The sequence below is a fragment of the Streptomyces sp. NBRC 110611 genome (assembly GCF_001590865.1).
Lineage (GTDB): Bacteria > Actinomycetota > Actinomycetes > Streptomycetales > Streptomycetaceae > Streptomyces.
In genome coordinates, this window is sequence record NZ_BBUY01000001.1 from 319,278 (window position 1) to 374,075 (window position 54,798).

59 protein-coding genes and 1 pseudogene (2 of these 60 running past the window's edge) are annotated in these 54,798 nt (G+C 70.1%); 42 read left to right on the forward strand and 18 right to left on the reverse strand.

The annotated features are described in order from the left end of the window. Positions 1-525, reverse strand: the 5' portion of a protein-coding gene (locus AZE13_RS01365) for a helix-turn-helix transcriptional regulator (RefSeq protein WP_066925749.1). 312 nt of this gene lie to the left of the window's left edge; 525 of the gene's 837 nt are visible here — the first part of the coding sequence; the start codon lies at positions 523-525; its stop codon lies off the left edge, out of view. Between the two features lie 98 nt (positions 526-623). On the opposite strand from AZE13_RS01365, the gene AZE13_RS01370 reads away from it, so the two are divergent. From AZE13_RS01370 to AZE13_RS36655, 6 genes are all read left to right on the forward strand, one after another. After that, positions 624-848, forward strand: coding sequence for a hypothetical protein (locus AZE13_RS01370; RefSeq protein WP_147264587.1), 225 nt, complete (start codon positions 624-626; stop codon positions 846-848). After that, entirely contained in the window at positions 845-1,048 is a 204-nt protein-coding gene (locus AZE13_RS01375; RefSeq protein WP_066925755.1) for a hypothetical protein, read from the forward strand. The genes AZE13_RS01370 and AZE13_RS01375 overlap by 4 nt, the downstream gene beginning before the upstream one ends. 118 nt (positions 1,049-1,166) lie before the next feature. Continuing rightward, positions 1,167-1,313, forward strand: coding sequence for a hypothetical protein (locus tag AZE13_RS36650; RefSeq protein WP_181690217.1), 147 nt, complete (start codon positions 1,167-1,169; stop codon positions 1,311-1,313). Positions 1,314-1,320: 7 nt separating this feature from the next. After that, positions 1,321-1,515: a hypothetical protein gene (locus tag AZE13_RS01380; RefSeq protein ID WP_066925758.1), complete on the forward strand. Its 195-nt coding sequence runs from the start codon at positions 1,321-1,323 to the stop codon at positions 1,513-1,515. A gap of 305 nt (positions 1,516-1,820) precedes the next feature. Then, complete coding sequence (locus tag AZE13_RS36195; protein ID WP_147264588.1) at positions 1,821-2,030, forward strand: hypothetical protein; 210 nt, start codon at positions 1,821-1,823, stop codon at positions 2,028-2,030. A 77-nt stretch (positions 2,031-2,107) separates the two neighbouring features. Continuing rightward, on the forward strand, positions 2,108-2,245 hold the full coding sequence (locus AZE13_RS36655) for a hypothetical protein (protein ID WP_181690218.1): 138 nt from the start codon (positions 2,108-2,110) through the stop codon (positions 2,243-2,245). A gap of 53 nt (positions 2,246-2,298) precedes the next feature. Here AZE13_RS36655 and AZE13_RS01385 read toward each other — a convergent pair whose 3' ends face one another. Beyond that, a complete protein-coding gene (locus AZE13_RS01385; protein WP_066925761.1) occupies positions 2,299-3,222 on the reverse strand; it encodes a zinc-binding alcohol dehydrogenase family protein in 924 nt (307 codons plus the stop codon). A gap of 117 nt (positions 3,223-3,339) precedes the next feature. Here AZE13_RS01385 and AZE13_RS01390 point away from each other — a divergent pair, with 117 nt between their 5' ends. Continuing rightward, positions 3,340-3,780: a MarR family winged helix-turn-helix transcriptional regulator gene (locus tag AZE13_RS01390; protein ID WP_066925764.1), complete on the forward strand. Its 441-nt coding sequence runs from the start codon at positions 3,340-3,342 to the stop codon at positions 3,778-3,780. Positions 3,781-3,852: 72 nt separating this feature from the next. Here the strand turns inward: AZE13_RS01390 and AZE13_RS01395 are convergent, their stop codons facing one another. The 3 genes from AZE13_RS01395 to AZE13_RS01405 form a co-directional block, all read right to left on the reverse strand. After that, positions 3,853-4,242, reverse strand: coding sequence for a VOC family protein (locus AZE13_RS01395; RefSeq protein ID WP_066925767.1), 390 nt, complete (start codon positions 4,240-4,242; stop codon positions 3,853-3,855). Positions 4,243-4,370: 128 nt separating this feature from the next. Further along, entirely contained in the window at positions 4,371-5,135 is a 765-nt protein-coding gene (locus tag AZE13_RS01400; RefSeq protein ID WP_066925770.1) for an SDR family NAD(P)-dependent oxidoreductase, read from the reverse strand. Positions 5,136-5,264: 129 nt separating this feature from the next. After that, complete coding sequence (locus tag AZE13_RS01405) at positions 5,265-5,627, reverse strand: winged helix-turn-helix transcriptional regulator (protein WP_066925773.1); 363 nt, start codon at positions 5,625-5,627, stop codon at positions 5,265-5,267. A gap of 96 nt (positions 5,628-5,723) precedes the next feature. Between AZE13_RS01405 and AZE13_RS01410 the strand changes: the two genes are divergently transcribed. Beyond that, the gene (locus tag AZE13_RS01410) at positions 5,724-6,605 is read left to right on the forward strand and encodes an NAD(P)-dependent oxidoreductase (protein ID WP_066925777.1); all 882 of its coding nucleotides are present in this window, start codon (positions 5,724-5,726) and stop codon (positions 6,603-6,605) included. Between the two features lie 48 nt (positions 6,606-6,653). Here the strand turns inward: AZE13_RS01410 and AZE13_RS01415 are convergent, their stop codons facing one another. Then, positions 6,654-7,664, reverse strand: coding sequence for a hypothetical protein (locus tag AZE13_RS01415; RefSeq protein WP_066925780.1), 1,011 nt, complete (start codon positions 7,662-7,664; stop codon positions 6,654-6,656). 333 nt (positions 7,665-7,997) lie between these two features. On the opposite strand from AZE13_RS01415, the gene purN reads away from it, so the two are divergent. The 3 genes from purN (at position 7,998) to AZE13_RS01430 (ending at position 10,874) form a co-directional block, all read left to right on the forward strand. Further along, positions 7,998-8,663, forward strand: a complete 666-nt coding sequence (gene purN / locus AZE13_RS01420; RefSeq protein ID WP_066925783.1) for a phosphoribosylglycinamide formyltransferase — start codon at positions 7,998-8,000, stop codon at positions 8,661-8,663. Then, positions 8,660-10,279, forward strand: coding sequence for a bifunctional phosphoribosylaminoimidazolecarboxamide formyltransferase/IMP cyclohydrolase (gene purH, locus AZE13_RS01425; protein WP_066925786.1), 1,620 nt, complete (start codon positions 8,660-8,662; stop codon positions 10,277-10,279). The genes purN and purH overlap by 4 nt, the downstream gene beginning before the upstream one ends. Before the next feature lie 205 nt (positions 10,280-10,484). After that, positions 10,485-10,874, forward strand: a complete 390-nt coding sequence (locus AZE13_RS01430; protein WP_066925789.1) for a hypothetical protein — start codon at positions 10,485-10,487, stop codon at positions 10,872-10,874. 96 nt (positions 10,875-10,970) lie between these two features. On the opposite strand, the gene AZE13_RS01435 is transcribed toward AZE13_RS01430, so the two are convergent. The 4 genes from AZE13_RS01435 to AZE13_RS01450 form a co-directional block, all read right to left on the reverse strand. Further along, positions 10,971-12,629, reverse strand: coding sequence for a serine/threonine protein kinase (locus AZE13_RS01435; RefSeq protein ID WP_066925792.1), 1,659 nt, complete (start codon positions 12,627-12,629; stop codon positions 10,971-10,973). Continuing rightward, positions 12,626-13,462 (reverse strand): hypothetical protein, encoded by an 837-nt coding sequence (locus AZE13_RS01440; RefSeq protein WP_066925795.1) that lies wholly within the window; start codon positions 13,460-13,462, stop codon positions 12,626-12,628. Before AZE13_RS01440 ends, AZE13_RS01435 begins: the two co-directional genes overlap by 4 nt. Positions 13,463-13,714: 252 nt before the next feature. Beyond that, complete coding sequence (locus AZE13_RS01445) at positions 13,715-14,323, reverse strand: hypothetical protein (RefSeq protein WP_066925798.1); 609 nt, start codon at positions 14,321-14,323, stop codon at positions 13,715-13,717. Positions 14,324-14,435: 112 nt separating this feature from the next. Next, positions 14,436-15,227, reverse strand: a complete 792-nt coding sequence (locus AZE13_RS01450; protein WP_066925801.1) for an RDD family protein — start codon at positions 15,225-15,227, stop codon at positions 14,436-14,438. Positions 15,228-15,537: 310 nt separating this feature from the next. Here AZE13_RS01450 and AZE13_RS01455 point away from each other — a divergent pair, with 310 nt between their 5' ends. From AZE13_RS01455 to AZE13_RS01480, 6 genes are all read left to right on the forward strand, one after another. Continuing rightward, positions 15,538-16,392, forward strand: a complete 855-nt coding sequence (locus AZE13_RS01455) for a bifunctional methylenetetrahydrofolate dehydrogenase/methenyltetrahydrofolate cyclohydrolase (protein WP_066925804.1) — start codon at positions 15,538-15,540, stop codon at positions 16,390-16,392. Positions 16,393-16,419: 27 nt separating this feature from the next. Beyond that, a complete protein-coding gene (locus AZE13_RS01460; protein WP_079123582.1) occupies positions 16,420-16,929 on the forward strand; it encodes a DUF3017 domain-containing protein in 510 nt (169 codons plus the stop codon). A 158-nt stretch (positions 16,930-17,087) separates the two neighbouring features. Next, complete coding sequence (locus AZE13_RS01465) at positions 17,088-19,502, forward strand: excinuclease ABC subunit UvrA (RefSeq protein ID WP_066925811.1); 2,415 nt, start codon at positions 17,088-17,090, stop codon at positions 19,500-19,502. 364 nt (positions 19,503-19,866) lie between these two features. After that, positions 19,867-20,727, forward strand: coding sequence for a helix-turn-helix domain-containing protein (locus AZE13_RS01470; protein ID WP_066927075.1), 861 nt, complete (start codon positions 19,867-19,869; stop codon positions 20,725-20,727). Next, positions 20,724-21,599 (forward strand): XRE family transcriptional regulator, encoded by an 876-nt coding sequence (locus AZE13_RS01475; protein WP_066925814.1) that lies wholly within the window; start codon positions 20,724-20,726, stop codon positions 21,597-21,599. The genes AZE13_RS01470 and AZE13_RS01475 overlap by 4 nt, the downstream gene beginning before the upstream one ends. A gap of 406 nt (positions 21,600-22,005) precedes the next feature. Next, positions 22,006-22,995, forward strand: coding sequence for a malate dehydrogenase (locus AZE13_RS01480; protein WP_066925818.1), 990 nt, complete (start codon positions 22,006-22,008; stop codon positions 22,993-22,995). A 92-nt stretch (positions 22,996-23,087) separates the two neighbouring features. Here the strand turns inward: AZE13_RS01480 and AZE13_RS01485 are convergent, their stop codons facing one another. Continuing rightward, positions 23,088-26,900, reverse strand: coding sequence for a helix-turn-helix domain-containing protein (locus tag AZE13_RS01485; protein ID WP_181690219.1), 3,813 nt, complete (start codon positions 26,898-26,900; stop codon positions 23,088-23,090). A 227-nt stretch (positions 26,901-27,127) separates the two neighbouring features. Between AZE13_RS01485 and AZE13_RS01490 the strand changes: the two genes are divergently transcribed. From AZE13_RS01490 to AZE13_RS01510, 6 genes are all read left to right on the forward strand, one after another. Beyond that, positions 27,128-27,559: a hypothetical protein gene (locus AZE13_RS01490; protein WP_066925824.1), complete on the forward strand. Its 432-nt coding sequence runs from the start codon at positions 27,128-27,130 to the stop codon at positions 27,557-27,559. 323 nt (positions 27,560-27,882) lie between these two features. Further along, positions 27,883-28,752 (forward strand): helix-turn-helix transcriptional regulator, encoded by an 870-nt coding sequence (locus AZE13_RS37425; protein WP_066925827.1) that lies wholly within the window; start codon positions 27,883-27,885, stop codon positions 28,750-28,752. After that, positions 28,655-28,855 (forward strand): DUF397 domain-containing protein, encoded by a 201-nt coding sequence (locus AZE13_RS37735; protein ID WP_258527526.1) that lies wholly within the window; start codon positions 28,655-28,657, stop codon positions 28,853-28,855. The genes AZE13_RS37425 and AZE13_RS37735 overlap by 98 nt, the downstream gene beginning before the upstream one ends. Positions 28,856-29,119: 264 nt before the next feature. Then, positions 29,120-30,898 carry a hypothetical protein gene (locus AZE13_RS01500; RefSeq protein ID WP_258527527.1) on the forward strand — a complete coding sequence of 593 codons (1,779 nt, stop codon included), beginning with the start codon at positions 29,120-29,122 and terminating at the stop codon, positions 30,896-30,898. Between the two features lies 1 nt (position 30,899). Continuing rightward, positions 30,900-31,307, forward strand: a complete 408-nt coding sequence (locus tag AZE13_RS01505) for a hypothetical protein (protein WP_066925830.1) — start codon at positions 30,900-30,902, stop codon at positions 31,305-31,307. A 92-nt stretch (positions 31,308-31,399) separates the two neighbouring features. After that, positions 31,400-32,161: a hypothetical protein gene (locus AZE13_RS01510; RefSeq protein ID WP_258527528.1), complete on the forward strand. Its 762-nt coding sequence runs from the start codon at positions 31,400-31,402 to the stop codon at positions 32,159-32,161. Positions 32,162-32,197: 36 nt separating this feature from the next. Here AZE13_RS01510 and AZE13_RS01515 read toward each other — a convergent pair whose 3' ends face one another. Further along, positions 32,198-32,407 carry a DUF5988 family protein gene (locus tag AZE13_RS01515; RefSeq protein WP_066925836.1) on the reverse strand — a complete coding sequence of 70 codons (210 nt, stop codon included), beginning with the start codon at positions 32,405-32,407 and terminating at the stop codon, positions 32,198-32,200. 135 nt (positions 32,408-32,542) lie between these two features. Here AZE13_RS01515 and AZE13_RS01520 point away from each other — a divergent pair, with 135 nt between their 5' ends. Continuing rightward, positions 32,543-33,109 (forward strand): carboxymuconolactone decarboxylase family protein, encoded by a 567-nt coding sequence (locus tag AZE13_RS01520; RefSeq protein WP_066925838.1) that lies wholly within the window; start codon positions 32,543-32,545, stop codon positions 33,107-33,109. Between the two features lie 66 nt (positions 33,110-33,175). Here AZE13_RS01520 and AZE13_RS01525 read toward each other — a convergent pair whose 3' ends face one another. Beyond that, positions 33,176-34,000 carry a hypothetical protein gene (locus tag AZE13_RS01525; protein ID WP_066925841.1) on the reverse strand — a complete coding sequence of 275 codons (825 nt, stop codon included), beginning with the start codon at positions 33,998-34,000 and terminating at the stop codon, positions 33,176-33,178. A 351-nt stretch (positions 34,001-34,351) separates the two neighbouring features. On the opposite strand from AZE13_RS01525, the gene AZE13_RS01530 reads away from it, so the two are divergent. The 7 genes from AZE13_RS01530 (at position 34,352) to AZE13_RS01560 (ending at position 43,423) form a co-directional block, all read left to right on the forward strand. Next, the gene (locus tag AZE13_RS01530) at positions 34,352-35,860 is read left to right on the forward strand and encodes an aldehyde dehydrogenase family protein (protein WP_066927079.1); all 1,509 of its coding nucleotides are present in this window, start codon (positions 34,352-34,354) and stop codon (positions 35,858-35,860) included. Between the two features lie 118 nt (positions 35,861-35,978). Further along, positions 35,979-37,520: a GMC family oxidoreductase gene (locus tag AZE13_RS01535; protein WP_066925844.1), complete on the forward strand. Its 1,542-nt coding sequence runs from the start codon at positions 35,979-35,981 to the stop codon at positions 37,518-37,520. Positions 37,521-37,522: 2 nt separating this feature from the next. Beyond that, positions 37,523-38,635 (forward strand): glycine betaine/L-proline ABC transporter ATP-binding protein, encoded by a 1,113-nt coding sequence (locus tag AZE13_RS01540; RefSeq protein ID WP_066925847.1) that lies wholly within the window; start codon positions 37,523-37,525, stop codon positions 38,633-38,635. Then, positions 38,635-38,826 (forward strand): hypothetical protein, encoded by a 192-nt coding sequence (locus AZE13_RS36660; protein WP_066925849.1) that lies wholly within the window; start codon positions 38,635-38,637, stop codon positions 38,824-38,826. The genes AZE13_RS01540 and AZE13_RS36660 overlap by 1 nt, the downstream gene beginning before the upstream one ends. Then, entirely contained in the window at positions 38,823-40,916 is a 2,094-nt protein-coding gene (locus tag AZE13_RS01550; protein WP_066925852.1) for an ABC transporter permease, read from the forward strand. Before AZE13_RS36660 ends, AZE13_RS01550 begins: the two co-directional genes overlap by 4 nt. A gap of 3 nt (positions 40,917-40,919) precedes the next feature. Continuing rightward, entirely contained in the window at positions 40,920-42,008 is a 1,089-nt protein-coding gene (locus AZE13_RS01555) for an ABC transporter substrate-binding protein (protein WP_079123586.1), read from the forward strand. A gap of 215 nt (positions 42,009-42,223) precedes the next feature. After that, complete coding sequence (locus AZE13_RS01560) at positions 42,224-43,423, forward strand: trypsin-like serine peptidase (protein WP_107288213.1); 1,200 nt, start codon at positions 42,224-42,226, stop codon at positions 43,421-43,423. A 24-nt stretch (positions 43,424-43,447) separates the two neighbouring features. Here AZE13_RS01560 and AZE13_RS01565 read toward each other — a convergent pair whose 3' ends face one another. Both AZE13_RS01565 and AZE13_RS01570 read right to left on the reverse strand, forming a co-directional pair. Continuing rightward, on the reverse strand, positions 43,448-43,954 hold the full coding sequence (locus AZE13_RS01565) for a carboxymuconolactone decarboxylase family protein (RefSeq protein ID WP_066927083.1): 507 nt from the start codon (positions 43,952-43,954) through the stop codon (positions 43,448-43,450). Positions 43,955-44,034: 80 nt separating this feature from the next. Next, complete coding sequence (locus AZE13_RS01570; RefSeq protein WP_398780071.1) at positions 44,035-44,544, reverse strand: carboxymuconolactone decarboxylase family protein; 510 nt, start codon at positions 44,542-44,544, stop codon at positions 44,035-44,037. Positions 44,545-44,591: 47 nt separating this feature from the next. Between AZE13_RS01570 and AZE13_RS01575 the strand changes: the two genes are divergently transcribed. The 5 genes from AZE13_RS01575 to AZE13_RS01595 all read left to right on the forward strand — a co-directional run bounded on the left by AZE13_RS01575 (position 44,592) and on the right by AZE13_RS01595 (position 49,662). Next, positions 44,592-46,139, forward strand: a complete 1,548-nt coding sequence (locus AZE13_RS01575; protein ID WP_079123587.1) for a PLP-dependent aminotransferase family protein — start codon at positions 44,592-44,594, stop codon at positions 46,137-46,139. A gap of 306 nt (positions 46,140-46,445) precedes the next feature. Continuing rightward, on the forward strand, positions 46,446-47,009 hold the full coding sequence (locus AZE13_RS01580) for a GNAT family N-acetyltransferase (RefSeq protein WP_066925859.1): 564 nt from the start codon (positions 46,446-46,448) through the stop codon (positions 47,007-47,009). A gap of 588 nt (positions 47,010-47,597) precedes the next feature. Continuing rightward, positions 47,598-47,918, forward strand: a complete 321-nt coding sequence (locus tag AZE13_RS01585) for a WXG100 family type VII secretion target (protein WP_066925862.1) — start codon at positions 47,598-47,600, stop codon at positions 47,916-47,918. Between the two features lie 274 nt (positions 47,919-48,192). Continuing rightward, a complete protein-coding gene (locus AZE13_RS01590) occupies positions 48,193-49,125 on the forward strand; it encodes a DNA/RNA non-specific endonuclease (protein ID WP_066925865.1) in 933 nt (310 codons plus the stop codon). 6 nt (positions 49,126-49,131) lie between these two features. Continuing rightward, positions 49,132-49,662: a hypothetical protein gene (locus tag AZE13_RS01595; RefSeq protein WP_147264589.1), complete on the forward strand. Its 531-nt coding sequence runs from the start codon at positions 49,132-49,134 to the stop codon at positions 49,660-49,662. Between the two features lie 95 nt (positions 49,663-49,757). Here AZE13_RS01595 and AZE13_RS01600 read toward each other — a convergent pair whose 3' ends face one another. From AZE13_RS01600 to AZE13_RS37740, 3 genes are all read right to left on the reverse strand, one after another. Beyond that, complete coding sequence (locus tag AZE13_RS01600; RefSeq protein WP_066927087.1) at positions 49,758-50,483, reverse strand: 5-formyltetrahydrofolate cyclo-ligase; 726 nt, start codon at positions 50,481-50,483, stop codon at positions 49,758-49,760. Positions 50,484-50,500: 17 nt separating this feature from the next. Next, positions 50,501-51,385: a transcriptional regulator gene (locus AZE13_RS01605; protein ID WP_258527529.1), complete on the reverse strand. Its 885-nt coding sequence runs from the start codon at positions 51,383-51,385 to the stop codon at positions 50,501-50,503. Between the two features lie 135 nt (positions 51,386-51,520). Then, positions 51,521-51,643 (reverse strand): helix-turn-helix domain-containing protein, encoded by a 123-nt coding sequence (locus tag AZE13_RS37740; RefSeq protein WP_258527530.1) that lies wholly within the window; start codon positions 51,641-51,643, stop codon positions 51,521-51,523. Between the two features lie 607 nt (positions 51,644-52,250). Between AZE13_RS37740 and AZE13_RS01610 the strand changes: the two genes are divergently transcribed. The 6 genes and pseudogenes from AZE13_RS01610 to AZE13_RS01630 form a co-directional block, all read left to right on the forward strand. Next, the gene (locus tag AZE13_RS01610) at positions 52,251-52,442 is read left to right on the forward strand and encodes a hypothetical protein (RefSeq protein ID WP_066925871.1); all 192 of its coding nucleotides are present in this window, start codon (positions 52,251-52,253) and stop codon (positions 52,440-52,442) included. 267 nt (positions 52,443-52,709) lie between these two features. Then, positions 52,710-53,210: a hypothetical protein gene (locus tag AZE13_RS01615; RefSeq protein ID WP_066925873.1), complete on the forward strand. Its 501-nt coding sequence runs from the start codon at positions 52,710-52,712 to the stop codon at positions 53,208-53,210. Then, positions 53,207-53,374, forward strand: a complete 168-nt coding sequence (locus AZE13_RS36665) for a hypothetical protein (RefSeq protein WP_181690220.1) — start codon at positions 53,207-53,209, stop codon at positions 53,372-53,374. Before AZE13_RS01615 ends, AZE13_RS36665 begins: the two co-directional genes overlap by 4 nt. A gap of 15 nt (positions 53,375-53,389) precedes the next feature. Then, positions 53,390-53,722: pseudogene (locus tag AZE13_RS01620) on the forward strand (GNAT family N-acetyltransferase); the annotation flags it as partial. A 68-nt stretch (positions 53,723-53,790) separates the two neighbouring features. Beyond that, positions 53,791-54,435, forward strand: a complete 645-nt coding sequence (locus tag AZE13_RS01625; protein WP_066925878.1) for a class I SAM-dependent methyltransferase — start codon at positions 53,791-53,793, stop codon at positions 54,433-54,435. A gap of 171 nt (positions 54,436-54,606) precedes the next feature. Next, on the forward strand, positions 54,607-54,798 hold the start of the coding sequence (locus AZE13_RS01630; RefSeq protein WP_066925881.1) for an SMI1/KNR4 family protein. It continues 678 nt past the right edge of the window; 192 of the gene's 870 nt are visible here — the first part of the coding sequence; its start codon is at positions 54,607-54,609; its stop codon lies beyond the right edge, outside the window.

The following is a 54,798-nucleotide window of genomic DNA, read 5'->3' on the forward strand; positions in this document are numbered from 1 at the left end:
GGGCCAACGGATGCAGCTTTCATCCAGCACCACGAAAACCAACGGTGGATGTGGCCGAACCAGTGCAGCTTGGCGCTCTGCTACGAGCGAGACCCGTTCGTCTGCCTGCTCGGGCGTGATCGCCCCGCGCTTGACGGCGCTTTGGGCGAGTACCGACGCGTACTCCGGGGTCTGGAGCAGGCCAGGGATCACGCCCACCTCGTACAGCCGGATCTCGGCCGCCCGGCCCTCGTACCCGACGTACTCCGGGAAGCCCTCCAACAGGCTGCCGCGCCGGAGCTCATGCCACTGACGCTCGAACGTGTCTGCCGATCCTTCGAGGCCGAAGGCCCGGTCTGCCCTACGCGAAAAACGTAGAGTTGGAGGTCTCCGAGCAACTTCAACCGCCGAAACGTGCACGCTGGAATACTCCATGTGTTCGGCAAGCTCATCTTGAGTCCAGCCACGCGCCTCCCGCAAGCTGCGCAGACGTGCCCCGTAGGCTGCCCGGGGAGAACTCTCCGGGCTCAACTCCTTGCGATTCAACGGGCATTCACCGGCCCTTCCTCCACCATCCGACGCGTTGAACGATGCCCGACTCTAGGCCACGCTGAGGCCCCTCGGTAGCAATTCCACTACAGAGGGTGGTGAGCGTGATCATGGCGGCGAAGATGGCATGGGCAGCGACGAGCGTTCGAGAGCGCCTGGACCGGGCGTTCCGGCGAGTGGGATTCGATCTTCAGCCTTCGCTCGTCTCGGTGACCCGCAACGGGCCGGACCGGATCGCCCCGCCCTCGATGCCCCTTGCTGAGGCCGAGCGCCTGGCGGTGCTGCTGGAGTCGATGCCAGAGGCGGTGACTCGCCGATGAGCGGCTACCAGGAGAAGCCCGTGGAGCTGCCCTGGCCGTACAGCCGCCGTGACCTCGACCCGGAACCCGTCCCGGGCTGCGACACGTGTGCAGCGGAGTCCGAGGAACGCCACCAGGCGCGTGACCGGGGGGAATTCGGGGTGGCCGTCATCGCCGGCATGAAGATCCGGGAACACATTGTGTGGGGCGTCCACAGCTGAGCAACCGATGAATCTCCCGCCCCGGTTGGAGAGTCGAGCGCCCGGCCGGGGTGGGTCGCACAACGGCACGGGGGCGGTCCTTGTGTCGCCGCAGCGGCAAACCGGAAGGAGCACAAGAATGGGTAGGAAGGACTTCGAGAACGCGGGGGAACCCTGGGACGCGCAAGGCAACCAAGGTCAGGCCACGGATCCCGATACGGGTGTCTCTCAGAACGGCGACGTGCACACGTCCATGGCGGACGACGCGGAGCGCGAAGGGGAGTAGGCGGAGGATGATCCACGGTGAGCACCTGGCGGACGATCTGAAGCGCGATCACGGGTTCATGCGGTGTGAGCTGGTGCAGGACGGTAAGGCCGTCGTGATGCGCAAGCCCGGTAGTGATCGCTGGACCGTCGTACCGCTCAGGTGGCTCACCAGTGATGCCGTGGACGTGATCAAGGCTCAGGCCGGAATCAGCCTGGCCTAAGCCCCAGATCGGCCCCGTTCGTGCGCCCGTGGCGCATGGGCGGGGCTCTTTCCGTTGTAGCGCTGCTTCTGTTGTGCGCTGCTCTCGGTTCCCTTGTCGGGCTGTGGGGCAGGCGGGGACGCCGATACCGGCCCGGGGAAGTCGCCCGGCGCGGCGGGCGAGAAGCGGGTCGCTGCCGGGGTCCCCGGAGGCCGGTCTGGGCAACATCGTCGTCGGGGACCGGGCGATCACCGGCTCCCAGTCGTCGGGGCGTCCGAAGGTCCCGTATCGGCGCACCTATACGGACGGGGAGCTTCAGCGGATATATGACGGTGGATCAGGCCGCCTGGTTGAAGCTGAACAATGACGAGAGCGAACCGTTGCGGAACCGGGCTGTGCGGGATTCCGCGCCTCTGGGGGATGCGTTCCATCTCGTCGTCGCGGCGGCGGCTCTGGAGAAGGGGCTGTACTCCTCGGTGGACGAGGCGACGCACAGTCCGCCTCCTGCGTTCCGCCGGGCAGCGGCAAGAGGCTGACCGGTGATCGTGCCCATTGCGAGAACGCCTCCCTTCGCACGGCGCTGCGGTATGCGTGCCACAACGTCTTCGCGCGGATGGCGGTCGATGTGGGAGAGAGGGATCTCGCCGCGACGGCCGAGGCGTTCGGCTTCAACGACGACAAGCTGCTCATTCCGGTGAAGGCCTCGCCGAGCAGTTGCTGTCGGCTCTGCGGGCATCGGGGAACGGCGTGACCGGCCGACCTCCTGCCCCTCTGACCCCTGCCCCCTTGACCCATCGGACACGCCTAGGGCACCAGGATGACCTTTCCCCGGTTGGTTCGGTGCTCGATCGTCGCGTGTGCTCGTGCCGCGTCCGCGAGGGCGAACTCCGCGTGGATCGTGGGCCGCAGTGCCCCGTCGACGAATAGCCGCCACAGCTGCTCGATCCATCCTGCGTAGCGCTGCGGCTGGTTCCTGGCCACGATCGCCACCTGGAACCCGATGGCCGACTTGCCGCCCACGAGGAGGTCGTACGCCTCGATGGTGCCGCCGCCCGAGCTGTACGCGACCAGCCGTCCACCAGGCCCGAGGGCTGTGACGGCGGGTGTGAGCAGTGCGCCGCCGACCGCGTCGAGCACGATGTCGACCGGCTCGCCCCAGCTCTCCTCCTCGTACGCCACCACGGCATCGGCGCCGAGGGCGCGTACGAAGTCCGCCTTGGCGGGGTCGCCCACGGCGGCGACGACGCGCGAGGCACCCCTCAACTTCGCCAGCTGCAGGGCGAGGTGGCCGACGCCGCTCGCCGCCGCGGTGACCAGAACGGACTCGCCCTTCTCGGGGCGCGCGGCCTCCAGAGCGCCGAGTGCCACCACGCCGCTGCGCACCAGCGCGACGGCGTCCCTGGCGGTGGCGCCCGTCGGGATAGGGGAGGCCATCGCGGTGTGCAGCAGTGCGTACTCCGCGTACCCGTGCCCGAAGCAGAGGCCGGTGACCCGGTCGCCCGGCGCGTATCCGCTCACCCCTTCGCCGACGCGCACCACTTCGCCGGCCAGCTCGCCGCCGAGCGGGACGGGCTGCGTGCCCTCGCGTACTTTGCGTACGACGGGGAGCGTGACGCCGATTGCTTCGGTCCGGATGAGCAGTTCACCGGTTCCGGGCTCCGGGGCTGGGGCCTCTTCCTGGAACAAGACTTCGGGTCCGCCGCTGTGTTCGTACCGAATGCGTCGCATGCGCGGTCGCCTCGCCTTCCGATGGCCTTGTCTCGACGCCCTTGGGGTTCATTGGGGATCCCAATGATAAGGGAGAGGTCGTTGGGAGGTCCAACGTTTTGTCGTACGCTGCTGTGCATGGCAGAGAACCCGTCGGCGCCCAGCCGGATCCGTGCTCTTCCCAGCTGGCTTCTCGGCCGGGCGGCGGCCCGTGGGCGCGGCCTGGTCGCGGAGGCGCTCGCGCGACACGACATGAAGATGTGGCACCACGTGGTCCTTGCTGCCGTCGCGGATCTCGGTCCGGTTGCCCAGGCCGAACTGGGCAGGACGGTCTCGCTCGACCCGAAGGACGTGGTCGGCATCCTCAACGATCTTCAGGCGGCGGGTTTCGTCGTCCGCGCTCCCGATCCGGTCGACCGCCGTAAGAACGCGGTGAGTCTTACGGCCGAGGGTGAGCGGTGCCTGGAGGAGTGCACGAAGGCGGGGGAGTGGGCCAACGACGCACTCCTGGCCCCGCTGTCGGCGGCCGAGCGGGAGCAGTTCCTGGAGATGCTGCGGAGGATCAGCGGGGTGCGGTGAGCCGGTGGCGTTGAGGGCCGCGTCTCGCGCCCCGTGACGCGGGACACGGGACGCGGCCCTCGGTGCGGGTGCCTACGAAGGCCAGCCGCCGTACGGCACGGTGAGGAGTTCCATGCCGTGGCCTGCCGGGTCCATGAAGTAGACGCCGCGGCCGCCGTCGTTGTGGTTGATCGTGCCGGGCTGCTGCCCGTGCGGGTCGGCGTAGTGCTCAATGCCGCGCGCTGTGATCCGCGCGTACGCCGCGTCGAACTCCTCCTCCGAGATCAGGAAGGCGTAGTGCTGCGGGGTGATCCGGTCCGCGGGGATCGTGGCGAAGTCCAGCGTGACGCCGTTGCTCAGGCCGACCGCGATGAACGGGCCCCACTCGGAGGTGATGTGAAGATCCAGCAGGTTCGCGAAGAACTCGGCGGACTCCCGGTTGTCCCGGGCATGGATGATCGTGTGATTCAGCTCAACTGACAAGGAATGCCTCCAAGGGCATCTCCTGGCACCTCCATGCCTCACCCAGTCGGTGACCGACACGCGGTGCTGCCGTCGATCGTAGCCGTTGCCGGGTGCGTGTTCCAGGCGGTTTCTGTCTGGTCCGTGAGTCAGGCGAAGAAGCCTCCGTCGATGTTGAGAGTGGTGCCGGTGATGAAGGAGGCGGCGGGGCTGGCCAGGAAGACGATGCCGGCCGCGATCTCCTCGGGGCACCCGTAGCGCCGCATGGCGTTGGCGGCACGCTGGACCTCCGAGGTCGGTCCGTCCTGCGGGTTCATGTCGGTGGTCACCGAGCCGGACTGGATGACGTTGACGGTGATGCCGCGCGGGGCCAGGTCGAGGGCGGCGCCCTTGCTGTACGCGACGATCGCGGCCTTGGTCGCCGCGTAGTCGGCAACGCCGGGGAATGAGGGGCGGCTGGCCAGGCCGGAGCCGACCGTGATGATGCGCCCGCCCTCGCCGAGGAGGGTGGACGCGGCCCGGATCGCCGACGTCACGCCACCGATGTTGACCGCGAGTTGGCGATCGAAGGCGGCGGTGTCGGGCTCCGGGGCGTCGACCTCGCCGTTGACGCTCACGCCGGCGTTGTTGACGAGAATGTCGAGGCGGCCGAAGTCCTCGGCCACGGTGGCCACCAGGCCCGCGACTTGGGCAGGGTCCGCCTGGTCGGCCTGGTATGCGGCGGCGCGGACGGTGAGGCCTTCGAGCTCCCGGACGACCTCCAGGGCCTTGTCCGCGGAAGCGGCGTAGCTGATCGCCACGTCCGCACCGGCCTCAGCGAGTGCCCGGGCGGTGGCTGCTCCGATGCCGCGCGAGCCGCCGGTGACCAGTGCGACCTTGCCTGCCAGTGCGTTCGCCGCGTATGTGGGTGGCATGAGATCTCCTCGGATCAGATTTTGGATCGATCGGTACGTAATGTGGGATTGATTGTACTGATCGGTTCAGAATGTGTGCGGCAGGGGGCGGGGGAGGGTGAAGGCGCGTCGGAGGCGGGGTGCCGGAGGTCAGTCCGCGGTGTTCTCCGGCCGTCGAGTGGTCGGCTGTTCGCGTCCCCAGGCGGCCAGTGGCTGGAGTGCGTCATTGAGGCGTGCGCCGTTTTCGGTCAGTGAGTACTCGACGCGGGGCGGCACCTCGTCGTAGGAGGCGCGGTGCACGATCCCGTCTGCTTCCAGTTCGCGCAGGTGGGAGGCGAGCACCTTCTCGGTGATCCCCGGAAGCAGTCGGCGCAGCTCGCCGAAGCGGCGGTACGGGTGCTCGTGCAGTGCCCAGAGGATCAGCACCTTCCACTTGCCGCCGATCACCTCCATCGCCGCATCGATCCCGCAGATGTGTCCGTCCGGTGCCCCTGGCCGGTTCAGCGTCGCCATGCTCCACCCCTCTGACCTGCTTGCTCACCCTGGGGTAAGCGCCCACTCCGAAGTGCGTACTTGATCGTCTTCGGGTCTGTGGACAGCCTAATCGGCATGGCACAGAACACTGTTGAGAAGACCGCTGTCACGCTGCTGGGCCTCGGTGCGATGGGTACCGCGCTGGCCCGTACCTGGCTCGCCGCCGGCCACCCGCTCACCGTCTGGAACCGCACCCCGGCCCGCGCCGAGGCGCTCGCCGCCGAAGGGGCGAGGGTCGCGGGCAGTGCCGCTGAAGCGGTCGCGGCGAGCGGGCTGGTCGTGGTGTGTCTGTTGGACGACGCCTCGGTCGGTGAGGTGCTGGTCGGCGCCGACCTGGCCGGCAAGGACCTGGTCAACCTGATCACCAGTACCCCCGCCCAGGCCCGTGCCCGCGCCGAGTGGGCCCGTGAGCGCGGTGCTCGTTATGTGGACGGCGGGATCATGGCCGTCCCGCCGATGATCGGTGTGCCGGAGGCCGGGGGCTACGTCTTCTACAGCGGCTCGCGGGATCTGTTCGAGCGGCATCGGGAGACGTTGGGCGTCCCGGCCGGCACCACCTACGTCGGGGCGGACCCGGGCTTCGCGGCCCTGCACGACGTGGCCCTGCTCAGCGCCATGTACGGGATGTTCGCCGGGGCCGCGCACGCCTTCGCCCTGATCCGGAAGGAGGACATCGACCCCGCGTCGCTCGCCCCGCTGCTCGCCGACTGGCTCGTCGCGATGGCCCCGTCGGTCCACCAGACCGCCGACCAGCTGCGGAGCGGCGACTACACCAAGGGTGTGGTCTCGAATCTCGCCATGCAGGTGGCCGGCACACCGACCTTCCTGACGACCGCCGAGGAGCAGGGTGTCAGCCCGGAGCTGCTCGGCCCGTACTTCGCGCTGATGCAGCGCCGCTTGGCCGAGGGCGGCGGGGAGGAGGACCTGACGGGCGTGATCGACCTGCTGGTGCGGTGACCGGCCGCACGGGACCAGGAGCGTGCGCCTCCGGGGCGCGTCGGGGGGCTACTTCTCCATGGCCGTGCTCAGGAGGGGGCGGAGTTTCTCGGGGAGGAGGTTTTCGCAGGACTTGCTGGCCGACCGGGTCAGGGCGTCGTTCACGCAGTTGAAGTAGTCGCGGTAGACGATCTGAACGGTGAAGGTCGCGGCCACCATCATCAGGGCCAGGGAAGCGGTCACCAGGCCGGCGATCGCGGCGGTGGCCTGGGGGCGGGCGGGGCTCGGCGGGGTGCCGGGCGGGCGGCCCGGGGTGGGGGCGGCGTCGGTGGCGGGCCGGCGGCCCTCCATGGCAGCGGTGGTCGCCGCGGTGGCGGTCCTCGCGGCGTCCGGTTTGCCGCGGAGGGAGCTGATGCCCCAGTAGATCGCCAGCGCGCCGAGGAGCAGGGAGACCTCGGGGAGGCCGAAGAGGAGGGCGAAGAAGAACGCCCACATGCCGGCCAGCAGCGCATAGCGGGCCCGGCGCTGGAGCGGGTCGGTGGGGTCCCAGCGCAGGTTGCCGGGGCCGCCGGGGTTGTTCTGCTGGCCGTTGCGGCCGCCCGGGCGGGTGCCGAAGCCGCCGCCGCTCTGCCGGCCCGGCTGGCGGGGGCTCCACTGGCTGCCCCAGGCCGTCGGTGCCGACCTGCCGTCCTCGCGTGCCGGGTGCTCGTCGCTGCTGTTGCCGTTGCTGTCGCCGTTACCGTCCTGGCCCTGGCCCTGCCCGTGGCCGTGGGTGTGCGAGGCCGGGTAGCGGGGGCGCCATTCCTGGTCGGGGGCGTCGGCCGGCGGCGGGGCGAAGGGGTTGTCCGGGCCGTCCGGGCTGACTGGGGTATCCGGGCTGTCCGGGGCGTCCGGGGTGTCCTGGCCGGAGCCCGGAGCGGGCGAGGGCGACGACCCCGAGGGGCCGGAGGGGGATCCCGAGGGAGGGGAGGACGGCTCGGGGGAAGAGGACGGAGACTTGCGATCCCGCAGCAGCACCGCCCCCGGGGAGGTGGCGGGCAGCGGGAGCAGGAGGGCCGCGCGGCGGCGTCGGTCCGTCATCTGGAGTGCGTCTTCCCCTTGTCTCGTCCGTGCGCGGGCCCTCGTGGCCGGCGCACGGGTTCCCACGTACTGCACTGCTGTCCTGCACGCGCACTGCATGCATGCAGTCTTACGCCTGACGCTACCTCCCGGCTTCGCCCCCGTCCCGTGGGGGCCGTTCGGTGTGCCGGTATCGTTGCTGGCGGTCGGTGCCTTCGTAGGGTCGCCCGGTTTTGCCGTACCCGCGGATTTGTGCGACCACACAAATGGGCATGGCCGTACGCGTGACCAGCGGCCAGCGGCCAGCGGCCAGTGATCAGTGACCAACGACGTGAGATCGGAAAGAGCCCCATCGTGGCCTCGTCATCAGCCCCCGTCCCGTCCGTCCCGTCCGACCCGTCCGGCGGTCCGGCCCGGGTCGTCGTCCTCGTGTCCGGTTCCGGTACGAATCTGCAGGCGCTGCTGGACGCCATCGCCGAGCAGGGTTCGGAGGCGTACGGCGTCGAGATCGTGGCCGTCGGCGCCGACCGCGACGGCATCACGGGGTTGCAGCGCGCCGAGTCCGCGCGGATCCCGACGTTCGTCCGCCGGGTCAAGGACTACGACAGCCGCGCCGACTGGGACGCGGCGCTCACCGACGCGACCGCCGCGTACGAGCCCGACCTGGTGGTCTCGGCCGGTTTCATGAAGATCCTGGGCAAGGAGTTCCTGGCCCGCTTCGGCGGCCGGACCGTCAATACCCATCCGGCGCTGCTGCCGAGTTTTCCCGGTGCCCATGGCGTGCGCGACGCGCTCGCGTACGGCGCGAAGGTCACCGGATGCACTGTCCACTTCGTCGACGACGGGGTCGACACCGGCCCGATCATCGCCCAGCGCGTGGTCGAGGTCCGGGACGAGGACGATGAATCCGCGCTGCATGAGCGCATCAAGGATGTCGAGCGATCACTGCTCGTCGAGGTCGTGGGGCGTCTGGCCCGGCACGGCTACCGCATTGAGGGACGAAAGGTACGTATCTCGTGACCGCCACCGAAGGTACGAAGGCCACCGCAGACGCCAAGCGCCCCATCCGGCGCGCGCTGGTCAGCGTCTATGACAAGTCCGGGCTGGAGGAGCTGGCGCAGGGCCTGCACGCGGCGGGCGTCCAGCTCGTCTCGACCGGATCGACGGCCGCGAAGATCGCCGCTGCCGGGGTGCCGGTCACCAAGGTCGAGGAGCTCACCGGCTTCCCGGAGTGCCTGGACGGCCGGGTCAAGACCCTCCACCCGCGTGTGCACGCCGGCATCCTCGCCGACCTGCGCCTGGAGTCGCACCGCGAGCAGCTGGCCGAGCTGGGCGTCGAGCCCTTCGACCTGGTCGTCGTGAACCTCTACCCGTTCCGCGAGACCGTCGCCTCCGGCGCCACCCCCGACGAGTGCGTCGAGCAGATCGACATCGGCGGCCCGTCCATGGTTCGCGCCGCCGCCAAGAACCACCCGTCCGTGGCCATCGTCACCAGCCCCGAGCGGTACGCCGACGTCCTCGCCGCGGTCAAGGACGGCGGCTTCGACCTGGCCGCCCGCAAGCGGCTGGCCGCCGAGGCGTTCCAGCACACCGCGTCGTACGACGTGGCGGTGGCCTCCTGGTTCCTGGACGGGTACGCCGCCGACACGGCATCTGAATCCGATGAATCCGACAGCGGCTCTGCCACGGGGGCCCTCCCCGAGTTCCTGGGCACCACGTACACCCGCAAGAACGTGCTGCGCTACGGCGAGAACCCGCACCAGGGCGCCGCGCTGTACGTCACCGGTGAGGGCGGTCTCGCCGAGGCCGAGCAGCTGCACGGCAAGGAGATGTCGTACAACAACTACACGGACACCGACGCCGCGCGCCGGGCCGCGTACGACCACGACGAGCCGTGCGTCGCGATCATCAAGCACGCCAACCCCTGCGGTATCGCGATCGGCGCCGATGTCGCCGAGGCCCACCGCAAGGCGCACGCCTGCGACCCGCTGTCCGCGTTCGGCGGCGTCATCGCCGTCAACCGCCCGGTGTCGGTCGCGATGGCCGAGCAGGTCGCCGAGATCTTCACCGAGGTCATCGTCGCCCCCGGGTATGAGGACGGCGCGGTCGAGGTCCTGGCCAGGAAGAAGAACATCCGCGTGCTGCGGGCCGAGGGAGCGCCGGCCAACCCCGTCGAGGTCAAGCCCATCGACGGCGGCGCACTGCTCCAGGTCACCGACCGCCTCCAGGCCGACGGCGACGACCCGGCGAACTGGACCCTGGCCAGCGGCGAGGCCCTGTCGGAGACCGAGCTCGCCGAGCTGGCCTTCGCCTGGAAGGCGTGCCGTGCGGTGAAGTCCAACGCGATTCTGCTCGCCCAGGGCGGCGCCTCGGTCGGCGTCGGCATGGGCCAGGTCAACCGCGTCGATTCCTGCCGGCTGGCCGTCGAGCGGGCGGGGGAGGAGCGGGCGCGCGGCGCATACGCCGCGTCGGACGCGTTCTTCCCGTTCCCCGACGGCCCGGAGATCCTGATCGCGGCCGGCGTCAAGGCCATTGTCCAGCCTGGCGGTTCGATCCGTGACGAGCAGGTCGTGGAGGCCGCGAAGAAGGCCGGCGTGACGATGTACTTCACCGGCACCCGGCACTTCTTCCACTGACCGGCGCTTCTCCCGCTGACGTACGCGTCGTCCGCTGACCGGACTTCGTTCGTACGTCCTTCACGGTGGCCCCTTCGGCGGCGGCGCGGTACCTCGGACATCTGAGGTACCGCCCCGCCGCCGCTGCCGGTTCTCTGGTGGTGTCCGAACGCGGCCCGGGCAACGGGTCGTACGAGAGCCATCAACCATGGGAACGGGGAGAGACATGATGCTCACGACTCCGAAGCGGGCCGGCGCCCTCCTGGTCGCCGGGGCGGCGGCCACCGGGATGCTCGCGATGGCACCGGCGGCGAATGCGGCGAGCGCGGCGCCTGCCGCCGAGACCGTCACCGCAGCGGTGCCGCAGGCCACGGCGCGCCTGTGGGCCACCGACGTCAACGCGCGGTACGGGCCCGCCCGGAAGTACAAGATCCGCACCAGGCACCTGTCCGGCAACCACCGGGCCACCTGCCAGGTGAAGGGCGGCACGGTGGTCTACGGCAAGTACAAGAACAACTGGTGGACCTACCTGCCGAACAAGGGCTGGGTCTCCGACGTCTTCCTCAAGGGCGGGGACAACTGGAAGCCGGTGCCGGGAATTCCGCGCTGCAAGTGATCCGGGCCGGGCCAGGGAAGGCCATGCCATGTCACGCCACGCCACGTCATGCGATGTCGTGCCATGGTATGGCCTGATGCCGGGAGGCGGCCGTCCTCAACTTACCTTCGGTGTATACGCCTTGAGCCAATGGGCGACCTGGTCCGCGTACCGCCGTTCCTTGGCGCGTACCCCGCCGGCCAGGTTCACCGTCTTCACCGAGGTGCGGTACGCGGCGGCGGCGAGGACCTTGCGGTCGCCCTTGAGGTCCCGGGCGAGCGAGCGGGAGATCTCGCAGAGGTAGCGGCCCATGGCCTTGATGGACACGTTCGGCGGGAAGGGCGGTTGTACGGCCTTCACTCCGCCGGCCGGCCGTTGGGCCTCGGGTAGCCAGTAGTAGAGGACGGACGGGGTCCAGCGTGCGATGCCGTATTCGTTCTTGACCGGATCGGACAGGTCCGGGTCGAAGTCGGACTCGGTCTTGAGCATGGCGGCGATCAAGGCCGGGCTGACGTCCCTGCTCTCGCACCGGTGGGCGGCGTCGACGATCGGCTTGCGGTAGGCGACCGGGATGTTCCGGTCCGTACGGAGTTCCTCGGCTCCGTACTCGGCGGGGTCCGGGGGAGCGTCATGCAGTGCCAGGGCGGTACCCCCGGCCACGAGCAGAACCGTGGCGGCGGCGCCGGCCGCCCAGGTGCGCCGGCGGCGGATACGGCGCGGGCGGAGGCGGGGGAGGCGCGGCGAGGGCCCGGTGCCGGCCGCCTCCTCGACGCGTCGCAGCAGGGACGCCGTGTCGTGGACGGACCGGGCGGCATGGGTCGGGGCCAGGCAGTCGGTGACGATCTCCCGCCAGGATTCCGGGAGTTCGGGGGAGAGGCGCAGCTCGTCCTGGCCGCGGGCGACCCGTAGCAGTGCCTCGCGGCGGGCGGCCGGGGTGCCGCCGGGCAGTGGCAGCGCCCCGGTGAGCAGGAGGTGGGCGAGGACCCCGAAGGCCCAGATGTCCGCGGTCGGCCGGATCTGCCGCCCCTGCTCACTGATCTCCGACCAGAGCAGCTCCGGCGGGGTGTAGTCGGGCGTGGCGAATACGGGGGCGTACGCGTGCGTGCCGTCCATTTCGGCGGCGAGGTTGAAGTCGCCGAGCCGTACCGAACCGTCCGGCATCAGCAGCACGTTGGCGGGTTTGAGGTCGCCGTGCACCCAGCCCGCGCGGTGGATCTGTGCCAGTCCCTCGCAGACCTGCGTGAGCAGGGCCGGGCCGGCGGCGAGCGGTCCGGCGGGGGAGCGGCGCAGCAGGGCGTCCAGCGATCCCTCGGCGCGCTCCAGTACGAGGACGGTGGCGCCGTCCAGCGCCGGCTGCGCGGGATCGTCGACCGTCAGCGCCTCGTACATACGGATCAGGCGCGGCCGCTGGAGCTTGCGGTGTACTTCCAGTTCACGCCGGGCCAGGTCCTGGAGGTGGCGGAGCTGGCGGGGGGTGCGGGTGCCGGTGGGCAGGAACTTCAGCGCCGCTTCGGTGATGTCACCGAGGCCGGCGCCGGTGCCGGCGTCAGTGCCAGTGCCAGCACCGGTACGGATACGGGTACGGGTGTTGTCGGGGGTGTTGTCGTCGAGGGCGTTGTGGTCCGGTCGTATTGCCCGCGCCGCGTACACGCTCCCGAACGCCCCCGACGCGAGCGGCTCGCGAACTTCCCACCGGCCGATGCGGTACCCGGCCGGGACCGGCACGGCGAAGTGTTCGTCCGTCCCGTCAACGCCGTCATGGTGACGGTACGTCATGGGCGCCGACCCCCTTCCGGCGCGCTCGATACCGACGTCGACTCGCCGCCGTCCAGTACGGCGAGTTCGTCCTCCCGTACCAGATCGAAGCGGAGTGCCAGTGAGACCAGTGACTCCTTCTTGCCGTTGAGCCGCGGGCCGCCGGCGACCGCCTCCGGCGGCTGCTTGAGACGCAGCTTGACCGCCAGATAGTCGATGTTCCACTGGACGGAGGCCCGCCCGGCGGCCGGCCACAGCGGGCGCAGCCGCTCGGCCACCTGGTCGACGGTCGGCAGCGGCGCGTGCGGGGCGCCGCGCAGCCGGGGTTCGCACAGGGCGGCGAGGACCTGGAAGTAGCGCTTGCCGCGGTCGAGGGGGAAGGCGAGGGCGGTGGCGTCGCCGTGGTCCGCGGCGCCGGATACCAGCTGCGCCTCGTCGAAGTAGTCGTGCCGGGGCGCCCAGACGTCGAAGGTGACGAGTTCATCGCCGGCCGGCAGGACGACCCGGGAGAACTCGAACGGGACGGGTGCGTCGGCCCGCCGGGGGGCGACCTTGATGTGTTCGCCCGCTCCCTCCGGGTTCTCGACCACGTAGGTCTGCCGGACGCTGCGGTTGCTCAGGGTCCAGAAGGAGCCGGTCGCGGTGATCTCGCCGGCCGTACGGGAGACCCCGGGGTGCGCGAGGGTCAGCCGGTGGCAGTGGGGCGGTGCGGCCCCCGGTGCGGGCCGGGTTGGCGGGTCGGGCCAGGCCGGCGGTGCCGGGCTCCGGCCGAAGAGCAGAGATTGGCCCGGTCCGAGCCGGATCTGGCCGGCGGGTCCGGTGCAGTGTGCGGGAACCACGATGACACTGTCCATGTGTCGTCCCCTCCCCCGAGGAATTCCACCGGGAAGGCTAGGGCCTGCGTCGGGCCCGGTGTTGCCGGTACGCCCCGATTGGTGGCGAGCTGTTACAGGGCGCGGACACGGCCTGCTGGGAGTCGGACGCGGACACGGCCTGCTGGGGAGCCGGGCGCGCGGACGCGGACAGCGGAGAGGCCCGCGCCGGGAATTCGCCAGTGTCCGGTGCGGGCCTCGATGGTGCGCGGTGGGCGCGGGGGCGCGGTGGTGTCAGTAACGCGGGCGGTTGAACCAGGCGTTGCCGTCGTCCTTGGCGACGAAGACCAGCACCAGGACGCCCAGGACCGTGTGGACCAGGCCGAACGGGAAGCTGAACAGGCTCAGCATGGTGTTGGCCACGCCGAAGACGATGGTGCCGATGCGGACGCCGCTGCCGCCGTTGCCGAACTGCGCGGCCAGGGTGATCGCGGCCGCGGTGAAGATCACGATGACCACGATCGCTGCGATCAGCAGGCCCTTGCCGACGTTGAACGCCGTGATGGCGTCCTGGCCGGCGTACGGCGAGGCGTTGTGCGAGGCCTTGCTGACGCCGCCGAGCCCCGCCACGGCGAGGATCAGGCCGATCAGGTTCAGGCCGGCGAGTACGAACAGCATCACCCGGGCGGCCTTGACCGCACCGGGCATCACCATCGGGTACGGCGGCTGCGGCATCCCGGGTATCCCGGCCATACCGGGCATCCCGGCGCCGCCCGCATACGGGCCGTATGGGCCGGGCGCGGGTGCAGGCGCGGGCGCTGGTGCCGGCTGCTGCTGGGGGTAGCCGTAGCCGGGCTGCTGGCCCGGCGGCGGACCGTAGGGGTTCTGGTTGGGGTAGCTCACGAGCGGTGCCCTTCAAGCGACTTGAACGGAGCCACGAAGGCCCCGATCGCTGGTTGCGAGGGGGCCTTCGAGGAGAGGAGCGCGGCGGGCCGGGGCGGCGCCCCGGACCGGCTCACTTGGTCTTGACGACCACCGTGCCGACGATCTTGTCCGCGAACGTCTGGGACTTCTCGTCCCACAGCGGCCACAGGTAACCGAGGTCACACGGCAGCCCGTCCAGGAAGTGGCACAGCTTGCGCACGAAGGCCATACCGAAGCCGATGGGCTGACCGGTGGTCTCCTTGACCAGCATGATGCCCAGCGCCTTCTTGCCCGGCGACTGGCCCGTCTTGCCTTCCTTGGCGACGATGAAGAGCGCCGCGACGAGGGTGATGATGCCGGCGAGAAGGAAGAGGATGACGGCGCCGACCGGGAAGCTGGCGCTGGCCGTCGAGGCCTGGTTGTAGGCGTCGCTGATGCACTGGTAGTCACCGGGCGGGCAGGACGAGGTGTCCGGGGCCTTGTACGAGGACGCCGAGCCGGCCGCCACGGCGATACCGATGAAGTACAGAATGGCCGGGATCACACCGATGATGAGCCCGTCGATCAAGTACGCGCCGACCCGGGCGCCCCAGCTCGCGTAGCCGGTCGGCATGCCCGGCATCATCCCCGGCATACCCGGCTGCCCGTACGGGGCCGCCGGCTGCTGCTGCGGGTAGCCGTAGCCCGGCTGACCCTGCGGCGCGGCGGGCGGCTGCTGGCCGTACGGGGCCTGCGGCGGGGTCTGCTGCGGGTACCCGTAGCCGGGCTGGCCCTGCGGCGCGGCCGGGGGCTGCTGCCCGTACGGAGCCTGCGGCGGCTGCTGGCCGTACGGGGCCTGCGGCGGCTGCTGGCCGTAGGGGTTGTTCGGGTCACCGAAACTCATCTGCTGTTTTCCTCCGTTGGGTCAGTGGGGGACGACGCGGCATGACTCGGAGGAAAAACAGATTTCACTGGCCACCCCCCGACGAAGCCTGCGGCACTGTACGGCAATCCTTCTAGTTGCACGTTGAGTCTGTCCAGTCAAGAGCTCCTGCTGTTGTTCAAGTGCAATGATCAATTTCGGCCACAAGGCCGGGTGCGACCGTTCCTGAGCAGCGCAGCAGGGCGTCCCGGAGTGGCCGGACGAGTCGTGCCGGAGGGCTCGCGTCCGCCCTGATTGGAACGTGGCCGCCCTCATCCGGGAGGATGGGGTCATGACTGCCCAGATCCTGGATGGCAAGGCCACCGCAGCCGCTATCAAGTCAGAGCTCGCCGTGCGCGTCGAGGCGCTCAAGGCCAAGGGTGTGGAGCCCGGCCTCGGCACCCTCCTGGTCGGTGACGACCCGGGCAGCCGCTGGTACGTCAACGGCAAGCACCGCGACTGCGCCCAGGTCGGCATCGCCTCGATCCAGCGCGAGCTGCCGGCGACCGCCACCCAGGAGGAGATCGAGGCGGTCGTACGGGAGCTGAACGAGGACCCGGCCTGCACCGGCTACATCGTCCAACTCCCGCTCCCCAAGGGCATCGACACCAACCGCGTCCTGGAGCTGATGGACCCGGCCAAGGACGCCGACGGGCTGCACCCGATGAGCCTGGGCCGGCTGGTGCTGGGCATCGAGGGCCCGCTGCCGTGCACCCCGTACGGGATCGTCCAGCTGCTCCGGCGGCACGGCGTCGAGATCAACGGCGCGCATGTGGTGGTCGTCGGGCGCGGTGTCACCATCGGCCGGCCGATGCCGCTGCTGCTGACCCGCAAGTCGGAGAACGCCACGGTGACCCAGTGCCACACCGGCACCCGGGACCTCTCCGCGCACCTGAAGCAGGCCGACATCATCGTCGCCGCCGCCGGAGTGCCGCACATCATCAAGCCGGAGGACGTCAAGCCCGGCGCGGCCGTCCTGGACGTCGGGGTCAGCCGTGACGAGGCCGGGAAGATCATCGGCGATGTGCACCCGGGCGTCGCCGAGGTGGCGGGCTGGGTGGCCCCCAACCCGGGCGGGGTCGGCCCGATGACCCGTGCCCAGCTGCTGGTCAATGTCGTCGAGGCGGCCGAGCGCGCGGCCGGCTGAGCCCTGAGACCGGAAGGACGGCCAGCCATGGCTGCCGAAGCGCATTCGGACGGCGCCTCCGAGCCACAGCGCTCTCCGGAACGCTCCGGGGGACGTTCCCCGCAGCGCTCCCCGGAGCACACGCCGGGACGTTCCCCGGAGCACACGCCGGGACGTACCTCGCGCCGCTTTCCGATGCTGACCCGCGATACCGCCCGGCCGGAGGGCGGCGGACGGGCCGCCTCGGGCGACTACCCGGCGCCCGCCCGGCAGTGGCCACTGCTCGTCGTGATGGGCGGGGTCGCGCTCGGGCTGCTGCTCGTCGCGCTGGACGTGTTCCGGATCGGCGCGATCATCGTCGGGCTGTCGCTGCTGGCCGGTGCGGGGCTGCGGTGGGCGGTGCCGTCGGTGGGCATGCTGGCCGTGCGCTCCCGCTTCACGGACATGGCGACGTACGGGCTGCTCGGCTTCGTGACCGTGATGCTGGCGCTGATGGTGCAGCCCAAGCCGTGGCTGCGCATCCCGTTTCTCGACGACATCGTGCACTTCACCGTGTGACCGCCGTGCGCCGCCTGCCTGCCCGGCGGGCCGGGCGGCGGCCCGGCAGGCGGTGGCCCGGCGGGCGGCGGAACCTTTCCGTCACCCGGGTCGTTCGGCGGAAACGGGCCATACATTCCGGCATTCCGGCCGGCACCGGGCCACACCATGGAGACACGATGAGCATGTCCAGGGCGGACACGCAGTCCCCTGCGCCGCACGACGCCGACAGCCACGACCTGATCCGCGTGCACGGCGCGCGCGTGAACAACCTCAAGGACGTCAGCGTCGCGATCCCGAAGCGGCGGCTGACGGTGTTCACCGGGGTCTCCGGCTCGGGCAAGAGCTCACTGGTGTTCGACACCATCGCCGCGGAGTCGCAGCGGCTGATCAACGAGACGTACAGCGCCTTCGTGCAGGGCTTCATGCCGACGCTGGCGCGGCCCGAGGTCGACGTACTCGACGGGCTGACCACCGCGATCATCGTCGACCAGCAGCGGATGGGGACCGATCCCCGCTCCACGGTCGGCACCGCCACCGACGCCAACGCGATGCTGCGCATCCTCTTCAGCCGGCTCGGGAAGCCGCATATCGGCCCGCCCGGTGCGTACTCCTTCAACGTCGCCTCGGTCTCGGCGAGCGGGGGCCTCACGGTCGACCGCGGCACCGAAAAGACCCGGACCCAGAAGGTGACCTTCAGCCGCACCGGCGGCATGTGCACGCGCTGCGAAGGCCGGGGCGCGGTCTCCGACATCGACCTCACCCAGCTCTACGACGACGCCAAGTCGCTCGCCGAGGACCCGTTCAGCATCCCCGGCTACACCGGGGACGGCTGGGTGGTGCGGGTCATCAGGGAGTCGGGCTTCTTCGATCCGGACAAGCCGATCGGCAAGTACACCAAGAAGGAGCGGCACGACTTCCTCCACCGCGAGCCGACCAAGGTGAAGATCAACGGCGTCAACCTCACCTACGAGGGGCTGATCCCGAAGATCCAGAAGTCGTTCCTGTCCAAGGACCGCGAGGCGATGCAGCCGCACATCCGGGCCTTCGTGGACCGGGCGGTCACCTTCGCCACCTGCCCCGAGTGCGACGGCACCCGGCTCAGCGAGGCGGCCCGCTCGTCGAAGATCAAGAAGATCAGCATCGCCGACGCCTGCGCGATGGAGATCAGGGACCTGGCCGAATGGCTCCGCGGCATCGCGGATCCGTCCGTCGCGCCGCTGCTCACCGCGCTGCAGCACACCCTCGACTCGTTCGTGGAGATCGGGCTCGGCTACCTCGCACTGGACCGGGCCTCGGGCACCCTGTCGGGCGGCGAGGCGCAGCGCGTCAAGATGATCCGCCACCTCGGCTCCTCGCTCACCGACGTCACCTACGTCTTCGACGAGCCCACCACGGGCCTGCACCCCCACGACATCCAGCGGATGAACGACCTGCTGCTCCGGCTGCGGGACAAGGGCAACACGGTGCTCGTCGTCGAGCACAAGCCGGAGGCCATCGCGGTCGCCGACCACGTCGTCGACCTCGGCCCCGGCGCCGGAACGGCGGGCGGCACCGTCTGCTTCGAGGGCACCGTCGACGGGCTGCGGGCCAGCGGCACGATCACCGGGCGCCATCTCGACGACCGGGCCGCTCTCAAGAAGACGGTGCGCAAGCCCACCGGCAGCCTTCCGATCCGCGGCGCGACGGCGCACAACCTGCGCGGCGTCGACGTCGACGTCCCGCTCGGGGTGCTCACCGTCGTCACCGGCGTCGCCGGCTCGGGCAAGAGCTCGCTCATCCACGGGTCGCTGTGCCGGCCGGCGGGGGCGGCCGGCCAGGGCGTGGTATCGGTGGACCAGGGCGCGATCCGCGGTTCCAGGCGGAGCAACCCGGCGACGTACACCGGACTGCTCGACCCGATCCGCAAGGCGTTCGCGAAGGCCAACGGCGTGAAGCCGGCGCTGTTCAGCGCCAACTCCGAAGGTGCCTGCCCCACCTGCAACGGCGCCGGCGTCATCTTCACGGACCTGGCGATGATGGCCGGCACCGCCACCACCTGCGAGGAGTGCGAGGGGAAGCGGTTCGAGGCCTCGGTCCTCGACCACCACCTCGGCGGCCGCGACATCAGCGAGGTACTCGCGATGCCGGTCACCGAGGCCGTGGAGTTCTTCGGCGCCGGCGAGGCGCGCACGCCGGCCGCGCACCGCATCCTGGGCCGGCTCGTGGACGTCGGGCTCGGCTACCTCACCCTCGGCCAGCCGCTCACCACCCTGTCCGGTGGCGAGCGGCAGCGGCTCAAGCTGGCCACGCACATGGCCGACAAGGGCGGCGACCGCCAGGTCTTCGTACTCGACGAGCCGACCACCGGCCTGCACCTCGCCGATGTCGAGCAGCTGCTCGGCCTGCTCGACCGGCTCGTCGACTCCGGTAAGTCGGTCATCGTCATCGAGCACCACCAGGCGGTCATGGCGCACGCCGACTGGATCATCGACCTCGGCCCCGGCGCCGGCCACGACGGCGGCCGGGTCGTCTTCGAGGGCACCCCCGCCGACCTGGTCGCCGCCCGCTCCACCCTCACCGGTGAGCATCTCGCGGCCTACATCGGCATGTGACGGCGGCCCGTCCTCTCCCCCGACAGAGGACGGGCCGCCGTCCTCCCCCGTTACTGGCGGAGGCGGCGCGGGGTGGACCGCGCCGCCCGGGGTGGTGCGACACCGACTGTGCCCGGTCCCGGCACGGGCTTGCCAGCGGTCCCGCACCAGCCGGGACTCCGTGGGACGTCCCCGGCGCTGACCTGCGGGGATGGCGCCGCACCGGACGTCGCGCTGGGACGGAGGAGCCGGAGACGAGGTGGTCCGGATGTCCGGATGCCGTGCGGAATGCGGGAAAACGGGAACCGGAGGGCGGATCCGGGCCATCATCTGAGCACAAGGGGGCTCATGCCTCGGGGGGCAACGAACGCGTATGGGGTGGAACATGTCGCGTTGGAAGGGGCTGCCCGCATCACTCGACCATCGGGTGCGGCAGCTCGTCGTACAGCTTCGGAGACTGAAAGACCACAGCGGACTCAGCCTGGCCGCGCTCGCCGCCAAGACCTCGTACAGCAAGTCGTCGTGGGAGCGCTACCTCAACGGCAAGAAGCTGCCGCCGCGCGATGCGGTGGAGGCGCTGGCACGGGTCTGCGGCGTCGACGCGACCCGGCTGCTGGTACTGCACGAGGTCGCGGCACAGGCCTGGGAATCCGGCCGGGAGGGGGAGCCGGCCACCGTCGGTGCCGAAGCGGGGCCGGATGCCATCGCCGGGGGCACGGCTGTCGCCAAGGACGTAGAGGACGCAGAGGGCGCGAAGGGTGCGAAGGGTGCACGGGGTGGACCGCTGGCCTCCCGAGGGGGGCCGGCCGTGCCGGCTGTGCTGGCCGTGCTGGCCGTGCTCGTCGTGGCCGGTGCGGTGCTGCTGGTCGTCCGGCCGTGGCAGCACGCGCACGACACCGATGCCCGGCCGGGTACGGACACCACGGTGGTCGGCCGGAGCGTCAGCGCCGCACCGACGTTCAGCCGACGGCCGGGGGAGACCTTCACCTGCCAGGTGCGGCGCACGGCAGGCGCCCTGTCCGCCGGGCACAGCCGTACCGCCACGGCGATCCTGGGCAACGGCGTCAGCGGCTGGGAGACCGTCGAGGCGCAGTGTCTGCTGCGCCACCACGGGTTCGACCCGGGCCCGGTGGACGGCATCGTCGGCGAGCGCACCATGCGCGCCGCCAAGCGTCTGCAGAGCCGGGCCGGGCTGCCGCCGGACGGGATCGTGGGGCCCGACACCTGGAAGGTGCTCCGCCGGTGAGCGGCAACCGCAGCGAGCTTCGTGACGGCGTCGAGAGCGCCCGACTGGCCTCCGGATTGCGGGAGTTGAGGGCGCGTACGGGGCTGAGCCTGGTGGCGCTCGCCGCCCGGACCGCGTACAGCAAGTCGTCGTGGGAGCGCTACCTCAACGGCAAGAAGCTGCCGCCGCGCGATGCGGTGGAGGCGCTGTGCCGACTTGCCGGTGAGCCGGCCGGGCGGCTGGTGGCGCTGTGGGAACTGGCGGACGCCGCCTGGAGCGGCCGGGCGGCACCGGGCGGAACGGACACCGGGCGGAGCGACCTCGTACGGAGCGATGCCGGGCCCCGGAAGGCGTCACGACGGCCTCGACCTCGGCTTCGGCCCTGGCTCCGGCGCCGGGGTGTGCCGTTGGCGGCCGGTGCGGGGCTCGGCGGGCTGGCGATCGTCGCGGCGCTGGCCCTTTGGGCCGGAGAGGGGCGGGGGCAGGACCCGGGCGGGGGAGGGGCGAACGCCGCGCCCACGCCCTCCGTGGTGACCGGCTGTCGCGGGTCGGCGTGCGACGGCGAGGACCCGTACTCGATGTCCTGCGGAGTCGCGGATCTGGTGGAGAAGCTCACGGAGCGAACCACCGCCGGAGGGCGGCACATTGAGATCCGTTACGCCGAGGCGTGCGGCGCGGCCTGGGGACGGCTCCGCAGCGGCCGGATCGGCGACCGGATGGAGATCGTGGTGCCGGGGGTGAAGCCGCGGTCGGTACGGGTGAAGGACCGCTTCGACGCCGAGGGGTACCTGGTCACGTCGATGGCCGCGGCGGCGCGCGGACCGCAGGACATCCTGCTCTGCCTCTACCCGGCGGACGGCGCGCCCCGGGAGTGCGTCGCGGGCCCGGGCTGATCCAAAAGGCATGGCCCAGGGCACCCAGGGCACGCCCGGGCCACTGGCCGGTAATCGCCGTCGGTGAAGGCCTGCCGCGAGGACGGTCGCATGCTCGCCGGTATCCCGGGCATGCGCATCAATACCCCCCACGGGTGTGGCACCACTCGGCGGTCGTCCGCCTCCCCTCCCTGAGCGGGCGGCCGCCATACCTCCTACGGGGGACGGCGCGCCCGGAGAGGTGTTCCACCGGTGAGGTGTTCCACACCGGCCCGCCGCCTGCCGCGGGCAGTGGTCCGATAGCCTGACGGCCGGGTCTCTCGATACCAAGAGACCCCGATAGCAGGGCAGGGACACCCACCGCCACCCCAGGTGGTACAGGGCCTTGCCCCCGGTAAACCCGGTAAACACCGCGCAGGAGATCGCCATGACCCGCACTCCCGTCAATGTCACCGTCACCGGCGCCGCCGGCCAGATCGGTTACGCACTCCTCTTCCGCATCGCTTCCGGTCATCTGCTCGGCGCGGACGTGCCGGTCAAGCTGCGCCTCCTGGAGATCCCGCAGGGCCTGAAGGCCGCCGAGGGCACCGCGATGGAACTCGACGACTGCGCCTTCCCGCTGCTGCGCGGTATCGAGATCACCGACGACCCGAACGTCGCCTTCGACGGCACGAACGTCGCCCTGCTGGTCGGCGCCCGCCCCCGTACGAAGGGCATGGAGCGCGGTGACCTCCTGGAGGCCAACGGCGGTATCTTCAAGCCGCAGGGCAAGGCCATCAACGACCACGCCGCGGACGACATCAAGGTCCTGGTCGTCGGCAACCCCGCCAACACCAACGCGCTGATCGCCCAGGCCGCCGCGCCGGACGTGCCGGCCGGGCGCTTCACCGCGATGACCCGCCTGGACCACAACCGCGCCGTCTCGCAGCTCGCGCAGAAGACCGGCACCCCGGTGAGCGAGATCCGCAAGCTCACCATCTGGGGCAACCACTCCGCCACCCAGTACCCGGACATCTTCCACGCCGAGGTCGCCGGCAAGAACGCCGCCGAGGCCGTCAACGACGAGCAGTGGCTGGCCGACACCTTCATTCCGACCGTCGCCAAGCGCGGTGCGGCGATCATCGAGGCCCGTGGTGCGTCCTCCGCGGCCTCCGCCGCCAACGCCGCCATCGACCACGTCCACACCTGGGTCAACGGCACCGCCGAGGGCGACTGGACCTCCATGGGCATTCCGTCGGACGGCTCCTACGGTGTCCCGGAGGGCCTGATCTCCTCCTTCCCCGTCACCACCAAGAACGGCACGTACGAGATCGTCCAGGGCCTGGAGATCAACGACTTCTCCCGCGCGCGCATCGACGCGTCGGTCAAGGAGCTGGAGGAGGAGCGCGACGCGGTCCGCGGCCTCGGCCTCATCTGAGCCCTCGCTTCTGATCCGAGCCCGCACGGTCACAACGCCGTGCGGGCTCGGGGCATTGAGGGAACGTCACGCTTCTGGTCCCTGTTCAGGCCCTAGGGCCGCTGGTGTTCCTGCCCGGCTTCGATGGCGGCGGCGGCGCGTTCGGGGTCGGTCTCCCACAGGCGGGTGGTGTGGTCGGCGCTCGTGGTGGCGAGGGTGTGTCCGTCCGGGCTGAACGCCATGAAATAGATCTCGTCGGTGTGGCCTTTGAGAACGGCGGTCCGGCGGTGTGTGCGGCTGTCCCAGAGGCGGACGGACCGGTCGCCTCCCGCGGTGGCGACGGTGTGGCCGTCGCGGCTGAAGGCGATCCCGTAAACCGGGCCGGTGCGGCTCGTCAGGGTGGCGATCGGCTTCCGCGAAGCGCTGTCCCACAGCCGGGCCGTGCCGTCCTGGGACGCGGTGCCGATGATCCTGCCGTCAGGGCTGAACGTGGCGGCCTTCACCTCCCCGTGATGCCCTTTCAGGATGCCGGACGCGCGGCGGGCGGCTACGTCCCAGAGCCGCGCCGTGTTGTCCTCGGCGGCGCTGATCAGCGTACGTCCGTCCGGGCTGAAGCGCACCGATTCCACCACCGCTTGGTGCCCTCGTAGCACGGCGAGTGGTGTGCGGGATGCCACGTCCCACAAGCGAACCGTGTGGTCCGCGCCGCCACTCGCCACCGTCCGGCCGTCGGGAGACACCGCTACCGACATCGGCCCCCTGCCCTGGTCGTGGTGTCCCAGGACGGCCACCCGGTGTCCGCTCCGGCGGGTCAGCTGCCACAGTTCGACCGTGCCGCGGTCCGGGTTGGCGACGGCCGCCATATGTCCGTCCGGGGTGTAGGCGATGCTGCGCACGAAGGGCGGGCCGGGCAGATTGCCCTGTATTTTCCGGGTCGCCGGGTTCCAGCGGGTGACTGTGTCGGCCCCCAAGGTGTGGGGGACGGCAAGCTCGGTCCCATCAGGGCTGAACGCGGGGACGAGAGGCTGACCTTCCTCAGGAAACTTGGACGTTGCCCGGCCGCTTTCGGTGCTCCACACCGTGATCCGGGCACCCTCCGCAGCGGCGACCTGCTTGCCGTCCGGGCTGACCGCGAGCGTGGAACTCCGGCCGACGGGCTCGTCAGGAGAAGTGACCATCATCGTGCTCTCGTGTGAGGCGAGTTCCCACGCTCGTACACCCCAGTGCTCGCAGCGGATGAACAGGGTTTTCCCGTTCGGGGCGAAGGCGAGCGACGTCATGCTGATGTCGTCATCCTCCAAACGGGCACGCTGGCTGAGGTCCGAGGTGCGCCGCAGCGTGACGCCGTCCGAGGGGGAACTTGTTGCCACAGTGCGACCATCGGGACTGAAGGCAACGGCGATGATGGCGTAGTCACCCCGTTGCGCCGAGCGGGCGCGCTGGGCACCGGTGCCGGCGTCCCACAGCCTGACCCTGCGGTCCTCGCCGCCGGTGGCCACCGTCCGGCCGTCGGGGCTGAACGCGATGGCCCGGACCTTTCCCGGCTGCCGGAGAACGGACCGTACCCGTCGGCTTGCCAGGTCCCACAGCCGCGTGGTCGTGTCCTCCGAGGAAATGGCCAGCGTGCGGCCGTCGGAACTGAAGGCCAAGCCGGTCAACCGGCTGGGGTTTGCCTTGAGCACGGCCTTTGTACGTTCGGCTTTGAGGTCCCACAGGCGCGCCGTACCGTCGGTGCTCGCGCTGGCCAGTGTGCGGCCGTCGGGGCTGAAGGCCACCGTGGTGAGTGGGGCCGAGTGCCCGAGGAGCGTGCCGAGCAGCCTGCCGTTCGCCGGGTTCCACAACTTCACGGTGTGGTCTTCCGAAGCCGTAGCCAGTGTGGTGCCCGAGGGGGAGAAGGCGACCGTGGTCACCGTGCGGGTGTGCCCGGTGAGTTCGGTGGCGTGGTAGGCCGCGTAGGTGCTCAGCAAGCTGCTACGGGCTTCGGTGGTGTGTGCCTGGCGGTAGCCGCGCAGGGCCAGGCGCATGGCCCGCTCCGGCTGCTCGCCCACCAATCCGAGGGCCGTTGCGGCCAGTGCGCCGGACATGGCCGTGCGTCGTTCGTTCTCCGCCTGGCGGCCCCGCTGGTACGCCAGGCCGGCGGCGACGAGGGCGAGGCACAGCAGGGCGCTGAGGGTGATCATGCTGCGGCGGGCCCGGCGCTCGCACCGGTGGGCGGCGCGTACCGAGGCGTCGAGGAAGCCGGACTCCAGGGAGTTGAGGGCGCCGCGGCCGTGCTCCCGTGCCCAGGCTCGGGCGTCCTCCAGCTGCCCGCCGCGGTAGAGCGCGTCCGGGTCACGGGCCAGTTCGTCCCAGTGCTGGGCGGCCGCGGAGAGACGGCGGTGGACCCGCAGCGCGTCCCGGTCCTCGGTGAGCCAGCGCCGCAGCCGGGGCCAGGCCCGTATGACGGCTTCGTGGGCGACCTCGACCGTACCGTCGGCCAGCACGATGAGACGGGCGGCGGCCAGCCGGCGCAGCAGTGCGGCCACGTCGTCGTAGCCCGCGCCATCAGGCGGCGGGGCGTCGGCGGTGCCGCGGCAGGTGGTGCCGCGGCAGGTGGTGCCGGCCGGCGCGGCGGCTGCGGAGGCCGCCAGGCCGGTGAGTTCGGCGCGTGATACCCGGCGGCGGGTGTCCTCGACGCCGTCGCCGAGTGCGGTGAGGCGGAGGAAGACGGCCCGCATCAGGGACTGGCGGGCGGGGGATTCGCCCGCGTAGACCGCCTCGGCGGTCTGGGCCACGGCGCCGCGCATACCGCCGGTGGCGCGGTAGTCGTCCAGACGCAGGGCAGCAGGGGCGGGGCCGTGGCGGCGGCGCCAGGTTTCGCGCAGGGCATGCGCCACCAGCGGGAGGGCGCCGGGCTGGTCCGTGGCCTCGGCGAGGACGGTCGCCACCAGCTCGGGGTCGACCGTGACCCCGGCCCGCGCCGCGGGTTCGACGATGATCTCGCGCAGCTCGTCGCGGGAGGGCAGGCAGACCGGCACCTGTCTGCCTTCGTGCAGTGCGGCCCGCAGCCCGCGGTGGGCGAAGCACTGGCCGTAGAAGTCGTCCCGTACGCCGATGACCAGCCGGAGCCGGGGCGACTGGGCACCGGCCAGCTCGGCCAGGGCGGAGTGGAACACGGCGCGTTCCGCTTCGTCGGCGCAGAGCGTGAACGCCTCCTCGAACTGGTCGATGACCAGGAGCACCCGCTCCTCCTCCGGGCGCCCCGACAGCCAGGTGTGCAAGGCCAGTTCCAGCTGCTGTGGCTCTTGGGCGAGCCCTGACAGCGCTACGGCGTCGGCACGCGTACCGATGACTCGGCTCACGGCGTCGGCCAGCGCGGTCAGCGGGTGCGCCCCCGGAGTCAGCGAGACGGTGTGCCAGTGGGGCCCCAGCTCCGGCAGCAGTCCGGCCCGCAGCAGTGATGACTTGCCGCTGCCCGAGGCGCCGAACACGGCCGTCAGCGGGCTCTGTTCCACGCCGGCGGACAGTTCCTTCACCAACGCCATGCGCCCGAAGAACAGGTCGGCGTCCTCGGTGCCGAAGGCCGCGAGCCCGGGATACGGGCACCGGGCCGCCGGCTCCTCACCGGCGCACCCCTCGCTGGCCTCCAGCGCGGCCCGCCACCGCGCCTCCCACTCGGAGCGCTTGCCTCCGCAGGCTTCCGCGAACGCGAGGAGCACGTCCAACGACGGCAGCCGGTCCCCCTTGGTCGCCGCGGCCAACGTGCTCACCGAATAGTGGGCCTTCTTCGCCAGGGCCCGGTAGCTGGGGCCGCCCGCCCCCGCCCGTAATCGCCGCAGCTCCCACGCCAGCCGCTCCACGGGGCCTGCCTCGGGGTCCACCGGATTTTCCGGCCGCCCCACTTTCGCCCCGCCCGAGGCCTTCCGTTCATGTCCGTTCGCCCTCATGAGCTCCCCCTCTTTCGCTCCCGCGGACCGCACTATTGTCCGCGTTGTTTGTCGACTTCCAGCTGCGCTTTCGGACAATTGGCCGCCTCCCGCAGGGTCGTTCATGTCGACGCCGACCCGGCGCCGGCACATCTGACAGCCCAAGTCAGAGCCCGGGTCAGAACCCAAGCCGGAACGAGGGTCAGAACCCGGGGCAGAATCCCAGTCGCAACTCAAGGACGGATCTCATGAAGCGCAAGCTCGCCCTCACCACAGCCACCGCGGTCATCGGAGTAGGCGGTCTGGTCGGCGTGGCTCCGGCCGCCACTGCCGCGCCCTCCTCGCCCGCCACCACCACTGCTGCCGCTGCGGCAGCCTCTTCGGCGCAGCAGTCCGGGACCGAGACGTTCATCACGGACGCGCAGGGCCGCAAGGTGGCGAAGATCAAGTACACGACGCTGAACACGCGCGCCGCGAAGGGGTGGGTCAAGAAGCTGTCCAACGACAAGATCTGCGCCCAGGCGCTGGTGAAGTGGTACAAGGGCGGCAAGGTCAAGGACACCGACCTGTCCAAGAAGGTGTGCCGCAAGGGCAAGACGCACCACTTCTCCCTGCGCGCCGGCGACAAGCCCCACTTCTTCACGGCCAGCAAGGTGAAGGCCGGAATCAGGCTGTCCTGATCACCGGCGAAGACCGTCAGCGCCAAACCGGCCAGGTGAACACGAGGGGATTGACCTGACCGGCGAAAAGGAACCGGGCCCGGCAGCCGCACAGCTGCCGGGTCCGGACTGTCACTGTCGGTGGTGCGTGGGGTGGCGGCGAAGCTCGACGTTGCAGTCGGTCGCCTTCGATCTGTCCCCGACGGCGTACGCCGCCGCACGCTGCCGGGCCAGCGCCGCGCATACATCACAACCGGCTACCGGCTCGGGCTCCCGCCGCGTAACGTGGTGCATGTCGTCAATCTCTCTGGGTTGAAGGCCACGCCCCCGGACGTCACCGGGAGGTGGTGGGCCTCACCCAGGCCGTTTTAGCGAGCAAGATCCCCTGCGATCGCTCGCACGTAGCGCGGGTGGAGGCGGGCACGCGCGTCCCGCACGACTCCTTCGCGAAGACCTGCGACGAAATACTGGGCACCGGCGGGGTGTTGGAGCGGTTGTGGGGGCAGATCGACTGGTATCCGGAGGTGCAGCATCCGGACTGGTTCGAGCGCCGGGCCGCGATGGACGCGGAGACGGTGGAGCTGCGGGAGTATCAGGAGCGGATCGTCCCCGGCTTGTTGCAGACGCCCGAATATGCGTGGGCGCTGTTCTCGCAGGTCATGAGCGGGGATGAGGTCGAGACGCGCGTTCACGCCCGGTTGAGTCGACAACGGCGCTTCCTGGCCGACGGAGGCCCGCTGTACATCGCGCTTCTGGACGAGAGTTGTCTGCGCAACATGGTGGGAAGCGCAGCCATCATGCGGGACCAGTGCGCGCACTTGCTGGAGGCTGCACGACACCCCAACATCCTCATCCAGGTGGTTCCGTCGGACCGACCGGACGTCGCGCGCCCCAACGGCTCCATGTCGCTGATCGAACTCCCCGACGGACATCGGTGGGTGTATTCGGAGTCGTTGGACCGTGGCCATTTCAACGACGATCCTGCCCTCTTCAGGCGGCACAGCCAGGCTTACGATGTGCTGAGGGCGGACGCTCCGTCAGCCCGTGAGTCCGGCGCTCTGATCAGCGACGCGATGGAAGGGTACGAGCAGCATGGACAGGCACGAACTCGGCGCGGTGACCTGGGTCAAAAGCAGCTACAGCGGCAACAACGGCGGCAACTGCATCGAAATCGCCCCCGGTATCCCCGCCCTCGTCCCCGTCCGCGACAGTAAGAATGCTGACGGCCCGGTGCTGGCCTTCCCCGCCGCCGACTGGTCGTCGTTCGTCGCGGCCGTCAAGGGTGGGGAGTTCCAGGCAGCCGGGTTCGTCGGCTGAACGCCGGGTCGGCGACCTTGGGTTAGCGCCTGACACGGAGTGTGTCTCTCGCCTATGCTGCGGCTTCCGTTGGCGTGATGGGGGAGGCCGATGTCTCGGATGGATGTGCCCGCGCAGCCTGGGGAGCCCGGGGGTGTTGCGGGCCGCGCATGGCTGACCAAAGAGCCGGGTGGGCCCGGCGGTCCGGGCGGGCCGCCGTCTTCGCTGCCCGCCACTCCGCCCGGCGCCAGTGAGGCAACCCGGCTGCTGTGTGCCGGTACGTACATGGACGCGGGGTTCCGGGACGCGGTCGTCGACGAACTGTACGTCCACGAGGAGCGGTTCGCCGCACCCTCCCTGGGCATCGACGCCGCCCGGGTGCTCGCCCACGCGCTGCGCTCCCGCCGTCTGGAGCTGGGCTGGGCCGCCGCGATCCTGTTCGTGTGGATCGTGGCGCTTCCGCTGTCGTCCGGGCTGGCGGCGCTCTATGTCTTCCCGGTGGCCCTCATGGGGCTCGCCCGTTTCGTCCGCCGGGCGCCCATCCCGCAGTGGCTGGCGCGCGGTGTCTCCTTCCTGTTGCGCTGGTACGGGCGGATCACGCTGTTCCTGTTCGTGCTGGCGCTGCTGATCGCGGCCTTCACCGGAAGCGCCTCCTTCGGGAGCGGCGTGGGGGATTCGGTCTCCGACCTGCTGCCGGACCTCCTGTCGGGGTTCGGGTCGTCCGGGAGCGGTGGATACGGCGGCTACAGCGGCTACAGCGGGTATTCGGGTCACGGGGCGCTCTCCGGGGTCGCCACCAGCGTCTCGTACGTGGAAGTCGCGCAGGGTTCGAGCGCAGGCTCCGACTCGGGGCTGCTCCAGGTGTGGGTCACGCTGCTGCTGCCCCTGCTGGTGGCCGCGATGGTCTGGATGCAACAGGGCCAGTTCGCCCGGGTGCTGGCCGGTGAGCTGTCCCGCGAACGCTTCCCCGACGTGATGAACGACCCCGCCGAGCGGGCCGAGGGGATGCGCTTCCGGCGGCTGATGGACCGGGTGCGCATCGAGCAGCACGGGCCGCTGGTGATGTACCGCGCCGCCGACCCGTTCTGCGGCGCCGGATGGTCGTACAAGACCTGGTCGCTGTCGGTGGAGCTGAATCCGAGGTCGGACCGGAAGGCGGAACCGCTCGACAACAGCGCCATCCTGGCGCGGATCGTCCCGCTGGTCGCGGCGCTGCGGGTGCCGTCCCCGCACGGTTCGCCGGCGGCGGCGGACGCGGTCCGCGACCGGCTCCGGGCCATTGAGATCGACGAGTGCGTGTTCCTGCCGGCCGAGGGGCTGCCGACCCGCGAGGCGGCGCCGTACGCGCCCCAGGCGTTCGAGCAGCACCGGGCCGCCGCGGTGGAGGAGGGCGGCGAGACCCGTCGGCACTTCCTGCGGATCCGGGTCGGCGGCTGGGAGGAGGGCGTGGTCACCACGGTCTTCGTACGGGTGCACACCCAGGGCGGGATGCTGATGCTGGAGGTCGCGCCGCATGTGCTGTGGCCGCTGCGGCAGCTGTTCCAGGACGCCGACCGGATCGCCCACCAGTACCGGCACCACCACCACTTCGGCAAGGCGGTCTGGGCACTGACCCGTACGCCCCGCTCCGCGGGTGACGCCGTGCTCACGCTGGTGCGCGGTCTGCAGTCGGCCTGGCGGCTGGCCACCGCGGGACATGACGCGGCGCTCCCCGAGGGGCCCGGTGCCGCGGTCCGCGAGCTGGGTTCGTACGGTGAGTCCTCGCTCTTCCAGGACATGGACGTGGCCCGCTATCTGAAGACCATTCAGCAGCGGGTGGCGGCAGGGGTGACCACCGCGCTGCGCGAGGCCGGTTACCAGACCGAGGAGTTCGAGCAGCGGATCGTCCATGTCGCCGAGGGCGGTACGTACGTCGAGTCCGCACAGGGCGCGATCGGCATCGGTGACCACAACACGATCACCCACAACGCCGGCGGTTCCAGCGGTTCCAGCAGGTCCAGCAGGTCCACGAGCAGCAGCACCGGCAGCGGCCCGACGGGCTCTGCGGCGAAGGGGAGGAAGTAGCGTGGCGGCAACGGCTGACGAGCGCGACAGGGGCACCGGGCCGGGCACGAGCACGGGCGCCGGCATCCATATCGGGAGCGTCCAGGGGGCGTTCGCCATCGGTGACCACAACACGGTGACCCACAACGAGGGAACCGGCGTGGCGCCGGCGGACCCGGCGCAGCAGGAACTGCTGCGGGCGGTCCGCGAACTGCGTGAGGATCTCGCCCGGGCGGTGGAGACCCCGCAGATCACGGTCCTGCGCGGGGAACTCGCCGATACCGAGACGGAGATCGCGGAGGGCGGTGCGGCGGGGGCCGGGCGGCTGGCCCGGCTTCGTACGGCGCTGGCGGACGCGGGCGCGGTCGTCGGCCTGCTGGCCTCCGGGGCCGCGGTCGGCCAGGCTGTCGCGGCCCTGGTGGGAGGCTGACGGTGAAGCGCCGCGGCCAGGCCCGCTGGAACAGTGAGACGCAGCGGTGGGAGGAGGGCGCACCGGAGCCCGTCCGATCCTATACGGGGCCGATGCCGCCACGGCCGACGTTCGCGCCGGAGCCCGGCCCGTTCCCCGGCCCGTATGGCGGGGGCGGTGGCGGTGGCGGTACCCGCCGTCGTACCGCCGCGCTGGTCGCCGCTGGGGCGGTGGCCGTGATCGCCGCGTCCGCCTACGGCGGCTACCTGCTCTTCCACCGCGGCGACGGCGACTCCCCGCCCGCGGCCCGGCCCCCGGTTTCCGCCACACAGACCCCCGCCACCGCCGACACCACCTCCCAGCCGTCCACCGCACCGTCCGCGGGCTCCTCGTCCCCTGCGTCCGCCTCGCCCTCGCCCTCACCCTCGCTTCCGGCCGGTTACCACCTCGTCCACGACGCCAAGGGGTTCACCATCGCCGTACCGGACGGCTGGGAGCGCAGCGAGCGCCCGGGCGGGGTCTTCTACACCACCCCGGACGAGCGCGGCCTGGTGCAGATCTTCGAGATCACCGAGCCGGACATCTCGCCCGAGGAAGCGCTCCGTACGGCCTCCAAGGGGCTGTCCGGCAACCCCGGCTATCAGGAAGTCAGCCTCGGGCCGATGACGGGTGGGGCGCCCGGCACGGACGCCGCCCAGTTGGTCTACGCCTATGACAGCAAGCGGCTCGGCGTCCGCGTCAAGGCCGTCGACTGCGCGTTCACCGTCGCCGACGGCCGTCAGTTCGCCGTCCTGGTCCTGGGCCCCGAGGCCGACTGGCCACAGCAGGAGCGGATCCAGCGGATCGCGCTACAGGCCTTCGCCCCCGGGAACTGAGCTCGGCGCCCCGGGCGGCGTTGCCTGGTAACTCGGTTACCCGGGCAGCTCGGTGCGTTCCCACCACTCGTAGACCGGGAGCGGACCCTCGGGGGTGTTCTGCCTGCGGTCGGTGGCACGGAAGTGCTCGTAGCCGTTACGGAACGGCACCTTGAGGTCCTCCCCGGGAGGGCCGGCCGGCACGATCCTCTCGGGCAGCTCCTCGGGCCCGCCTTCCAGCACTGCCTTCGCCGCTGTCTCAGCCATGCCTGCATTCTCGCTCCCCCGATGTCACATCGGACGGAACCGGTACGTCATTGGGGTGAGGGCTCGCTCCCGGGCCCCGCAAACGCACCGGTACGCCCCGGTACGCACCGGAACCGACGAGGAGGCCTCACAGGCATGGCTACCGCCCGAATCTCTCTCACCCCGCGCCGCACGCTCACGATGCGCTTGGCGGAGTGGTACTGCCGACGCGCGTACGGCGAGGTCGCGCAGCCCGCGCTGGCGCTGGGCCACCACCCGAAGCTGCTGCGCCAGTACTTCTCCTTTGAGCAGAAGGTGTCCCGCTGGAAGGCGCTGGATCCGGGGCTCAAGCACCTGGCGGTGCTGTCCTCGGCGGCGGCGATCGGCTGCTCGTGGTGTGTGGACTTCGGCTACTGGGAGGCCGACAAGCTGGGGCTCCCGCTGGAGAAGATCAGCAAGGTGCCGGACTGGCGGGCACACCAGGACTCCTTCACGGAGCTGGAGCGCCAGGTCATGGAGTACGCGGACGCGATGACCGCGACTCCGCCGGAGGTGCCCGACGACCTGGCCGGGAGCCTGCGCCGGCAGCTGGGCGAGGCTGCGTTCGTCGAGCTCACCACCATGGTGGCGGTGGAGAACCTGCGCTCCCGCATCAACAGCGCCATGGGCCTGCGCAGCCAGGGCTTCTCCGACAACTGCGCGATCCCGTTGACCAAGCGCTGATAGCCCGTGGGCCCTGGGTCCAGGGCCCAGGCCGGGCTACGGCACGCCTACGCATAGTTATGCAGCTCAGACGCTCTTCGTCCCCTGGATCAGGTCCTCGTAGACCGCGACGTCGACGGTGTCGCGGGGGTCGGGCGTCTTGGTGGGAACGGGGGTCCCGTAGTTGCTCAGCAGGATCGTGCCGATCTGGTGGTTGGCCTCGGCGGTGAGCTTCAGGGGGTAGGGCCTGCCGTTCGTCGCGACGTAGAGGGTCTGGACGACTCCGTCGAACTTCTTGGTGACGGGGAGGACCGGGGTGCCCTCGTGGACCGTGGGCTTGCCCTTGCTGAGGGTGGGGGTGGGGGTGGGCGACAGCGGGGCGGAGGGCGGCGGGGTGCCGGAAGGCGGCTGGCTGGGGCCGACCGCCGACTCCTGGAAGGCGGTGAGGTCACAGGCGACGGAGAGGCTCTGCAGGAAGTCGTCGCGGGTGGTGCCGTGCAGGTACTTGTTCTTGTACTTCTCGGCCGCTTCGGTGCCCTCGCGGCCGGGCAGTTGGCTCTTCCAGAAGGCCGCGTCGGGCTTCAGCCAGACCTTGTTCCCGCGTTTGATGATCTGCACGCGGCCGAACGGACCCTTGCTGATCGAGCCGGCGCAGTTGCCGCCCCGGTCCAGGACGAGGTCGAGCTTGGTGGGGTTGGCGGTGGTCTGGGTGCGCAGCCGCAGGGATTTCGCGGCGACGAGTTCCCCGAGGGCGTCGTCGGATATCTGCTGGGCGGATTTGCCCGCGAGGTCACCCTCCCCGTCGGGGTCGCCGGGCGCCGAGGGCGCGCCCATGTACGCGGCTCCGGCGATCAGGGCGGCGCCGCAGGCCAGGGCGGCTGTGGTGGCGACGGCACGGCGTCTGCTGGTCATCTCGGCACCTCCGGTCCGGAGGGGAGGGGATGGGGGAGGGGACGCGGGGAGGGCGACAGTGAGGGGGCGCGTATGGGTATATGGCTCTTCAGGGTACGTAACGGGGCATTCTGCTGCATTCCGTTATCCCCGCCGCCGGGCCGTGGCAGTGGAGCGGCGGCCGACCGGCGGCGCCAGCGCGGGGGCTTATCAGGCCTTAAGCGGATGTTCTGGGGCATTGGGGCCCGCAATAAGTGAGTCGGGTCACTTTCGGCGAATGTTTAGGCATACGTATTCGGGATGTGGGGAGGGGTCCCAGCTGCTGGTGACGACCAGCGGGAACACATTTAGGTAGTGGGAAGGCAGCACAACGTGTCGGCAATCGAGACCATTCACGTAGACGGGGTGTGGCGTCAGGCCGCATCCGGCGCCTCGCGGGAGGTCCTCGACCCCGCCGACGCGACGATCCTCGCCACCGTCGCCGAGGGAGGTGCCGAGGATGTGGACGCCGCCGTGGCGGCCGCCAAGCGCGCCTTCGACGGCGGCCGGGGCGAGTGGTCCCTGACGCCCGTCGCCGAGCGCGCCGCGCTGCTGCGCCGGGTCGCCGACCTGCTCCAGCGTGACCGCGAGGACATCGCGCTCATCGAGAGCCGCGACACCGGCAAGACGCTGGAGGAGGGCCGGATCGACGTCGACTGCGTGACCGACGCCTTCCGCTACTTCGCCGATCTCGTCATGAACGAGAGCGGCGGACGGGTCGTGGACGCGGGCAACCCGGACGTGCACAGCGTCGTCGTGCACGAGCCGGTCGGCGTCTGCGCGATGATCACCCCCTGGAACTATCCGCTGCTGCAGGCCAGTTGGAAGATCGCCCCGGCGCTGGCCGCGGGCAACACCTTCGTCATCAAGCCGAGCGAGGTCACCCCGCTCTCGACCGTCCACCTGGTCAAGCTGGTCGTCGAGGCCGGCGCGCCGGCCGGTGTCGCGAACATCGTCACCGGCGCGGGCCTGCCGGTCGGCCAGCGGCTGGCCGAGCACCCCGACGTGGACCTGTTCTCCTTCACCGGCGGCCTGGTCAGCGGCACCAAGGCCGGTGCGGCCGCCGTCGCGGGTGCGAAGAAGATCGCCCTCGAACTGGGCGGCAAGAACCCCAACGTCGTCTTCGCCGACGCCTGCGCCACCGACGAGGGCTTCGACACCGCCGTCGACCAGGCGCTGAACGCCGCCTTCATCCACAGCGGCCAGGTCTGCTCGGCCGGCTCCCGGCTGATCATCGAGGAGTCGGTACGCGACCGCTTCGTCGCCGAACTCGCCCGCCGCGCCGAGAAGATCAAGCTGGGCCGCGGCACCGCCGACGGCGTCGAGTGCGGCCCGGTCGTCTCCCAGCAGCAGCTCGACAAGGTCGAGGCGTACGTGGCCTCCGCGCTGGCCGAGGGTGCCCAGCTGCGCTGCGGCGGCAAGCGCCCCGAGCCCAGCGACGTACGCCCCGCGGCCGGCTACTTCTACGCGCCGACCGTCCTGGACGGCTGCCACCGCGAGATGAAGGTGGTCCGCGAGGAGACCTTCGGCCCGATCCTGACGGTCGAGACCTTCACCACCGAGGACGAGGCCGTCGCGCTCGCCAACGACACCGAGTACGGCCTGGCCGGAGCGGTCTTCTCCGCCGACACCGCCCGCGCGCGGCGCGTCGCCGCCCGGCTGCGGCACGGCACGGTCTGGATCAACGACTACCACCCCTACCTCCCGCAGGCCGAGTGGGGCGGCTTCGGAAAGTCCGGCATCGGCCGCGAACTGGGCCCGGCCGGCCTGGCCGAGTACCGCGAGAGCAAGCACGTCTACGAGAACCTCCGGCCCGAGCCGGTCCGCTGGTTCGCCGGCTGAGCACCGCGTCACCCCGGCCGGACCCGTCAACCGGCCCAGTACGTCCGTCTGTTCGCACCCCCGCGCACACGCACGCACTTTGCAGACACCGCAGTTTTGCAGGAGAAGGAGCACCCCCATGACCGTGTATGACTACGTCGTTGTCGGCGGCGGAACCGCAGGATCGGTGATCGCGTCCCGCCTGACCGAGGACCCGAATGTCACGGTGGCCGTCATCGAGGGCGGCCCCAGCGACATCGACCGCGACGAGGTCCTGACGCTGCGCCGCTGGCTCGGCCTGCTCGGCGGTGAGCTGGACTACAAGTACACGACCACCGAGCAGCCGCGCGGCAACTCGCACATCCTGCACAGCCGCGCCAAGGTTCTGGGGGGCTGCTCCTCGCACAACACCCTGATCTCCTTCAAGCCGCTGCCGTCCGACTGGGACGAGTGGGCGGCCGCGGGCGCCACTGGCTGGGGTTACAAGGAGATGGACCCCTACTTCGCCAAGCTGCGCAACAACATCGTGCGGGTGGCCGAGAAGGACCAGAACCAGATCGCCACCGACTGGATCGAGGCCACCACGAAGGCCCTCGGCGTGCCCGAGGTCATCGGCTTCAACGACAAGCCCTTCGAGGACGGCGTCGGCTTCCTCGACCTGGCCTACCACCCGGAGAACAACAAGCGCTCCTCCGCCTCCGTCGCCTACCTCCACCCCCACATGGAGGCCGGTGACCGCCCCAACCTGACGCTGCTGCTGGAGACCTGGGCGTACAAGCTGGAGCTGGACGGCACCCGGGCCAAGGGCGTCCACGTCCGTACGAAGGACGGCGAGGAGGTCTACCTGGAGGCCGCCCGCGAGGTGCTGGTCTGCGCCGGTGCCGTGGACACCCCGCGGCTGCTGATGCACTCCGGCATCGGCCCGAAGAAGGACCTCGAGGCGCTGGGCCTGCCCTGTGTGGTCGACCTGCCGGGCGTCGGCGAGAACCTCCAGGACCACCCCGAGTCGGTCATCGTCTGGGAGACCAACGGGCCGATCCCGGAGAACTCCGCGATGGACTCCGACGCGGTGCTGTTCGTCAAGCGGGACCCGGAGCACAAGGGCCCCGACCTGATGTTCCACTTCTACCAGATCCCGTTCACCGACAACCCCGAGCGACTGGGCTACGAACGCCCCGAGCACGGCGTGTCGATGACCCCGAACATCCCCAAGTCCCGCGCCCGCGGCCGCCTCTACCTCACCTCGGCCGACCCCGAGGTCCAGCCCGCCCTGGACTTCAAGTACTTCGAGGACGAGGGCGACTACGACGGCCGGACGCTCGTCGACGGCATCAAGCTGGCCCGTGAGATCGCCCAGGCCGAGCCGTTCGCCAAGTGGCTCAAGCGCGAGGTCTTCCCCGGCCCCGAGGTCACCGACGACGAGGAGATCAGCGAGCTGGTGCGCAAGGCCGCGCACACCGTCTACCACCCGGCGGGCACCTGCAAGATGGGTGCGGCCGACGACGAACTCGCCGTCGTCGACCCGGAGTTGAAGATCCGGGGCATGCAGGGCATCCGCATCGCCGACGCCTCCGTCTTCCCGACCATCCCGGCGGTGAACCCGATGATCGGCGTCCTGATGGTGGGAGAGAAGTGCGCCGAAATGCTCGTCAAGCCCACGACGCAGGGAGGTGATGCGTAAACATGGCTACCGCTGCTGCTGCCGACGCATCCGGCATACCCGAGCCCCGCGACACCGCCGCCGTCGAGAACGGCCGGGACGTCGTCTTCTCCGTACGCGACCTGTGGAAGGTCTTCGGCCCGAAGGCCGAGCGCATCCCCGGCGACGAGTCCCTCAACGGGCTGACCGCCGCCGAGGTGCGCGAGCGCACCGGCTGCACCCCGGCCGTCCGCGAGGTCTCCTTCGACGTCCACAAGGGCGAGACCTTCGTCGTCATGGGCCTGTCCGGCTCCGGCAAGTCCACGCTCGTACGCTGCCTGACCCGGCTCATCGAGCCGACCAGCGGCACCCTGGAGATCGACGGCGAGGACGTGCGGGGCATGGACAAGACCGCGCTGCGCGAGCTGCGCCGCAACCGCGTCTCCATGGTCTTCCAGCACTTCGGCCTGCTGCCGCACCGCACCGTCCTCGACAACGTCGCGTACGGCCTGGAGATCCAGGGCGTGGGCAAGGCCGAACGGCGCGCCAAGGCCCAGGAGATGGTCGACAAGGTCGGCCTCGGCGGCCTCGAACAGCGCCGCCCCGGACAGCTGTCCGGCGGCCAGCAGCAGCGCGTGGGCCTGGCCCGCGCGCTCGCCGTGGACCCCGAAGTCCTCCTCTTCGACGAGCCGTTCAGCGCGCTCGACCCGCTGATCCGGCGCGATATGCAGGAGGAGGTCGTCCGCCTGCACCGCGAGGAGGGCCGGACGATGGTCTTCATCACCCACGACCTCTCCGAGGCGCTGCTGCTGGGCGACCGCATCGCGCTGATGCGCGACGGCCAGGTCGTCCAGCTCGGCACCCCCGAGGAGATCGTCGGCTCCCCGGCCGACGACTACGTCCGCGACTTCGTCCGTGACGTGCCGCGCGAACAGGTCCTCACCGTCCGCCGCGCGATGCGCCCGGCGGAGGCGGGCGAGGACGGGCAGGGCGCCGCGCTCTCCCCGGACACGCTGTGCGCCGACGCCATCGAGGCCGTCGCCCGCTCCGGCGGCGCGGCCCGCGTCGTCGAGGACGGCCGCTGCATCGGCGTCGTGGACCACGCCTGCCTGCTGAACGTCGTCGCCCGCGTCGAGCGCGAGGAGGCGGCCGCCTGATGTACACCACCACCGCTCCCACACGGACGCACACACGGGCTCACACCCTGGGCGCCCCGGCCGGCGCCACGGGCCGTCTCCGCGCCGCCGCCGAGGCCCTGGCCTCGACCGCGCGCCGCCAGTGGCACCAGGCCCAGCGGGCAGCCGCGATGAATGTGCCGGCCGGCACGGTGAAACGGGGCCGCGCATGAGTGCGACCACTGCTCCCGCCCGGGAGAGGACGGCCGAGTCCGCCGCTGCCGGAGAGGCCGGCCGGTCCGGCGGCCCCGGCGGATCCACCGACTCCACCGGATCCGCCGAGAGCCCCGCCGGGACCGCCAAGTCCACTCCGCGCCAGGCGCTCCTCCGCTACCGCGGCCTCGGCAAGCTCCTGCTGCTCGCCGTCGCCGCGGCGGTCCTCGTCCCGATCGCCGCCGCCACCTGGGGCAGCGGGATGTGGCCCGGGTCCCTGTCGGTCGACCTGAGCGAGCCGCTGGGCAAGGTCAGCGACTGGATCATCGACAACCGCGACAGCCACCCGCTGTTCCTGTACTTCTTCGGCCACATCAGCAATGCCGTGGTCATGTCCGTACGGGCCGTGTACGTCGTGCTCCTCACACTCGGCTGGACCGGCGTGACCGCCGGCGTCACCCTCGTCGCCTGGCGCGTCGCGGGCCGCCGCGTCGCCGCCGTCGCCCTGCTGTCCTTCGCGCTCAGCGGTCTGCTCGGCATGTGGGTGCCGACGATGCAGACCCTCGCGCTGATGGTCGTGTCGGTGCTCGCCTCGGTCGTCGTCGGCGCGCTCCTCGGCCTCGCCGGCGGGCTGTCGGACCGGATGTTCCGCCTGCTGCGGCCCGTACTCGACACCATGCAGGTGCTGCCGGCCTTCGCCTATCTGCTGCCCGTCGTGCTGGTCTTCGGCCTCGGCGTGCCCGCCGCGCTGCTGACGACCGTCGTCTACGCGGCCCCGCCGATGGCCCGGCTCACCGCGCTCGGACTCCGCGGCGCCGACCCGGGCGTCCTGGAGGCCGTGTCCTCCCTGGGCGCGACCGGACGGCAGCGGCTGCTGACCGCCCGCCTGCCGCTGGCCCGCAGGGAGCTGCTGCTCGGCCTCAACCAGACCATCATGATGGCGCTGTCGATGGCCGTGATCGCCTGCATGATCGGCGCCGGTGGCCTCGGTGACCGCGTCTACCAGGCGCTCGCCTCGGTCGACGTCGGTGCCGCGCTGGCCGCCGCCATCCCGATCGTGTTGCTGGCGATCGTCATGGACCGGATGACCGCGGCGGCGGGGGGCGGGGACCGCCCCGCCCGCACGAACCCGAAGCCGGGCTCCGCCGGCGGCCCGCGTCTGCTGCGCGGCTGGCGCGGCTGGGCCGGCATCGCCGTCGTCACCGCCGCGCTCGCCCTGGTGGGCCGGCTCGCCGGCTCCACGGTCTGGCCGTCCGGCTGGGTCGTGGAGATCGCACCGCCGGTCAACGACTTCAAGGAGTGGATGGTCGACCACCTCTACTCCGGAGTCCCGGTCGTCGGCGGCACCGCCGACTGGGCCGCGAACTTCACCTCCTGGGTCCTGGACCCGCTGCGCGACGGCCTGACCGCGCTCCCCTGGTGGGGCGCGCTGCTGATCGTCGCCGCGCTGGCCTGGCTCATCGGCACCTGGCGTACCGCCCTGACCGCGGTGCTCGCGCTGGCGGCCATCGGAGTCCTGGGCGTGTGGAAGCCGTCCATGGACACCTTTTCGCAGGTGATCGCCGCCCTCGTGGTGACGCTGATCCTCGGCGTCGGCATCGGCATCCTGGCCTCGGGCAGCGAACGCTTCGAGCGGCTGCTGCGCCCGGTCCTGGACGTCATGCAGACCATGCCGCAGTTCGTGTACCTGATCCCGGTGGTCGCCCTCTTCGCCGTGGGCCGCGCCCCGGCGGTGGCGGCGGCGGTCGTCTACGCCCTGCCTGCGGTCATCCGCATCACCACCCAGGGCCTGCGCCAGGTCGACCCGGCGGCGATGGAGTCCGCCCGCTCGCTCGGCGCGACCCGCTGGCAGATCCTGCGCCAGGTCCAGCTCCCGCTCGCCCGGCCCTCGATGCTGCTGGCCGTCAACCAGGGAGTGGTCCTCATCCTCGCGGTCGTCGTCATCGGCGGCCTGGTGGGCGGCGGCGCGCTCGGCTACGACGTCGTCACCGGCCTGGCGACCGGCGACCTGGACCTCGGCCTGGTCGCGGGCGTGGCCATCGTCTGCCTCGGCCTGACGCTCGACCGCGTCACGCAGCCGACGGAACGCCGCGCGCGGAAGGGAGCCTGAACCATGGCACGTACGCGCAGAACAGTGACACGTACGCTCGGGGCGCCGGAAGGTACGTCCAGGACAGCGGAAGGTACGTCCAGGACAGCGGCACGCAGGCGGGGGACGGTCATCGGCGCCGGGCTCGCCGCCGGCGCGCTGACGCTGTCCCTCAGCGGCTGCGGTGCCGCCGACATGACCAAGCAGGCCTCGCCGTACGCGGCGGTGGGCGGCGCCAAGTCCGTCAGTATGCCCATCGGCACCTGGGTCGGCGCACAGGCGAACGTCGCCGTGGCGAAGTACCTTCTTGAGCACGAGCTCGGCTACCACGTCGACACCGTGCAGGTGGACGAGCAGCCGGCCTGGGACGCGCTCAGCCAGGGCCGGGTGGACGCCATCCTGGAGGACTGGGGCCACCCCGAAGAGGAACAGCGCTACGTCAAGGACAAGAAGACGGTCACGGCGGGCGGCGGCAACGGCGTCGTCGGCCACATCGGCTGGTGGGTCCCCAAGTACTGGGCCGACAAGCACCCCGACGTGACCGACTGGAAGAACCTCGACAAGTACGCCGACCAGCTCCGCACCGCGGAGAGCGGCAAGAAGGGCCAACTCCTCGACGGCTCCCCGTCCTTCGTCACCAACGACAAGGCGCTGGTGAAGAACCTCGACCTCAATTACGAGGTGGTGTTCGCGGGGTCCGAGGCGGCGCAGATCACCCAGATCAAGCAGTTCGCCAAGCAGCAGAAGCCCTTCCTCACGTACTGGTACGAGCCGCAGTGGCTCTTCAACCAGGTGCCGATGGTGGAGGTCAAACTCCCCGAGTACACCGAGGCCTGCGGGGAGAAGGGGGCCAAGGACCCGGAGTCCATCGACTGCGCGTACCCCACCGTCCCCCTCCAGAAGTACTTCAACACCGACTTCGCCAAGAGCGGCAGCACCGCCGCGAAGTTCCTGAAGAACTTCAGCTGGACCAAGGACGACCAGAACGAGGTCTCCGAATCGATCGCCTCGGACGGCCTCTCGTCCGAAGAGGCGGCGAAGCGCTGGGCGGAGAAGCATCCGGACGTGTGGAAGCGGTGGCTGCCCGAGGGGGCGAAGGACGCCAAGGAGTAGTAGGCAGCCGGGCTGCCGCGTCCCGGACTGCCGCGTTCCGGGCCGCCGAAGGGGGAGGACCAGCCGGTCCTCCCCCTTCGTGCTCGCTGGGGCATAGTAGAGCGCGGCCCGAACCGGGGCATGAACACGTAAGGAAGCGGTGCGGCCGAAGTCCGGCGGTGCCGTACGAGCCAGGGGGGACCTGCTCCATGCCGTCCACGCCACCGATGCGATCCATGCTGTCCATCCGCCGCTCCACCGCCGCGGCCGCCGCACTCGCCGCGCTGCTCGCGGTCACCGTCACCGCCTGCGGCCCCAGCGGTGACAAGGCCGCCGCACCCGGCAGTTCGGCCGCCGCCGACCAGAACGGCCGGGGCGGTGGGGGCGAGGGCGGTGATGGCGGCGACGGCGGCGGCCTGAAGCTCCCCGAGGACATGCCGACCAGCATCGACGACCTGAAGAAGTGGAAGGACGGCGGCTGGCAGAACTGGGACAAGTGGGCTCGTAGGGCGCAGGACTTCGCCAACCCGATCATCAAGGATCATTGGAAGAACGAGCGCCTCGCCCAGGCGAAGCCCGTCCCGGAAGTCGGGGTGAAGGCCGTCGGCGCGGGCAGCGAGTTCGACGCCACCGACCCCGAGCCGCGCCCGGTCACCGCGATACAGGTCGGCCGCCCGTACCACCGGAACATGGCCCCGGTCGGAAAGATCTTCTTCGACAGCCCCAAGGGTCCGATGGTCTGCTCCGGCACGGTCATCCAGGACCCGGCGCACCCCGGCAAGTCCAACCTGGTGTGGACCGCCGGCCACTGCGTGCACTCCGGCAAGCGGGGCGGCTGGATGCGCAACATCGTCTTCGTCCCCTCGTACAACGACTACGGCGTGCCGATGAACGAGGTGGGCCGGCGCCCCGCGCAGCAGGTCACGCCGTACGGCCGGTACTGGGCGGACTGGATCACCACCTCCGGTGAGTGGATCACCATGGGCAGCGGCGAGCGCGGCAACGGCGGCTCGGCCTACGACTTCGCCGTGCTGCACGTCAAGCCGGAGAACAGCAACGGCAAGTCCCTCCAGGAGACCGTGGGCATCGCCATCCCGGTCTGGTTCAACGCCCCTTCCGCCGCCGGCATCAGCTTCGTACGAGCCGTCGGCTATCCGGCGGCGCCGCCGTACGACGGCGCGCAGATGATGGCGTGCCAGGGCCGACCGGGCCGCCTCGTCATGGAGCAGGGCACGCCGGCCATGGACCGCATCGGCTGCACCATGACCGGCGGGACCTCCGGCGGCGGCTGGTTCGCCGAGCGCGACGGCAAGCTGGCCCTGGTGTCCAACACCTCCATCAGCTCCACCACCCACACCTGGCTCGCCGGCCCCCACCTGGGCCCGGAGGCCGAGCGCGTCTTCAGCACCATCAGCCGGAAGTTCGCCGGCCGGTAGCGGGGAGGCGTCCTTGACCGGGCATCAGCCCTGGGCCCGGGAGTTCCCGCCGAAGTCCCAGCCGACCGGGATACGGGCCGCCACGTTCAGCCGGTTCCAGCAGTTGATCGCCGTGATCAGCGCGATCAGACGGGCCAGTTCGGCGTCCTCGAAGTGGGCGGCGGCGCGCTCGTACACCGCGTCCGGTACGAAGCCGTCGGTCAGGACGGTGACCGCCTCGGTGAGGGCGAGGGCGGCCCGCTCCCTCTCCGTGTAGAGCCCGGGAACCTCCTCCCAGGCGTTGAGCAGGGCGATCCGCTGCTCGCTCTCACCGGCCTTCCGGGCATCCGTGATGTGCATATCGAGGCAGTACGCACAGCGGTTGAGCTGCGACGCACGGATGAGGAGCAGCTCGACCAGGGCCGGGTCGAGGTCCTTCTTGGCGGCCTTGGTCAGCGCCAGCAGAGGGGCGAAGATCCCGGGCGCGAGCGCGTAGAGCGGGAGCCGGGACGGTGCGGTGCTGGTGTCCGTCGTGGTGCCGATGTCCGTCATGGTGCTGGTATCCGTCATCGTGCTGCTGGTGTCCGTCATCGTGCTCATGCCCATCGTGGTGCTGGTGTCCGTCGTGGTGGTCATGCCTGCCCCGGGGCCCGGCGGGTGGAGACGCCGAAGCGGTTCCAGGCGTTGATCGTGGTGATCAGTGCGATCAGCTGGGCCAGTTCGGCGTCCTCGAAGTGGGCGGCGGCGCGCTCGTACACCGCGTCCGGTACGAAGCCGTCGGTGAGAACGGTGATGGCTTCGGTGAGGGCGAGGGCGGCCCGCTCCTTCTCCGTGTAGAAGCCGGGGGCCTCCTCCCAGGCGTTGAGGAGGTGGACGCGCTGTTCGGTCTCGCCGGCCTTCCGGGCCTCCGCGATGTGCATGTCGATGCAGAGCGCACAGCGGTTGAGCTGCGATGCGCGGATCTTGACCAGTTCGGCCAGCGTCGGGTCCACACCCTTACGCGCCGCCACGTCCAGCGCGATCATGGCCTTGTAGGCGTCGGGGGCGAGCTCCGCCCAGCGGAGGCGGGGCCCGTGCCGGTGCTCCGGCCCCGCCGCCGCTCCAGAGGTCTTCTCGGTCGTCATGGTCTTCTCGGTCGTCATGGGTACGACGCTACGTCGGCAATGGCGCAACGGTATGGTCCACTTCCATGGAGAATTCCTGGGCCACTTTCGGCCGCGACCTGCATCTGGACCTCACCGGCCACGGCCACGGCCCGGGCGCCGGCACCGGCGGCGGTTCCGGCCACGGCGCGGGTACCGGCGGCGGTTCCGGTCGCGGCACCGGTGGTGGACTGCGTGCCGCCCTGCTGCGCGCACTGCGGGACGCGGTACGGTCCGGCCGGCTGGCCCCGGGCACCCGCCTCCCGTCCTCCCGTTCCCTCGCCGCCGACCTCGGCATCGCCCGTAACACGGTCGCCGACGCCTACGCCGAGCTCGTCGCCGAGGGCTGGCTCAGCGCCCGCCAGGGCTCCGGCACCCGGGTCGCCGAGCGAGCACTGCCGCGCACCACGCCCACCACAGCCACCACGCCCACCACGCCCACCACACCCGGCATGTCCACCGCCCGGCGGCCATCCGCCCTGCCCGGCCACCCCGCCCAGCCGCGCTTCGACCTCACCCCCGGCACCCCGGACGTCTCCGCCTTCCCCCGCACCGCCTGGCTCGCCGCCGCCCGCCGGGCGCTGACCTCCGCCCCCAGTGAGGCCTTCGGCTACAGCCCCCCGGCCGGCCGCCCGGAGCTGCGCGCCGTCCTCGCCGACTACCTGGCCCGCGCCCGCGGCGTCCATGCCGACCCCGACCGGATCATCATCTGCACCGGCTTCATGCAGGGCCTGGCCCTGCTCGCCCGCGCCCTGGGCCCCGGCCGGCTGGCCACCGAGTCGTACGGCCTCGACTTCCACCGCGACGTCATCACCCTCGCCGGACTGCACACCACCCCGCTCCCCATCGACGAACACGGCGCCCGCACCGAACAATTGGGCTCGCTCGACGACGTACGCGCGGCCCTCCTCACCCCCGCCCACCAGTTCCCCACCGGCGTCCCACTCCACCCCGACCGCCGCGCCGCCGCCGTCAACTGGGCCCGTGCCACCGGCGGTTACATCCTGGAGGACGACTACGACGGCGAGTTCCGCTACGACCGCCAGCCCGTCGGAGCCCTCCAGGGACTGGACCCCGACCACGTCGTCTACCTGGGCACCGCCAGCAAGAGCCTCGCCCCCGCACTGCGGCTGGCCTGGATGGTGCTGCCGGACCGCCTCGTCGACCCGGTCCTCGCCGTCAAACGCTCCGGCGAATGGGCTTCCGGGGCCCTGGAACAGCTCACCCTCGCCGAGTTCATCTCCTCCGGCGGTTACGACCGCCACCTCCGCGGGATGCGGCTGCGCTATCGGCGCCGCCGCGACCAGCTGGTCGCGGCCCTGGCCGAGCACGCGCCGCACGTCCACGTCTCCGGCATCGCGGCCGGCCTGCACGCCCTCCTGGAACTCCCGCCCGGTACCGAACAGTCCATCGTCCAGGCCGCCCGCTGGCAGGGCCTCGCCCTGGAGGGCCTGAGCCGCTTCCGCGACCCCGCCGCCCCACAACAGCCCACCCGCGACGCCCTCGTCGTGACATACGGCAGACCACCGGACCACGCCTTCGGCAGCGTCCTGAACGCCCTGCTCAGAACCCTGCCCCCGGAACCGGCGGCGTAAGTACGTCACGAGGACGACGTGCCGACGGCGACTACAGGACGGGCTGGGCGAATGGCGGCCGGTCTTGCCGTTCGACATTTCGGGGGTGCACATGCCCCTTGGGACATGGCACCCCCACCCATCACCCCCACCCACCACCCAAGTACGGCTTCAGCCTGGCCCACTCCGCGTCACTGAGATCTCCCCGTCCCACATGCCTGGGAACGAGTTCTCCCCTCGGTTCGTCACCGACCCATCAGACAGGCCCTGGTCAGCAGATCAGGAAAACCGTTGGGCTGCCCGACGTGCTTCAGACATGATCGACTCGTGGACACCTACCTGGAGACCGAGCGCCTGGCCCTGCGCCGCTTCACTGCAGAGGACGCGGACCTGCTGATCGAGCTGGACAGCGACCCGGCCGTGATGCGCTACCTGACCGGCGGCAATCCGACCGCGCCGGAGGTGGTCCGCGAGTGCTACCTGCCGAGAATTCTCGCCGGCTACGAGAAGTGGGGCGGCGACCTCGGACTATTCGCCGCGTACGAGAAGGACGGCGGCGCGTTCATCGGCTGGTTCCACCTGCGTCCCGAGCCGGAGGGCCCGTTGGACGAGGCAGAACTCGGCTACCGGCTGCGGCAGGCGGCTTGGGGCAAGGGTTATGCCACCGAGGGCTCCCGGGCCTTGCTGGGCAAGGCGTTCACAGAGCTCGGTGTACGCATGGTCTGGGCTGCGACGATGTGCGTGAACCAGGGTTCGCGCAACATCATGGAGAAGCTCGAAATGACGCTCGCGGACACCATCCCCACTCCCTCCGACATGGAGATGGTCGAGGGTTCCGAGCATGGAGGCGTACGGTACGAGATCACCAAGGAGCAGTGGCAGCAGCAGTAGCCACGGCGCGAACGGCCGTTCTGCATCCACGCCCACCGGAACCGGTAGGTGGACGGCAGGAGCGGTACCAGGCTGACGGGGCCTGCCACGGACTGTTGGTTACCTCCAACGACACCCCTTACTGGGCGATCAGCGACTGGCCCGGTAGCAGTAGCGGAGGCGCTGACACGGCGGAACGAGCCTCTGAACGGTACCCCTCGGAGGGGTACTTGAGGGGTACTTGAGGGGTACGCGCGGGGCCAGTCTCTCCCTGAGCCCAACAACGGCACAGGGAGAGACAGAGGCCGCAATGACAACTCCGACCGCAGATCCCGACGTGAGCATCGTCCGGCTGCACCGGAGGTCGCACTGACCACACGAGCGCGTCTGACCACCGAGAACGTGCAGGACGCCAGCGGGCCTCGCTCGACGAGGTACGCGCGGCCCTCCTCACCCCCACCCACCACCCCCACCCACCACCGCCTGCGTCTTGGCTGGATTGCGCCTGCACCAGGGCGATTGTCAGTGCGGTATGTCATCGTCATCACGTGGTAGCCGTTGACTAATCAGCGGCTTGCAATGACAAGGGCCTAGGGGGAGGCATGTGCAATGGCTGGCGACGGCTTTGACATAGACACCGACCAACTCAAGTCCGCTGCACCGACATTCCACCGTGAGTCCGCCGCCCTGGAACAAGCGACGGCCAAACTCCGGCACACACTCGACGGACTGGGCGAGCCGTGGGGCGGCGACGAACAGGGCAAGAAGTTCGAGCACGCCTACGCCCCACACCGCACACAGATAGAGAAAGCAGCCGCAGCCCTGACCAAGGGCCTCTCCAGCATCACCAAGGCCATGAACGACATGGCCGCCAACCACGACGAGGCCGACCAGTCGGCCAAGTCGGGCTTCAAGGACGGCGGTTCCTGATGGGCGCCGCCGACAAAGCAAAAGAGATCGTCCAGGACCTCACCGGCATGTGGTGGCCGGAAGGCGACGAAGACCACTTACGCGAAGCCGCCCGCGCCTGGCGCACCTACGCCGACGACGTCGAAGACTCCACCGCGGCCTGCCACAAAAAGGCCCAGGACGTCATCGACAACAACAAAGGCAAATCGATCGAAGCCTTCGGCGAGTTCTGGCGCCGCTACCACAAGGCGGCGGCAAGGGCTACCTCGACGACGTCGCCACCGCCGCCCGCGACATGGCCAAAGCACTCGACAAGTACGCCGACCAGGTCGCCGAGGCGAAGAAGAAGATCGAGCACGAACTGGAGATCGCCGGAACAGTCCTCGCCACCGCCGCCACCGCCGCCACCGCCGCCACCGCCGCCACCGGCGGCATCGAAGCCATCACCGTCGACGTAGTCGTCGCCCAAGGCGGCCGCAACCTCCTCGGCGATCAGAAGGGGATCAACCTTCAGGAGGTCAAGGATGCGGGTGTCAGCGGTCTCGTCTTGGGTGGCGTCTTCGGAGGCGCGGGCCGTGCGGCAAAGGCCGTGGGCGACGCCGGCGGCATCAAGAACATCGCCACCAACCTCGACGGCCTGAACCTCAAGGCATTCAAGGGCCTCAAACTGAAGTCCTTTGAGGGCTTTCAACTCAACGTCGGTGGCCCCCGCTTGGCTATGTCAGGCGACGCCCCCGTCGGCAGCGGCCCCTACATGTCTATGACCAGCAAGGGCCCAACCGGACGGACCGGCGGAGGCAGCGGACGCGCACCGCAGAAACCAATCCCGACGTACTGCAAGCCACTGGACAGCTTGGGGCGAGCCACCGGCGTCGAAACGAGAATCACGCAAGACATGCTCGACACCGGTACCAAGGCTTCCCGTCGGATGCAGCCCCCGGGCTGGGAAGGCGAACCCGCAGGTCACACGCGTGGACACCTCCTGGCCCGGTCGCTCGGAGGCGACGGCCGCTCTGAGGCCAACATCGTGATCATGCACAAGCGGGCGAACAACCAGGTGATGGAAAAGCTCGAAGATCAGATTTACGAAACCGTGAAAGAGCGGGGGAGTGTGGAATATTCAGCGGCACCGGTCTACGCCAAGCCGGGCGATATCATTCCAACAGGTATCCACATCAGGGCCATCGGGCCCAGCCTGCACATCGACCAGACCATCATCAATAAGTAGGCGGCCGTGACTGATCTCGAACTCTTGGCATCATTTCCCGCAACCGGTGAAGCGGGTCCGGTGATCAATGACTGGGAGGCCGCCGAGGAAGCCCTGAACACTACCTTTCCGGCAGTATTCAAGACGTTTCTCGGCGCATTTGGGGGCGCGAAGTTTGACGAATTTCTGCGCGTGTATCGGGCGGGTGCCGAGAATGCATATGCTGACCTGGTAGCGAACACGCTGACGGCGCGGCACACCATGGAGGTGACGCGGGACGCAATCCGGGAACTGCTGGCAGAGCGGGGTGTGAAGCCGTCACAGCTGATCTGCTGGGGCGGCACAGACAACGCGGACATGTGCTTCCTGGTCCCGGACGAAGACCCGGAACGGTGGGCCGTCCTCACTGTCATCGGCCGTGGCAGGGAGTGCGACCTGTACGAAGGCACGGTGGAGAGCTATCTGCTGCGGGTCCTTCGGGGCGACATCGTGAGTGAGGTCTTCCCTGAGGACTTCCCCGATGAGGAGCCCAGTTACGAGCGCAACCCGTGGATCTAGTGTGTGTGGCGATGCGCTTCCGGGCTCGGGGGCGGGCCGCCCCCTGCCGATCCTTGGAAGTTCAGGGGGTCTCACGCGCCGTTCCTGCCGTGGAACTATCTGCCGGCAGTTGGAGCACGCGCAGCCAATGCCGGGATGGCTGCGATCTTCTCGGCACTCAGGTGCTCCCAGACCAGGCCGGCAGGCCGGTGGGGGGCGGTGCAGGTGATGACTCCGCTGGGCGTGATCACGAGATCGACGCTGACATCGTGCTCGGTGGCGGGGAGGTCTTCGTCCAGGACCTGTAGCTCGTGGACCGTGGTGACGACCACAGTGTCCGGCCCGATGAGCCCCGCTTCCGTGAGGAAGGCGAATTCCAGATCGGAGTAACCGGCGCCTTTCCCAATGCGGACGCCAGCGTGGTTGACGGCGACGCTGCCCAGCACCACGAGATTGACGTGCTGGAGCTCCTCCACGGCGACCTTCGGGGCGAGTGCCGAGGCCGCCCGAGGGGCTGCGGCCTCGGCAGGCGGCGCGGTGAGCTGGTCGGGGTCGAGGAGATAGAACGGTTTGGGATCGGCGAGTCTGGGCACCGCCATATACACCATTTTTCCCTCGGAAAGAGCTCGGGCGCGTACGGGCAACTGGGCCTTGTCCGGTACCGACTTGACCACCCGGGCGTCACGCCATGCGGCAAGGGCGGCGAGCTCGTCGGCTGCGGCGTCGGAGCCGCGGAAATTCGGGATGCGGCCGTGAGCGGTGTCATTGTGTACGGCGCGCGCGGTATCCAGCGCATTCCAGATCCGCTCACGGACGGCTTGCTTGGCATGGTCGATTTCGATAGGCACGCCTACCTCCCCTACGACGCCTCCATGAGCGCCATTAATCGGTCCTGGGCTTCCTGCACCGCCGACTCGGTACGCCACGGCTTCAACTCGCGTGCGGCACGGAAGCAGAGGTTCATCCCACCACCTCCGCGAGTGCTGTGAAGTTCGTTTACGGAATCGTTGAACGTGTCGAGTGCGGCGTCGAGGTCGTGTTCGCGGATGGCGGCCAGGGTGAGATTGCCGAGGACGATGGCGCGGGACTTGCGCCGGTCCAGCAGCAGCTCCGCGGTCTCACCCAGGTATTGGCGCGCTCGGCGATAGTCGCCGAGGGTGAGGTAGCAGGATCCGGCGAGGCGGCCGAAGTGCGTGGGCGCGTACATTTCACATGCGCTGTCGGTGGCCGTGGCCTGCTCCAGATGCTTCTCGGCGCCCAGTAACGCCCTTTCGCATTCGCGGCCTTCGCCGAGGTAGGCATGGGCCTCGGCTGCGTGGAGCATGGCGAGGCCGGTCAGAACATGGCTGGTGAAGCGTGTGGTGTGGGCGGCTTGGAGCGCCAGGTTCAGGCCCTCGCGGTGATCATTGGCACCGTATAGAGCCACATAGCAGGTGCGTAACAAGGCGTGCCCTTCCGCCACCGGTTCGTTCAGGTGCTTGGCGACCTCAACGCTCTGCGCATAGTAGGCGCGGGCGGTTGCGTGATCGCGTCGATGGGAGGCGTCCCATACCAGCTGCCCCATCAAGGTCGCCGCGTCGGCTAGCAGTACGCGCAAGTCGCGCTGTACCCGTCCGGCGGGCACCTCACCGGTGAGGAACTCGATGTGGCCCAGCTGCTGCCCAGCCTCTGCAAGCAGCACAGCGGACGGAATGCGGTCGTAGCGCTCATTCAGCTTACGCAGGCTGGTCCGCAGCTCTGCCACGGTGAGGAGGTCCGTGCGGGATGGGTGGCGAAGGGCATGCTTCACGCGGGGACTCCCAGGCGCTGATTCCCTTCGAATGGTGAGTAACTCGGCGAGATCCCCGCGACTGACCTCCAGGATCTCCCCCAGCCTGGGTCAGAGATAGGGCTGTGGGGTACTCGTACCCGCCTCCCAGCGGGCGACGGTGGATCGCTCCACGCTCAACGCGGCGGCGAGGGTCTCCTGGGTGTGTCCCACCACGCGCCTGCGGCGTGCCAAGCCGTGCCGTTTAAGCGCCAAGGTTCATTCTCCCCACGTCATCGCGCGTTCGTGCATTCCTGCCGAGGACGGCATCCCTGGGCATGCCCTGCCATGCCACATGGATGCGTCATCCGTGCGGCAATTCTGCTCTGGTTCCCGGCCCCCGGAGGCGGTTCTGTGGAGTTCCATCGCACGAAGGATGGATCACCGCAAACAACCAGTAGACCCACACGCGGTTGCCATGAATGACCCCCGCGACGCTGCTGACGTCCGGGGGCATGGCCATCAACTATTAGGGAGTTGACAACATGTCCAACGCTACAGCGAGGTTCCTCATCCCGCTGCTACGGTTGCTGCTTCCCGCACGAGGCTGCCATCGGTCGGCTGATGCAGTAGCCGCTGTGAGGTGCGATGACGTCTCGACCGTTGCACTACCCCGCGTGCCCGTCCGGCATTCGGAGCTGTTGCATGGTGAGGACTCGCCCCTGGTCCGCCCGTACGTCCTCACCCCCGATGAACGGCGAGAACGGCGGGCACAACGTGGGCGGCGACGGGTGCTGTGGCTGGCCGCCCACGGAGTGGACGCCGGGCCACGCTGGATTCACGGGGTGGAGGTGGCGGGCTGATGCCCCGCACGTGCCGACCCGTCCACCTGCTGGAGCCGGCGCCGGAGCCCGTGCCGGTCGCAGGCTGCGATGTATGCGGGGCCCTGGCCCGGCAGCGCATGGAAGCGCACGCCGTCGGAGACAAGTCGAAGGTGACCGACTTCAACGTCGAGATGCGCCGTCACCCCCATCCGAAGCGGGGGCGCGGGTGACGACCGAGCGCGCATGACCGTCCGGGCTGCAGCGGGACGCCTGCCTTGGAGTAGGAGGGCCGCGCGTCCCGCCACCCGTCTACGTCCATGGCTCAAGGACCTGACAGCCCGGCCCAGCTGTCGACGTCCGGGGCCCGTCGAGGCGCCGCTCGGCGTGGTCGACGCCACGGCTCACTCAGCCGTGCCTGAATTCCGGTGGTTCGGCGGGGAAGAGGACAGCTCCGCCCGGCTGCCCGATATCACTCGAATCAACGAGAGGAGCACATCATGAGCACCAAATCCGTGGAACAGGTCGAACTCGGCAGGTTCCTGAAGGTCCACGCCGACGTGCAGCCCACCAATACCCTCGTCATCGCCGACGGCCGCGCCGCCGTCTTCGACTTCGCCTTGTCATGCGGGCCTGAGACGACGGGGCGTCTCCCGTACCGGGGCGCCTTGACCCACACCACCGCCCCCGAGATGGCCGACGCCCTCCTGACCACCCCGGCCGATACCCACATCCAGGCCCGGCCGCCGGCCGACATCTGGGGACTGGGCGCATCCCTGTTCCGGTGCTGGGCCGGCCACCGCCCCGTCCCCTACGCCGACGACACGCCGCGGACGGACAAGCTACGAGCCATCGCCGACGGAAAGTTCCTCCGGTTCGATGACGCCCGGCCGTGGTCCTTCCCCGTCTTCGAGGAGATCATCACCGTGTGCATGGCACCGGACGCCGACGAGCGGCCCACCGCCGCCGACCTGGTCACCGTCATCGAGGAGACCCAGTGATCACGCTGCGGGCCCTGACCCCCTGCGACGCTGTGGCCATACGGAGGATCTACAGCGGCGCTTCCGTCACTTTCACCCGCGGCCTGCCTATGACCATGGAGGAGGCCACCACCTACGTCACCACCACCATCATCCAGGCCCGGGTGAGCCCCCGCGAACGGTAGTGCTTCGGCGTCACCGCCGGTGATGACCTGCTCGGAATAATCAAATTCCGGGAACGTGGCGCTGGCCACGCCACCTTGAGCTACATCTTGCGGGAAGACAGTTGGGGGCGCGGGTACGGCACCGCCGCCGTCCGACAGGTCATCGCGTACGCGTTCACCGCCACTCATCTGGACCGACTGAGCGCCAAGCATCACCCCGACAATCCCGCGTTCGGTCGCGTATTGGCCAAGGCCGGGTTCACCCATGCCACCGTCTTCCAGGGGCAGATGGACGGTGAGCTGGTCGCCTACCCGGTCTACGAGATCCACCGCACCTGGGCGGGGCCATACCGACCGATCAGCCGGTGACAGGCAGGAGCGTTCCCGCCCCGTTCCGCGGCGGCGGGGCCGCGCCACGTGCACGAGAGGGAGCGAGAGTGCCGACCGTCGAAGAACGCCTCTGGGATACCTGGGTTGAAGCAGCGTCGAAACGGGCTGATCAGGAACTGACCACGATGCGCTGGACCCAGTACGGCGACCACGGTCCCGGCCACGAACTGCTGGGGGATGCGCAGCGCGTCCTGGAGCTCGGCTTCGGAACGGGCCGCCATCTCATGTTCTTGCTGGAGCGAGGCTTTGACGTCCGGGGCGTGGACTTGTCCCCGCTGGGCGTCGCATTGGCACTGGAGCGGTACCCGGAGGTGGGAAAGTCGCGGTTCGCCTGCGCCGACGTCCGTGACTACTTGGACAGCACCAGCGAGTCTTTCGAGGCGATGTACTCGGTCTTCGGCGCCTGCTGGTTCACCGATCCTCATGACTTGTTGACCCTGGTCCGCAAGCGGCTTTCTCCCGGGGGAAGACTCGTCTTCTCCCAGCCGCCGGCCATTCCCGGCTGTTATGGCCCGCAAGGAATGTTCAAAGGCGGTTTCGCGGGCGAGCCCATGTTCCTGCGGCGCTACGACTACACCCCGGAGGCCTGGGGCGAATTGCTGCGTGCTGCCGGCTTCCATGACGTCGAAGTACTGATTCTGGACGCGCCCGTGGCAGGGAACATCGGCACTCTGTTGGTGCGGTCCTCGTGAGCACGCCGAGCGCGCTCGCGGTGCCCGATCTGCGGTGCGACATGCTCTTTCTGGACACGGGACTGCGGCCGTAAGGCCTAGGAGGTGTCTGATGGCTCCCTCGTCGACGGGCTCGTTGTCGTAGTCGTCGGACTGGCATGGCCGTGCATGTCCCGGACCTAAGGTGTGTAGATGATCAATGTGCACAGCCCTCTGGCTCGCATCATCGAACGGGTACCGCCGCCCGCCGAAGCGGTCAACGGACATGGCGACTGGGCTGATACGGAGCGGGCACTGGGCACCCGGCTGCCGGACGACTACAAACAGCTGGTGAAGACTTACGGCCGCGGTGACTTCTGGGGCGCGCTGTGTCTGCGAACCCCA

Coding starts and splice junctions, on each gene's coding strand:
- AZE13_RS01375 (WP_066925755.1), top strand. CDS start 845: ATGAGCGGCTACCAGGAGAAGCCCGTGGAGCTGCCCTGGCCGTACAGC.
- AZE13_RS36650 (WP_181690217.1), top strand. CDS start 1,167: ATGGGTAGGAAGGACTTCGAGAACGCGGGGGAACCCTGGGACGCGCAA.
- AZE13_RS01380 (WP_066925758.1), top strand. CDS start 1,321: ATGATCCACGGTGAGCACCTGGCGGACGATCTGAAGCGCGATCACGGG.
- AZE13_RS36195 (WP_147264588.1), top strand. CDS start 1,821: ATGACGGTGGATCAGGCCGCCTGGTTGAAGCTGAACAATGACGAGAGC.
- AZE13_RS36655 (WP_181690218.1), top strand. CDS start 2,108: ATGGCGGTCGATGTGGGAGAGAGGGATCTCGCCGCGACGGCCGAGGCG.
- AZE13_RS01385 (WP_066925761.1), bottom strand. CDS start 3,222: ATGCGACGCATTCGGTACGAACACAGCGGCGGACCCGAAGTCTTGTTC.
- AZE13_RS01390 (WP_066925764.1), top strand. CDS start 3,340: ATGGCAGAGAACCCGTCGGCGCCCAGCCGGATCCGTGCTCTTCCCAGC.
- AZE13_RS01400 (WP_066925770.1), bottom strand. CDS start 5,135: ATGCCACCCACATACGCGGCGAACGCACTGGCAGGCAAGGTCGCACTG.
- AZE13_RS01405 (WP_066925773.1), bottom strand. CDS start 5,627: ATGGCGACGCTGAACCGGCCAGGGGCACCGGACGGACACATCTGCGGG.
- AZE13_RS01410 (WP_066925777.1), top strand. CDS start 5,724: ATGGCACAGAACACTGTTGAGAAGACCGCTGTCACGCTGCTGGGCCTC.
- AZE13_RS01415 (WP_066925780.1), bottom strand. CDS start 7,664: ATGACGGACCGACGCCGCCGCGCGGCCCTCCTGCTCCCGCTGCCCGCC.
- AZE13_RS01430 (WP_066925789.1), top strand. CDS start 10,485: ATGATGCTCACGACTCCGAAGCGGGCCGGCGCCCTCCTGGTCGCCGGG.
- AZE13_RS01435 (WP_066925792.1), bottom strand. CDS start 12,629: ATGACGTACCGTCACCATGACGGCGTTGACGGGACGGACGAACACTTC.
- AZE13_RS01440 (WP_066925795.1), bottom strand. CDS start 13,462: ATGGACAGTGTCATCGTGGTTCCCGCACACTGCACCGGACCCGCCGGC.
- AZE13_RS01450 (WP_066925801.1), bottom strand. CDS start 15,227: ATGAGTTTCGGTGACCCGAACAACCCCTACGGCCAGCAGCCGCCGCAG.
- AZE13_RS01455 (WP_066925804.1), top strand. CDS start 15,538: ATGACTGCCCAGATCCTGGATGGCAAGGCCACCGCAGCCGCTATCAAG.
- AZE13_RS01460 (WP_079123582.1), top strand. CDS start 16,420: ATGGCTGCCGAAGCGCATTCGGACGGCGCCTCCGAGCCACAGCGCTCT.
- AZE13_RS01465 (WP_066925811.1), top strand. CDS start 17,088: ATGAGCATGTCCAGGGCGGACACGCAGTCCCCTGCGCCGCACGACGCC.
- AZE13_RS01470 (WP_066927075.1), top strand. CDS start 19,867: ATGTCGCGTTGGAAGGGGCTGCCCGCATCACTCGACCATCGGGTGCGG.
- AZE13_RS01480 (WP_066925818.1), top strand. CDS start 22,006: ATGACCCGCACTCCCGTCAATGTCACCGTCACCGGCGCCGCCGGCCAG.
- AZE13_RS01485 (WP_181690219.1), bottom strand. CDS start 26,900: ATGAGGGCGAACGGACATGAACGGAAGGCCTCGGGCGGGGCGAAAGTG.
- AZE13_RS01490 (WP_066925824.1), top strand. CDS start 27,128: ATGAAGCGCAAGCTCGCCCTCACCACAGCCACCGCGGTCATCGGAGTA.
- AZE13_RS01500 (WP_258527527.1), top strand. CDS start 29,120: ATGGACGCGGGGTTCCGGGACGCGGTCGTCGACGAACTGTACGTCCAC.
- AZE13_RS01510 (WP_258527528.1), top strand. CDS start 31,400: ATGCCGCCACGGCCGACGTTCGCGCCGGAGCCCGGCCCGTTCCCCGGC.
- AZE13_RS01515 (WP_066925836.1), bottom strand. CDS start 32,407: ATGGCTGAGACAGCGGCGAAGGCAGTGCTGGAAGGCGGGCCCGAGGAG.
- AZE13_RS01520 (WP_066925838.1), top strand. CDS start 32,543: ATGGCTACCGCCCGAATCTCTCTCACCCCGCGCCGCACGCTCACGATG.
- AZE13_RS01525 (WP_066925841.1), bottom strand. CDS start 34,000: ATGACCAGCAGACGCCGTGCCGTCGCCACCACAGCCGCCCTGGCCTGC.
- AZE13_RS01535 (WP_066925844.1), top strand. CDS start 35,979: ATGACCGTGTATGACTACGTCGTTGTCGGCGGCGGAACCGCAGGATCG.
- AZE13_RS01540 (WP_066925847.1), top strand. CDS start 37,523: ATGGCTACCGCTGCTGCTGCCGACGCATCCGGCATACCCGAGCCCCGC.
- AZE13_RS36660 (WP_066925849.1), top strand. CDS start 38,635: ATGTACACCACCACCGCTCCCACACGGACGCACACACGGGCTCACACC.
- AZE13_RS01550 (WP_066925852.1), top strand. CDS start 38,823: ATGAGTGCGACCACTGCTCCCGCCCGGGAGAGGACGGCCGAGTCCGCC.
- AZE13_RS01555 (WP_079123586.1), top strand. CDS start 40,920: ATGGCACGTACGCGCAGAACAGTGACACGTACGCTCGGGGCGCCGGAA.
- AZE13_RS01560 (WP_107288213.1), top strand. CDS start 42,224: ATGCTGTCCATCCGCCGCTCCACCGCCGCGGCCGCCGCACTCGCCGCG.
- AZE13_RS01565 (WP_066927083.1), bottom strand. CDS start 43,954: ATGACGGACATCGGCACCACGACGGACACCAGCACCGCACCGTCCCGG.
- AZE13_RS01570 (WP_398780071.1), bottom strand. CDS start 44,544: ATGACGACCGAGAAGACCATGACGACCGAGAAGACCTCTGGAGCGGCG.
- AZE13_RS01575 (WP_079123587.1), top strand. CDS start 44,592: ATGGAGAATTCCTGGGCCACTTTCGGCCGCGACCTGCATCTGGACCTC.
- AZE13_RS01585 (WP_066925862.1), top strand. CDS start 47,598: ATGGCTGGCGACGGCTTTGACATAGACACCGACCAACTCAAGTCCGCT.
- AZE13_RS01590 (WP_066925865.1), top strand. CDS start 48,193: ATGGCCAAAGCACTCGACAAGTACGCCGACCAGGTCGCCGAGGCGAAG.
- AZE13_RS01610 (WP_066925871.1), top strand. CDS start 52,251: ATGCCCCGCACGTGCCGACCCGTCCACCTGCTGGAGCCGGCGCCGGAG.
- AZE13_RS01615 (WP_066925873.1), top strand. CDS start 52,710: ATGAGCACCAAATCCGTGGAACAGGTCGAACTCGGCAGGTTCCTGAAG.